The sequence below is a fragment of the Micromonospora sp. BQ32 genome, assembly GCF_059358895.1.
Genome location: NZ_JCADBI010000004.1, coordinates 460,758 through 518,428, shown reverse-complemented (window position 1 = coordinate 518,428; position 57,671 = coordinate 460,758). Strand labels below are relative to the sequence as shown.

Sequence of the window (57,671 nt, the reverse complement as noted above, 5' to 3'; positions counted from 1 at the left end):
GTGCGGGTCGACGACGTCGAACGAAACCTGCGACCCGAGAACCGGGTAGCTCGCGCACCGCAGGACGACCCGACGGACGTCATCGACGTTCCGCTCGGCCCATCCAGGTTCGTACGTCTCCACGACGTGGTGGGCCGGCGACGAGCCGTCAGACAGCCGGTAGTAGCGCTGCACGGCAGCGCGCCGATGCGACTTGGCCTGGTAGTCGCTGCTCTTGTAGTCGGGGCAGCTGTCCTGCTCCCACGGCCAGGAGGCCGGACCGGTTCGCGCGTCGTCCTCATGCCAGTCCGCTCCCAGATCCCCCGCCCCCAGTAGCGGGCTCGGATCGCGCCGTTCCGCGTTCGCGGTGTGTCGCTCGTCGGGGCCGACGCCGGGCTCCCCCCGATGACACCCTGCGGCCATCAGCACCAACGCCGACAGGAGCGCCGGCACGACGGTGACCGAGCCTCGGCCTCTGCCGCGAATCCGGCCTCGGCTGGTCCTGCTGCTCGATACGGACACCCAAAACCTCCCCAAACGCAGATATTCGCCACCGCAGGTCGCGCTTCAGGCGACGACGCGGGGTGGCAGCTTCGCCGCCGCCTCATCACCGGCGCAGCGGTTGCCCGGCGGTCCGGCACCGGGACCCACCGCACCCCGGCCGCGGACGGGACCGGTCAATGGCGTTCCTCGGCGAACAGTTCGGAACGGGTCTCGCCGAGCAACTCGCGCAGGCGGTTGAGGGAGCGCATGCTCTGGCTCTTGACGACCGCGGTGGAGACGCCCACAACCTCGGCGGTTGTCTCCACGCTCAGGTCGTCCCAGTAGCGCAGAACGATGATCGCCCGATCCCGCAACGGCAGGGTGGCGACCGCGTCCAGCAACGTCATGCGCAGCTCGGCCGGATGTTCCTCGCCCCGATCCGGCGGCGCCGACATCGCCAACTCGCGGCTGGAGCGACGCCGCTGCTGGTCGATCATGCAGCGCAGCAGTATCTTGCGGGCGTACGCGTGGGGGTCGTCGGCCCGGCGGACCCGCCTCCAGTTGGCGTACACCTTGGCCAACGTCGTCTGGGTGAGGTCCTGGGCGAGATGCCAGTCGCGGCACATCAGGAACGCGGCGTCGCGCAGGCGGCCGCCGGCCGCCTGCGCGAACTCGACGAAGTCCTCGTCAGCCATTCGACCGGGCCAGCGTCGGGAACCGCTTGGCACCGTTGACAACGAACTCGGCCGGCAGTTTCGTCCCCCAGATCGGGTTGGCGGCGATCCCGGTCGCCTCGTTCACGGAGAGGACGGGGGGTGCCGGCGAGGTCCCCTTGCCGTCCCAGACCAGACAGGTCGAGATCAACAAATCGACCTGGAGGCCCCTGCGGTGGTGCACGGTGACCGTCTTGGTCCGCACGCAGTTGTCGGGTGACTCGGTCAGCTCCACCGTCCCCGGGACCGGGCCGTCGCGGAGGTCGTCCTGGCGGATGGAGAGCCGCAGCATGCCCGGTCCATCGCCTCGGTCCAGGTAGAGCTGGACGTACGGCATGCCGGGGCCCGCCCCGCTGCTCTGCAGACTCGCATAACCGCTGGTCTTCCCCTCGGGTAGCAGCCGGGTGAGCAGTTCCAGGGCACCCTGCGGTGTGGTGGTCAGCAGCTCACCGTCCGGCCCCGCCCCCATCCTCACGGTGTCGATCACCGTGGTCGAGGGGGGCGGCGCCGACCGATGGGGATCTCCTCGCTGCTCGTCGTTGGTGCCCCCCTCGAACCTGCTCGGGGCGCCAACCGAGGACTCGGCCGGGGACGGCGTGGCGGTCTCGACCGACCCACCCGGCGAACCGACGGTCAGCCCGGCATCACCCGCACCGACGCCGAGCGGCCCGGCGGCCAGACCGACCACCAGCAGGATCGCCAACGCCGATCCGCCGGCGCCGAGCTGTATCAGGCGGCGCTGGCGGCGCAGCCGGCGGCCCTGCATCACCGACTGCTGGACCAGGTCACCCAGCGGCGGGGCGGGGTGTTGGGCCAGATCGTCCCTGAAACGCCCACGCACGTCGCCCATGTCCGGTACCCCTCCTCGGCCGACCGCCCGCAGTGGCGATCCATCACTGACACGACGGATTGGCCAGCCGATTTGGTTACCGCTCTTCGGCGCGAATTTTTTTCCAGCCGTCCCGTCAGCTGACGGAGTGCTTCAGTTGTCGACCACCGACCGCACTTGACGCAAGTCGGTGAAGGCACAACCCGCAGAGCGTCCTAGGAGGTTAGGTCGTCGCGCCTGGGCACTCTCCTTGGCCAGGCTCGATCGCTCGCTAAGCGGCGTCCGGGTCCTGCACCATCCGCCGCCAGAAGGCTTGCAGGCTCGGAAGCACGTTCGTCCGGGTAAGGCCCCTGCCTGCCAGCGACACACCGAGGATGATCGACGCGACGCCGACCAGTTCACCGCCGTGCATGGTGGAGAACGCCGCACCGATGACGATCGCGGCGACCCCCGTGACGGTGACCGCAATCGCACCTGCGTGGGGACCGCCCTTGAGCAGGCACAGCCCGACCGCGACCCCCACCAGACCGAGCGAACCGAAGACCGCCGGGGCTATCAGCCCGACCTCGAAGAAGCCAGCGACTCCGAAGATGATCATTGCGGTACCGCCGCCCAGCGGCCGAATGGCCAGATGCGGGTGGGGTGCGGCAAAGAACTCCGCCACGAACGCGAAGCCGTGATCCCGGCCGATGAGGTAGACGTTTGCCAGAATCACGAGACCGCCGACGATGACGACCTTTCCGGCATTCGACCGGTTCCATTCGGGCAGTAACGTGCTCAGATAGCCCACGGCCACGCCGATCATCGCCACCCGGAAGAGCGTCTCCAACAACCGCACGCCGGGTGTGGTGACCAGCACGACGATGACGGCGCCGGCCGCCGCGAGGAGGGCGTACCGCGCGGTGCGGCCCGATCCGAAGGCTCCGACCACCAACGCAGCAAACGTGAGTGCCAGGAAGACGCGGTGTATCAGCCGAACCAGGGGAGCTCGCGGTGGCAGCCCGCGCAGCCGGACCAGCAATGCCGTCGCACCGGCCGCGCCCGCAGATACGCCGGCGGCAGTCCAGCCGTAGTCGTCGTGCAGACCGTTGACGGAGATGCCCATGGCAACGCCCGCGAGGTTGGTCACGACGAGGGTCCAGAACCGGTAGCCCTTGCCGGAGTCGAGCGCCACGCCCTCAGTATCGAGGCGGCGTGCCAACGAGCGGAAGCCACGGTGACGCCGGGCGCCCGCTCGGGTCGTACCTCCTCGGGGTGACAGCCGGGCAGCGCGGGCCGCTCCGAGACGCCCGAGCATTTGATCTTGTCTGGCCGAAGCGGCTCACAGCTCCACCGCGCTGATCCGTAACAGGTCCGAAACTACCGGTTGAAAACTCTGGAATCTTCTGCCAGCCTGAGAGCCATCGACAAGTGTGAACGTTAACAAGATCCTCTCATCACTGGAGGCGCTTTACGGCGACCGTCAGGCCCATCCACCTGTCAGGTGACACGTCCACCGCCGAAAGAGCCAGCGCCCGCGACCATTCCCCGACGGGCGACCGGGCCTACCTGTCACCGCCCTTCACCCGCTGGCCAGGCAGCCCGAGCCGACTCGCATTCGGGCGGACGGCTGACGTGAGCCCCGACCCGCTCGGGCGGACTCACCCTCGTGCCCGCCGCCATCGAGCGGGGGCCTCCCCATGGAACAGCGACAGGAATTTCACCCACCACTGGAGGATCAGCATGGTCTCCCGGACCCGTCCCACCGGGCGCTCCCGACTGCGAGCGCTCACACTTTCCGGAACAGCCGCGATAATTCTGGCCCTGACCGTATCGCTCTTGCCCAATCTCGCCCAGGCCGCCGAGACGACCCTCGGTGCCGCCGCGGCCCAGTCCGGCCGGTACTTCGGTGCCGCCGTCGCCGCCAACAAGCTCAACGACAGCGCCTACACGACGATCCTGAACCGTGAGTTCAACAGCGTCACCCCCGAGAACGAGATGAAGATCGACGCGACCGAGCCGCAGCAGAACAACTTCACCTTCGGCAACGCGGACCGGATCGTGAACCACGCCATCTCCCGGGGCTGGAAGGTCCGGGGCCACACCCTGGCCTGGCACTCGCAGCAGCCGGGCTGGATGCAGGGCATGGAGGGCACCGCCCTGCGCAACGCGATGCTGAACCACGTCACCCGGGTGGCCACCTACTACCGGGGCAAGATCGACTCGTGGGATGTGGTGAACGAGGCGTTCGAGGACGGCAACAGCGGCGCCCGTCGCAACTCGAACCTGCAGCGCACCGGCAACGACTGGATCGAGGCGGCGTTCCGCGCCGCCGACGCGGCGGACCCGAACGCGAAGCTCTGCTACAACGACTACAACACCGACAACTGGACCTGGGCCAAGACGCAGGCCGTGTACAACATGGTGCGCGACTTCAAGTCTCGTGGGGTGCCGATCGACTGCGTCGGGTTCCAGTCGCACTTCAACGCGAACTCGGCGTACAACAGCAACTACCGCACCACGCTGTCCAGCTTCGCCGCCCTCGGGGTGGACGTGCAGATCACCGAGTTGGACATCGAGGGATCCGGCACGACGCAGGCCAACACCTACCGCAACGTGGTCAACGACTGCCTGGCTGTGGCTCGCTGCAACGGAATCACCGTGTGGGGGGTACGGGACTGCGACTCGTGGCGCTCCAGTGGCACTCCGCTGCTCTTCGAGTGCAACGGCAACAAGAAGGCCGCCTACACGGCCACCCTTGAGGCGCTGAACAGCGCCGGCCCCGGGCCCACTCCCACGCCCACCACGCCGGGGCCCACCCCCCCACCGGGCTCCGCATCCGAGATCGTCGGCACACAGTCCGGCCGGTGCGTCGACGTGCCGAACGCGTCGACCACCAACGGCACCCGGGTCCAGCTCTACGACTGCAACAAGCAAACCAACCAGGCATGGACCTACACCTCAACCAAACAACTCCAGGTGTACGGCACCATGTGCCTCGACGCGGCAGGCTCCGGCAACGGGGCGGCAGTCCAGATCTACAGCTGCCACAGCCAGACCAACCAACAGTGGAACGTCAACTCCAACGGCACCATCAGCAACGTCCAGTCCGGACGGTGCCTGGACGCCTGGAGCACCGCCAACGGAGCCCAGATCCAGCTCTACGACTGCCACGGACAGACCAACCAGCAATTCCGACTCGCCGCCGTCGGTGGGCCCACCCAAACGCCGACGCCGACACCGACGACGCCGCCGCCCGGCGGTTCGTGTGATCTTCCGTCGTCGTACCGCTGGTCGTCGACGGGCGCGCTGGCGCAGCCGAGGTCGGGGTGGGTGTCGCTGAAGGACTTCACCCACGCGCCGTACAACGGCCAGCAGTTGGTTTACGCCACCACGCACGACACGGGTACGACGTGGGGCTCGATGAACTTCGGCCTCTTCTCGAACTGGAACCAGATGGGGTCGGCGTCGCAGAATCAGATGCCGTTCGCGGCGGTGGCGCCGTCGTTGTTCTACTTCGCGCCGCGCAACGTCTGGGTGTTGGCCTATCAGTGGGGTGGGCCGGCCTTCTCCTACCGGACGTCGACCGACCCGACCAACGTGAACAGTTGGTCCGCGGCGCAGACGCTGTTCACCGGAAGCATCTCCAACTCCAGCACCGGCCCGATCGACCAGGCGCTCATCGGTGACGACCAGAACATGTACCTGTTCTTCGCCGGAGACAACGGCAGGATCTACCGGGCCAGCATGCCCATCGGGAACTTCCCGGGCAGCTTCGGGTCGAACTACACGACGATCATGACCGACACCACGAACAACCTGTTCGAAGGGGTTCAGGTCTACAAGCTCCAGGGTCAGAACCGGTACCTCATGCTCGTCGAGGCGATCGGCGCGAATGGGCGCTACTTCCGATCGTTCACGGCCACCAGCCTGGGTGGTACGTGGACGCCGCAGGCCACGTCCGAGAGCAACCCGTTCGCTGGCAAGGCCAACAGCGGCGCCACCTGGACCAACGACATCAGCCATGGCGAACTGATCCGCAGCAACGCCGATCAGACGATGACCGTTGACGCCTGCAACCTGCAACTGCTCTACCAGGGGCGTTCTCCCAGCTCCGGTGGCGACTACGGCCTCCTGCCGTACCGGCCGGGTCTGCTGACGCTGCAGCGCTGACGACCGGACATCGCCGGGGCGGGCAGGCTCGGCACCATACCGAGCCTGTCCGCCCCACACCCACCCACCACCAGGAGGTACCGACAGTGCGAGGACCCGTAGACCACCCGCCGCCCTCGGGAAACACCCATGCTGACCGGGTGTCCCCCCGTTTTCGGGGACGGATGCTCAAGCTCGCCGCAGCCGGGATCGCCGCCGCGGTCGGGTTGTTCACCATCACCGTGGCGACCGGGTCGGCGTCGGCCGCCGACAACCCGTACCAGCGGGGCCCGGACCCCACCCGGACCAGCGTCACCGCCGTGAACGGCCCCTTCGCCAACACGTCGGTCAGCGTCCCGACCGGGTACGGCTTCAACGGCGGGAGGATCTACTACCCGACCGACACCAGCCAGGGCACCTTCGGGGCCATCGCGATCTCGCCGGGTTACACCGCGTTGTTCTCCGCGGAGTTGGCCTGGATGGGACCGTGGCTGGCCTCCCACGGCTTCGTCGTGATCGGCATCGAGACCAACAGCCGCAACGATTTCGACACGGCCCGAGGCACCCAGTTGCTCGCCGCACTGGACTACCTCACCCAGCAGAGCCCGGTACGCGACCGGGTCGACCCCAACCGGTTGGCGGTCGCCGGCCACTCCATGGGCGGCGGCGGCGCGCTGAGCGCCGCCACCCGGCGTTCGTCGTTGAAGGCAGTGGTCGGCATCGCGCCGTACTCGCCGTCGTCGAACCTGGCGAACAACCGGGTGCCCACGATGATCTTCTCTGGGCAGGCGGACACGGTGGTCACCCCGTCCTACGCCACCGGCCTGTACAACAGCCTCCCGGCCACGACGGAGAGCGTCTACCTGGAGGTCGCCGGTGCGGACCACGGCTTCATGGTCGGACGGTCGAACCCGGTGATGGTCCGGACCATGTTGCCGTTCGTCAAGATGTTCATCGACAACGACACCCGGTACAGCCAGTTCCTCTGCCCACTGCTGGACTCCAGCGGCGTGGTCACCTACCGCAGCACCTGCCCGTTGCTGCCCTCGACCCCGACCGATCCGCCGACGCCCACCGATCCGCCGACCAACCCACCCGGCTCGGCCACCGAGATCGTCGGCACGCAGTCCGGCCGGTGCATCGACGTACCCGGCGCCTCCCGTAACAACGGCACCCGGGTCCAGCTCTACGACTGCAACAGACAGACCAACCAGGCATGGACCTACACCTCAACCAAGCAACTCCAGGTGTACGGCACCATGTGCCTCGACGCGGCAGGCTCCGGCAACGGCGCGGCAGTCCAGATCTACAGCTGCCACAGCCAAACCAACCAACAGTGGAACGTCAACTCCAACGGCACCATCAGCAACGTCCAGTCCGGACGATGCCTGGATGCCTGGAGCACCGCCAACGGAGCCCAGATCCAGCTCTACGACTGCCACGGACAAACGAACCAGCAGTTCAGGCGCGCCTCCCCCGCACGATGATCACGGCCGGCTCCGCGCCGCACCTGTTCGAGGGTGTGGAGGTCTACCAGCGGCAGGGCGAGATTCAGAACACCTGAGACGGGCGGACTCGGCGTCACGCCGGGTCCGCCCGCATCATCCGGCCCGAGGGCGGCGATGCCTGGCGTCTCGGATGAGCGTGAGGGCGATAACGAGGAGGCCGAGCAGGGCGACGACGGCATTGGCGGTCGTCAGGAACACCGCCTCGCCAGGGCTGGCGTGGTGAAGGTGGGTCAGGTGGAAGAAGAAGTGGGGTATGGCGAAGGTGGAGAACGCCGCTGCCGCGGGGATGGTGAATGCGGCGCGAGGCGCGACGAGCGCTATGCCGAGGACGACGGCCAGCCCGAGGGTGGCTCCACCGAAGTCTCGCGCGTAGTGCTCGCTGAACGGCGGGGTGAGGGTGACGGTCGGGAAGTGGTTGTAGAAGCTTTCGGGGAAGACCTGGTTCCAGAACCCGACAACGAGTTCGTCGAGGAACAGGACGGCGAGGGCGATCCGGATCAGCGCGGTCAGCGCGATGCCCCGTCCGTCTGGTGACGCAGCCTGCGGTGCGGCGGGGATGCGTGACCGGCCTTCGTTCACCCGGGCCGCCCGGTGGTGTTCTGCGCTGCCGGGCTGGCCAGCCACTGGTCGAAGGTCTGTGTGCCCCGCGGACCGGGGCCGGTGGGCAGCAGGCCGTGTCCGGCCATGGCGCGACCGGTCGCTCCCGGAAGGCGGACCGGCAGGACAACGCGGTGACTTCCGCGGGTACGTAGCAGGCGGCGGGCCATGTCAGACATGCGCAACTGTTGCGGGCCGGCGATGTCGGGCACCCGGCCGGCCGGGTCTGCCAGGGCGACGTCGACGAGACAGTCGGCGACCTCGTGTGCCGCGATCGGCCGCATGCGCATCTGGGGCACCACTGCGATCGGGCCGGGAATGGTGGCGAGCATCTGCGCGGCCAACTCGTAGAACTGCGTCGAGCGGAGCACCGTCGCGGGTACCGCACCGTCCAGGACGAGCCTCTCCTGGCGTCGTTTGCCCGCGTAGTAACCCCAATTCACCCGATCGGCGCCGACAACCGACAGCGCCACGTGGTGCCGAACCCCGACGCGCTGGCCTGCGGCGAGCAGGTTGGTTGTCGCCGTACCAAAGAAGTTCTCCGACTCCTCCCGCTTGATCGTCGACACGTTGCTGACATCAATCACGACCGGTACGCCGGTCAGCGCCTCGTCCAGCCCGGAACCGCGGATCAGGTCCACACCTGTAGAGCGGGCGAGTATGACCGGCTCGTGGCCGGCGGACCGTACGGCGTTGACGACGAGACGTCCCACCCAACCGGTCCCGCCAGCTACCGCGATACGCACTGAGCTACCTCCCGATCTGGGTTCGCCGTAACGCCGCGGTGGCGCGTAGCCCGGACCGGGGGCCGGGGTGAAAGGGGGATAAGCCGCTGTGATGTCACTGTTGGTTCTACCTCTCCGAGACTTCTCGTCCAGTAATGACTGCGCAAATAGCCCTAAAGGGTGGAACCCTCACTCACCTGTATCGGTGCGCTTGCTGGCGGCGTAGACACCGCGTGAGAGCGTCATGATCGCGAGTAGGAGAGCCAGTACTGCTACACCCGAGGCGGCGTACAACGCGACGACTCCGCCGTGCGTGAGACGGGCCCGAAACGGATTCGCCGCAGCGGCCGCCGCAGCTTCCGCTCCCACAGTGAACTCCGCCGTGCCGGCTACCGGGTGTCCGTCGGTGAAGGTCGCTCGCCAACTGATCTCGTACCAGCCGTCAGGCATATCCGCTCTCACCTGATGGCGCAGCGTCGCACCGTGGATGACCGGCCGACCGCCTGCCCAATCCGTCCCCGTGTGGTCCGTCACTGTGACACTGCTGTCGGACGTGATCTCGGCGGCGAACACCACCTCGACCCGTTGCGGGGCCGTCGCGAGCGCGGCACCGGCGGTCGGCGTGATCGAATGCGTCGCGCCGTGCGCGAGCGCGGGCGCGGGCGTGACCGCCAGCGGGAAACCGGCAGCAAGCGCGGCCGTGACGATCAATCTGACGCTACGATCAGTGCGAGGCGCCCGACCGGTGTCTGACCTGTCGGTCACGCGCGCCGCAACGCTTCTCTTCATGGCGTGCTCCTCTCCGCCGCGAACGACCGCGGCGTCTGCGAACTGGACCGAACGGCCCCCCGATTCGTGACAGCAGAGGTCGCGGCCGGGGCGCGTGTCACGAATCGGAGACCTGCTCGGTCCGTACCTGGTGACACTCGCCCACCACCGGCGGGCTCCTGATGTGTCCAGCTACGTCGGCTGGCGTGTCAAGGACGACACCGCGGACGCCGAGCCGGTACAGCGCAAGGAGCGACGATCATGACCGCCCTCATCCGTATCGCACTGGTGATCTTGTTTCTCGACAATTTCGTGGTCGGAGCCTGGAACGCGATCTGGCCGGCCAGCTTCTACGCGAACTTCCCGACCGTGGATCTCACGCCGCCGTTCAGCGAGCACTATGCGCGGGACTTCGGTACGGCTTCACTAGCGATCGCCCTGCTGCTGGGCATCGCGGCGGTCAAACCCAGGGCCCACTTCGTCATCCCTGCCGCGGCTGCCTATTCGGTCTTCGCGCTGCCGCATTTCTTCTATCACCTCACGAACATGCAGGGGGCGACCGTAGGTGAGGCGATCCTCCTCACCACCGCAAACGCGGCCGTGGCGCTCATCGGCCTGGTAATCATCCTGCTGACGGCGCTACGCGACCGTTCGGCGGCTCGGCGCGGCCTCGCCTCGGCTCGGGCCGCCCAGTGAACCTTCTGCGTCAACCACTGGGAGAGCAGATGGTTCTCGGACCCCTCCGGCCACTTCGGTCACACGCGCTACCCAGTGCGTTCTGCGCCGTCGTCGCCGAACGATGCCTCCTCAAGAACCTCGCGTACCACCTGCTCGGTTCAGTCGACGCCGCCGAACACGCGGTACAAGCGACGTACACCGTCTGGTACACGATGCCAGACGACAAACAGAATGGCATCGACAGTCCCTTCACCTGGCTCGTCGGCACGCTCGTGCAGATATGTGTCGGTCTGCTCGAATCGTCGCCGACCCAAGCCGCTGGCCATACCGCCGGTCACGTGCTGTAGTACGGCCCCGCAGGGGTATCTGTGTGGCTGGTGCTCAACAACAGCAGCGATATCGGCGGCAGTGCGAATTCACCTGCACATTCAGGGATAGAAGCGACGAGGCGGCGGCCATGGTGGGGCGAGGAACAGACGGGGCACTGGTCGACGCTTTGGCGGTGTTCGACCCGGTCCGTCCGCGGCTCTTCGGCATCGCCTACCGGATGCTCGGCAGTGTCGCCGAGGCGGAAGACGTCGTGCAGGAAGCCTGGCTCCGGTGGCAGCAGACCGACCGCAGCCAGGTACGGGACCCGATCGGGTTCCTGGTCACGACGACTTCCCGGCTCGCTCTGAACGCCGCGACGTCGGCTCGCGCCCGCCGCGAGCTGTATCCCGGACCGTGGCTGCCCGAGCCCGTCGACACCTCCGCCGACCCGACACTCCAGGCCGAACGCAACGAGTCACTCGAACTCGCCGTGCTACTCCTGTTGGAACGGCTCACCCCGGCCGAGCGGGCGGTGTACGTGCTGCGGGAGGCGTTCGATTACCCGTTCCGGCGGATCGGCGAGGTACTCGACGTCAGCGAGGCATACGCACGACAGCTCGGCCACCGCGCCCGCACGCATCTGGCCCGGCAGCGGCACGAACCGGTCGGCCACGCCGACCGCGACCGCCTGCTGCAGGCATTTCTCGCCGCAGCCCGCTCCGGTGAGCTGACCCAGCTCGAGGAACTGCTCGCCGAAACAGCCATCTCCTACGCCGACGGCGGCGGCACCGTCCGGGCCGCTCAGCTACCCGTCGTCGGACGTGACAACGTCGCGCGTTACATCCTGGGATTGATCCGGAAGTTCGGCCGCGACCTCTCACCGGAGATCGTCGAATCCAACGGCCAAGCCGCGATCCTCGTCGCACGGCCCGGGACAACTGTCGCTCTGGTCACCATCGACGCCTCACCCGCCGGGATCGAACGAGTGTTGATCATCCTCAACCCGCAGAAACTAGCCCAGTTCCAGCGGTGACCGTCGGCACCGGCGCCTGGCGACTCGTGGTTCGTCGACGGCACGTACGTCGAGGTCGATGGTCTGGCGCCTGAGTCGTCGCCGAACCTGCCGGTGCTGCTCGCACGAATGGGATCGTTGCTGAGTGACGAAGTCGCTTGACCTGCATCTGGAGTTCGATCGGAGTGCGGGTTTCCCGGGTCGCTCGCTGGAGAGCGCGTTACGGGAGAGCATTCGGACCGGCCGGCTGCGGGCCGGGTCGCGCCTACCTGGAAGCCGGAGCCTGGCCGCCGACCTCGGCGTGGCCCGGGGCACCGTGGTGCAGGCGTACGCGCAGCTGGTGGCGGAAGGGTGGCTGTTGGCGGCACCCGGCTCGGGCACCCGGGTCGCGGACGTGCTCCATGATCCGCCCGGCTCGCGCCGGCAACCGCGGCCGTCGCCCCCGGCCGGGCCATTGATCGAGTTACGGCCGGGAATTCCCGATCTCGCGTCGTTTCCCCGCACTGCCTGGGCGGACAGTGTCCGCCGGGCGCTGACAACGGCTTCGCGCGGCACGCTGGACTACTCCGAGCCGACCGGGCTGCCCGGGTTGCGGGCGGCGGTGGCCGGCTACCTCGCGCGCGCTCGTGGAGTGCTCTGCGACCCGGACGCGGTGGTGATCACGGCGGGCTTCACCCAGGGCCTCTCCCTGCTGGCGCGGACGTTGCACCGGCGCGGCGTACGCGCCATCGCCACCGAGAACCCCGGTCTGGCCCATCACCGGATGGTGCTGCGGGCCGCGGGCCTGACGGTCGCCCCGCTCACCGTCGGCCCGGGCGGGGCCGACCCGGACGACGCGGCGGGTCAGGCCGCGCTGCTCACCCCGGCGCACCAGCATCCGACCGGAGTGGTGCTCGCCCCACGGCACCGCTACCGGCTCATCGCGTGGGCCCGGGAGCACGACGCGTTCCTGATCGAGGACGACTACGACGGCGAGTTCCGCTACGACCAGCGGCCGGTGGGCGCGATGCAGGCGCTGGCGCCAGAGCGGATCGTGTACGCCGGCAGCACGAGCAAGTCGCTGGCGCCGGGCCTACGCCTGGGCTGGTTCGTCGTACCCGAGTTACTGCGTCACGAACTGCGGACGACGATCATGGAGGCCGGCGCCGCGGTCTCCGCGATCGACCAGCTCGCCATGGCCGAGATGCTCGCGCACGGCGACTACGACCGGCACATCCGCCGCATGCGCCTCACCTACCGGCGCCGCCGGATCGAGCTGGCCGGCCGCCTGGCCGAGGTGACTCCGACCCCACTGGAGGGCATCGCGGCCGGCGTGCACGCGCTGCTGCCGCTGGCGTCCGTGGCGGAGGAGCGCTGGCTGATCCAGGCCGGGCGCCGCCAGGGGCTTCAGCTGATCGGCCTGCACGGCAACGGCTACTGGCACGATCCGGCGGATGAGCGGCAGGCGGCGGCCCTGGTCCTCGGGTACGCGGCGCCACCTGCTCATGCCTGGCAGGAGGCACTGTCCGGGCTCTGCCAACTGGTCCACCGGGCCGGTCGTCAACTGGACCATCGTGTTGGTCCGGTCGGGGATACGTTCGATTCATGCAGACCATGAAGATCGGAAACAACGAGGTCGTGCTGCTGGGCACGGCCATGCCGCCGGAGTTGCCGGAGGGCTCCCATGTGATGACAGCGACGATCGAACTACCACCGGGCGACCCCGGCACGCCGCCACACCGGCACTCCGGCCCGGTCTTCGGCTACCTGCTCGAAGGCGAGATGATCTTCGAGCTGGAGGGCGAGCCCGAACGGGTGATCAAGGCCGGTGAGGCGTTCTGGGAGCCCGGTGGCGACGTCATCCACTACCGGTCCGCCAACAACCTTCCCGATCGGGTGACCACATTCGTGGTCGTGATGGTGTGCGCGCCCGGCCAGGAAATGCTGGTGCTGGTGAGCCCCGACGAGCTCGAACAGCGTACGGATCGCCGCTCATCCCGGCCGAACTGACGGAGAGGCACGTCATGCGTATCGTTCTCGCCGGTTCGACCGGCGTCATCGGCCGCCGGCTCGCGCCGCTCCTGACCGCCCAGGGGCATGAGGTCATCGGGTTGGCCCGCAACGGCCCGGTCGCCGTCGACATGCTCGACCGCGACGCGGTGGCAGCAGCCGTCCGCGACGCCCGCCCGGACGTGGTGATGCACCAACTGACCAGCCTGAGCACGGGCGACCTCGCCGCCAATTCGCGGCTGCGCCGGGTCGGGACCCGCAACCTGGTCGACGCGGCGCTCGCCGCCGGGGTACGCCGGATCGTGGCACAGAGCATCGCCTGGGCGTATGAGCCGGGCGCCGAGCCCGCGACCGAGGAGACCCCGCTCGACCTCGGCGCCCCAGAGCCACGCCAAACCAGTGTGGCCGGAGCCGCCGCGCTCGAATCCGCCGTCCAGGAGGCGCCCGAGTGGGTCGTGCTGAGGTACGGCACCCTCTACGGCCCGGGCACCTGGTACGCCCGCGACGGTCTGATGGCCCAGTTCGCCGCCGCCGGCAAGGTCCCCGCCGACGCGGACGTGAGTAGCCTGCTGCACATCGACGACGCCGTCGCCGCCGCGGTCGCGGCTCTGCGGTGGCCCGCCGGCGTCGTCAACGTCTGCGACGACGAGCCCGCCGCCGCCTCGCAGTGGGTGCCCGCGTTCTGCGCGGCGGCCAATGTCGCAGCGCCAGCGGAGACCGTGGGCGAGCGGCATGGCTGGGCGCGGGGAGCGAGCAACCACTACGCCCGCACGCACCTCGGCTGGACCCCGACATATCCGTCCTGGCGGCAGGGATTCGCCACCCTGTGAGCCGTCCGCAGCCACTGGCGGACACCCCGCCGGACGGCCTGCCAGGCGGCCCCGGGTTCTCGGAGCAGTCGGCGCGATGCCCCATGTCCGGGGAAGCGATGGACTGCGAGATCGAACTTGTGAAGCATCGGAGACGAAGAGTCATGTCGGATCACCTCAAACTGGCCGCGCTGAGCGATGACTATGCCCGCTTCGGGCTGGAGCGCGATGTCGTCCGCGAATGGGAGGACGGCGCCCGCACCGACAATCGCGCCGGGTCGTACGAGTGGTGGTACTTCGACGCCCACCTCGACGACGGCGCGAAGGTGGTCGTGGTGTTCATGAACAAGGACCTCGGCGCGGCGAGTAGCCCGCTGTCGCCGCAGCTGCGGGTCAACCTGGAACTGCCCGACGGCACGATGTCCAACAACACCATCGCGATCCCCGCGGCCGAGTGGTCGGCGGCGAGCGGGCGTACGGACGTCCGGATGGGGCCGGGCAACCACTTCCAGGGCGAGAACCTGCGCGAGTACCGGATCCAGGCGACCGCCGGAAGTGCGCGGGTCGACTTCACATTGACATCCGAGGTCCCGGCCTGGCGGCCGGCCACCGGGCACATGCTGTTCGGCGCGACGCGCGACCTCGAGTTCAACTGGCTGCCCTCGGTGCCCCAAGGAACCGTGCGGGGCTCGTACACGATCGACGGTGTGCGGCATGAGACGACCGGCGTCGGTTACCACGACCACAACTGGGGCAACGTCGGGCTGCAGAAAATCATCAACGACTGGTACTGGGGACGGGGGCAGGCCGGACCGTACACGGTCATCGCGTCGTTCATCACCGGCGCCGAGAAGTACGGCTTCGCCGAGATCCCCATCTTCATGCTGGCCCGCGACGGCCGGATCATCGGCGACGATCCGGCGAAGATGACCTTCGAGCGGCACGGGGTCTACACCGACGCGAAGACCGGCAAGCCGGTGGCGGGCCTCGTCCGGTACACGTACGTGGACGACGACGACACGTACGTGGTGACCTTCGACCGCAAGCGCGACCTGGTCCGCAACCCGCTCACCAAGGACCTGCCCTGGCTGAAGCGGACAGCGGCCCGGCTGATCCGGTTCGACGGCGCCTACCTCCGCTTCGCCGGCCTGCTCACGATCGAGCACCACAAGGGCGGACGCGTGGTCGAGGAATTCGCCGAGGACGCGATCTGGGAGCTCATGTACTTCGGGCACGCCCGCGTCGATTCCGCGGGCCCGTCATTGCCCGGTCGGCGGGTCGCCCGACAGGGGCCCTGAGTCCATCGGCTGACGAAGGCGCTCGATCAAATCGTGGGCCGCCTCGGCGTACCGCTGGTCCGTTCCGCAGGGCCGGTGTCCCTGGATCGGCGGCGGGACGCTGTCGCCGGGTAGCGGCACCACATCGGCGGGATCTCGTAGCCGGCGGTCCACCGTTGCCGCCGGGCGGCCGACGGTGACCGGCGCGACTGTCCGGTGGGCGGAGAATATCCAGCCGCCAATCGAGTCGGTGTCGCGCCACACATTCACCCACCGCCACCCGACTCGATCGCCGATCTCGTGCAGCACCTCGTCGTCGACGAAGGCGGGGAACAGTCGCGCGTAGAGCCGGCTCAACGGTGACCCATGGGTGAGGAGAGCGACCCGGCTGCTGACCTGGGGTGGTAACTGGAGCACTGTCGCGGCGGCCAGGACCGACCCGTGGCTGTGTGCGGTAAGCAGCACCGGGTTGCCGCGTCCGACCAGGTACGTGATTCGTCGGGTCAGCTCCGGCACGGCTCGCTCGGCGTAGCAGGGTGGCGCGAACGGGTGGGCGGCCCGGGGCCAGAACGTGCCGAGGTCCCACAGGACACCAACGTGGCGCCTGAACTCGACCGTCCGATAGGCGAAGATTCCGCCGACGGCCAGGCCGAGGATGATCGCGGCGATCCCCCAGCTGCCGAACGCGATGGAGAAGGTGATCAGGTCGGCCGGCAACCGTGCGTACCGCTGCACCGATTCGCTCGGGAGCAACCCCAGCAGACCGACGGTGGTGGTGGCCGTGCCGACCCCGGCCAGGCAGGCGTAGACCACCGCCAACGGGATCAGTTTTTCCGTGAAACGAGCCCTGGCTATCGCCTTGCGCACCTGCCGCAGTCGGGTCGCTGCTCCCGGCGGGCGGTCCGGGTAGTCGCACCCGACGATCGCCGCCGCGGCACGGAGTCGGCGGCGACGCGAGATGAGGACGACCGGAACCGCGACTATCAGCGTGAACAGTACGGTCCGGAGAAAGCCAAAGATCGCCCAGGTGAACGCCGGCGGCAGACCGGAGGCCAGGCCCTCCCCGGTCGGTGCGTCGCGGTCCAGGAAATCCGCCACCCGGTAGACCAACTCGGCGGACACTGCCACCGCCAGACTGACCGCGCTGGCCGCGATCACCAGTGCGCCCAGCCCGAGCAGGGGGATGGCGTCCCGCCGCCGGTCCCGGCGCCAGAGCAGCACAGCTGCGAGGGCGGTCAGCAACGTTGTCTGGGCAACGAACAGCGAGGTGAGGATTGAGCCGTAGCCGGGGAGGCCGGCCCCCTCGTGCCACGGCGCCGGGCTGGCCAGGACGTGGGCCGTCACCACGATGGTCAGGGCCACGGCGAGCGTCCGTACCGTGCGGGTGATCCGGTCCAGTCGCTGATCCGAGGCGGCACGGTCGATCAGCGGGGGCGCGCAGAGCAGGACCACGCAGGTGGCCAGCACCGCACCGGTGGCCACGGCCAGCGCGATGGTGTCGGCCGAGGCGCCGGTTGCGGCTCGGGCGGCGAGCAGAACGACGTCCAGTGTCGCGAACGCCGCCGCGACGTGGATCGAACGCAGCCGACCCACCAGCGGCCCGGCGTCCCACTGACCAATCCCGCTGAGCCGATGCCCGGAGACCTCGTCCGCGGGAGCGCGGAACGCGTCGAACATTCGCCCTGGCCGCGCGCTGGCCCGCCAGAGCAGACCGATGGCGGCGGCCGGAACCACCGCGAGTACCGCCAGGCGCAGGCCCACCGGTTGCCCACCCAACCAGGACAACCAGCTGCGCCCGGCCAGGCAGCGTGACGAGCCCATGCACTTCCACGCGATCAGGTCCAGCGTGACGCCGGCGAAGGCAAGCACGTACAGGGCGGTGAGAGTGAGCGCCAGTAACCGGCACAGGGATCTGACCATCGCATCGGAGCCGTGGTTCGCCGGGCGCATCCAGATGGCGAGGTTGGCCAGCATGAACGGCAGGAGGAACACCAGCGTCAGTGTTCGGACCACGCTTCCGGCGGGCAGGTCGCCCCAGCGGTACGCCTCCGTCACCCGTTCGCCGCTGCTGCACGAACACTGGCGGCGGGGCCGGTAGAAGCCCCCGCTGCGATCGCCCGCGACCTGCTCGACCTGCGACACGTCCAAAACCTGGGCGGCGCTTGCGCTGGCGGCCCCGTGTACCCGCAGCTCCACCACGTCATCGGACATCCCCGGCGCGCTTGGCGCTGACGCACCCGACATCGGCCCCTCCGATGCACCTTCGGTGGCCAAGCCGGGTGAACCAGCCCCCGCGCCACTCGCGGCGGTGTACCCCGCGCGGCCGCGACCAATCGTGGGGCTGCCGCTTACTCGAGTATCAGAACGACGGTGCGGGCCGCGCCCGGCGGGTTCCCGTGCGCCGCGAATGCCGGCTGACTCGGCGCTCGCAGTTCCTCGACGGCACAAAATTCCCGTGTCGATGTGGTAGGCGGTGGCTAGCGTACGTGGATGAGCGTTGTCCCGAGCGCCGGACTGCGGCTGCGGTTCTGCACCGATCCGGGCGAGTTCCTGACCGCTGCGGGTGACTACCTGGGCGCCGATCCGGTCGTCAACACGGTCGTGACCACCGTCGCGCATCGGCTGGTGTCGCAGCGGGCCGAGGGGATCTCGCAGCCCGACCGCACCTGGTGGCTGGTGGTCAGCGACGACTCCGGCGCCGTGGTCGGTGCCGGGATGCGCTCGGCGCCGTATGCCCCCTATCCGCCGTTCCTGCTGCCCATGCCCGACGAGGCGGCCGTCGCGCTGGCCCACGCGTTGCACGAGCGCGGGGAGGAGGTCGTCGCGGTCAACGGGGCCCTGCCCGCCGTTGACCTGTGCGCCGCCGAGCTGACAAGGCTCCGCGGGGGTCGAGTTCACGTCACCCAGCACACCCGGCTGCACGAGCTCGGCGAGCTGACGTGGCCGCCACCAGTGCCTGGCCGCTTGGTGGCCGCGACCGAGGACGACGTGGGACTGGTCACGCAGTGGTTCGCCGCGTTCATGGGCGACGCCGACGAACAGGCGGGCCGCCCGCGCGGTACCAGTGCGCACGAAGTGCCCGACCACGTGGAGATGCTGCGCCGGCTCCACGCCGGACGGCTGTGGTTCTGGGTCGACGAGTCAGGCAAGCCGGTGCACCTCACCGGTGCCAACCCACCGTCGTTCGGGGTGGCCCGTGTGGGCCCGGTGTACACACCGCCGGCCCAGCGCGGGCGCGGTTGGGCCAGCAACGCGGTCGCCGAGGTTTCCCGCCGAATTCAGGCCAAGGGCGCCCGGGTCTGCCTGTTCACCGACCAGGCCAACCCGACGTCGAACAAGATCTACGCCGCGCTCGGCTACCGGCCGGTCGTCGACATGGCCAACCTGGTCATCCTCCGCGAGGCGCTGAGCTCGTGGAACCACGTCGAGGTTGGTGGGGCGCGATGATAGGCAGCTGGTGGAAGGGCTCCACTGATCAGGTCGTGGTGTGCTCGCGCAGTGCCCTGGTCGAGCTGGCGGCGGTGTTACCGACAGCGGGCAGGTTCGTCGTCGCCCGGCTCGACGGAACGAGAATGGCGGATGCGGACCATACCTTCTACGAGTTCTCCGACGCGCTGCTCTTTCCCGGCTACTTCGGCTGGAACTGGGACGCGTTGTCCGACTGTCTCCGCGATCTGAACTGGTTGCCCGCCGACGGGTATCTCATCGTTGTCGAGAACGCGCCCCGCGTGCTGTCGAGCAGTGCGGAGGATCGGCACACGCTGTTCCGGATCCTGTCGCAGGCCGTTCATCACTGGGCGAGCCCGTTCGGCCAGCCAGAGTTCAAGGTGCTGCTGCTCTGCGATCGCGACGACGAGGCGGCGCTGTTGCGGCAGGAGATCGCCGGCGCGGTCCACAAGATGGGGTGAGCCCGCGCGACCCCGCCTGCCATCTGTCCATCAACATGCGCGGAGGCCGATGCGCCTCACCAAGGCGGGTCCGATGGTCCCTTCGGAGCGCTTCCCGCTGATCGGCCGCCGTAGGAAACGGTTGTTCCAACCAGCAACACTGCTCCTACGAAGAAGTAGGTGTTGATTCCGATGCCGGTCCAGAACTCGCCCGTGGAGATGTCCGCCACCCCCATGAAACCGCCGCGACGGACACCGGTGACCATCAGAAGATTCTCGACCATTCCTGGAACGCCCCGGATGACGAGCAGCATGCTGCCAGACAACAGTGGCATCAGAAGTAGCCATCGGGGAAGATCTCGAGCCCGCGGGCGGACTGTGGCTAGAACGACGGCTGCCCCGATGGCCGACATCGAGATGAGCACAACGTTGAAGATCACGTAGGTCCTCATGTCCCAGGGTCCACCACCGGTTGGATCGTCCCCGGGGAAGAACACCAGGATCACATGCGACACCAAAAAGAAGATCAACCAAGTGAAGGCGCCGTACGCCCAGCGACGACCTTTAAAAGTGGGCATACCAGCACCCTTACCAAGCCGGCACCGCGACGCCTCCCTCCCGAGAGGGCTTCCACTCCCCCAGACGAGCGACCTGCGGCAGTGCCATTCCTTCCACGTTACGTGCGTTGCCAGCCGACCTGGTTGTGGCGCAGCAGCTGCCGTAGCCGTTCCCGGCCGATGATCACCCGCCGGCTGGCGTCAGTGGCGAGGTAGTCGGCGAGTTTGCGCAGGCTCCAGCGGGTGAACGGACGCCCGAGCTTGCTCGGACGCGTGGTAGCCGTCGCGACGATGAACGCTTCATCGTCGTCATTGATCCGGCGGGGACGGCCTCCCGCCCATCGAGGGTCCGGCGCGCGTAGTCCGATCTCGTTGAACATGTGGATCACACTGCGGACGGTTCCTCGTGCGCGGCGACCAGCCGAGCAATCGACGCGACAGGAGTCCCGGACGCCGACGCCATGACGATCAACGGTGGAGGGTCTTGGCGGCGATTGCCGACAGGAAGAGCTACTGCCGGGGTGCCACTTTCGGCATGATTCTTCGTTCACCGGTGGCGGCCATCGAGTGCATCACCCCGCTGGCGAGCGGGATCAGCCGGGCCAGGCCCGGCTGACCGTTGCGTCGGGCCAGATCGGGCCCAAGGCGAGCCATCAGCAGAGTCAGCGCCGGCAAGGGCCGGACGTAGAGGGTGATGTCGCTGATCAGGCCGTCGGCGCCCAGGCGCAGACGCTGGGCCTCGTAGAGACGCACCGCGCCGACCTGCGCCTCGTAGAAGAGCGCCACGGTACGACCCTCGGCGACCTGGTCGGTGTAGGTGATGCCATCGATCGCGGCCAGGGCCACGTCGAGCAGAGTGCGTACTTGCTGGCGGCCCTGGAAGGTGAACTGCTCCGTGATCGGCGAGACCAGGGTGACGTCAGGGCTGAGGGCGGCGACCGCACCGGCGGCGTCACGGGCCTCGCCGGCGGCCCGCCAGGCGGCGACGGAGTCATACGACTGATCCACGGGTACTCCCCCATATTCGCTGTGGACATCGAAGGCTCTGCTACTGCATGCCGCTGTCACGTCATGACCGCTTCGGGAGACGGCTCTCCCCCGTCAGCACGTTCGCCCACCGCGGTCGTCCGGCATTCACGGCTGGGGCGCTCAAGTCCAACGTAGACCTTTATTGGCCTACGCGACGTCCCCGGCCGACGACCGCGATCACCGCCTGCTGACGCAGGCAGTGGGCCGACCTCAACGCCTGACCTCACACACTGGTTAGCCCGGGCGTTGCGTCCCGGTCCGGTGTCCCGCGGCTCTGGGGGCATTCATCGGGGAGCTTCCTCTCGAAGGTGTGATCCCATTGCAGCGCTCACCGCGCCTCGCCGGCAGTGACACCGCGTCACCACGTCACCATGACATTCCGATGTACGCCTCCCGGCTACCGCCGCAAGCTGGCAATCGCCACCTCGGCCGTCTACAGCCAGTCGTGTTCGCGAGCGTAGCGGGCCGCTTCGTGGCGGGTCCGGGTCTGGGTCTTGCGCATCGCGTTGGAGAGGTAGTTGCGAACGGTGCCCGGAGCGAGGTGGAGCCGCACGGCGATGTCGGCGACCGAATAGCCCTCGCCGGTGACCCGCAGGACGTCGGCTTCACGGTCGGTGAGGGGGCAGTCCTCGGTGACGGCGAGCGCGGACACGTCCGGGTCGATCCAGCGTTTCCCCGCGTGCAGAGTGGCGATGACCGAGGTGATGTGGGCTGGCTCGGCGGACTTGCTGACGAAGCCCTGGACGCCGAGCTTCAGCGCCTTACGCAGCACGCCGGGGCGGGCGTGCCGGGTCAGCATGAGGATCACCTGCTCCGGTCGCTCGCGGCGGATCTCGGCGACCGCGTCCAGGCCGTCCACGCCCGGCATCTCCAGGTCGATGACCAGCACGTCGGGCCGGTGTCGCAGGGTGGCGGTGATCGCCGTCCGGCCGTCCTGCGCCTCGGCGAGAACAGTGATGTCACCCTCCATCGGCAGCAGCGCGGCCAGGGCCGTACGCAGCAGCGCCTCGTCGTCGGCGAGCACGATGGTGGTCATCGGTTGTCCTTCCCCGTAACCGCCGGGGCCGCGTCGGCCCGAGTGGGCGGGAAGACCGCAGCGGTCAGGAACCGCTCGTCCTTCTGTTCCACGGTCAGCTCACCTCCGTCGCCCGCCACCCGTTGCCGCAGTGCCGCCAGTCCCCTGAGATCGGGGGGCGTGGTGGCGGTCACGCCGTCGTTGACGATGGTGATGCCCGACGCGGTGAGCGTGATCTGCACCTGGGTGGCCTGCGCGTGTCGCAGGATGTTGGTGGTCGTCTCCCGCAGCACCTGCCCGAGCAGTTCGCTGGTGCGGGCATCGACCTCGGCCTCCCGCGTCACCCGGACCCGGATGCCGGCGGCCTCGAACAGGTTCTTCGCGTTCTCGATCTCCGCGGTCAGGTTGAGCCGCCGTTGCGCGTAGGCGAGTTCCTTGGTCTGCGCGATGGTGTCGCTGACCAGCGTGTACGTCTCCCGTAGCTCCTTCTCCGCCCGAGCGCTGTCGCGGAGCAGCAGTCGCTGGGCCAGGGCGATCTTCAGCTTGACCACGTGCAGGGTGTGGCCCTGGATGTCGTGCAGGTCGCTGGCGAACCGCACGCGCTCCCGGACCACGGCTAGTTCCGCCTCGCGTTCCCGGGTCTGTTCGAGCTCGCGGATGAGGTCGTAGAACCGTTCGCCCACCACCGTGAAGATCGTCACGACGACGGTGAGGACGGTCGGGATCAGGACGTAGGTGAGCAGGACGTCACCGATGTCGTCCCGCTGCACCAGCAGCCGCGCCGTACCGACGGCGGCGACGTAGGTGAACAGCCCGGCCATCGTCAGTGTTCGATGCCGTCGCACCTCGCGCAGGCTGAGCGAACCCACCGCGCAGACACCCCAGTAGGCGTTGGGGCTACCGGTCACCAGGACCCCGAGTGGCCAGACCACCGCCGCCACGACCATGCAGGGCACCACGACCCTGGCGAGGTCGTTGGCCGTCCACCGTTCGAAGGCCACCACGGCCGCCACGGCCCCCGGCGCCAGGACGACGACGTGCCACCAGGTACGCGCGTCGGTGTAGATCAGGACCACCGCAGCGAACACCACCGGCGGCAGTGCCGTGGCGAGGTTGAGCCGGCGCAGCCTTCCCTGCGTCGACTCGGTGAAGCGCGGCGATCTCGTGGTCACCACGCCAGTATCCGGCAGCCAGGGGCCACGACCAGTGACACCACGTCACATCCGGTGATGACGTGGTGCCACTGACGGCTCGGCCGCGCCCGCGCTGTCATGGGTGCATGTCCACCACACCCGTCATCGAAGTCGAACGGCTGAACCTCACCTACGGCGACTTCCACGCCGTGAAGGACCTCTCCTTCGAGGTGCGGCCCGGAGAGCTCTACGCCCTGCTGGGCACCAACGGGGCCGGGAAGACCTCGACCCTGGAGGTTGTCGAGGGACACCGGCGGCCAACCTCGGGCACCGTACGCGTCTTCGGGCGCAGCCCCGACGACCGGCGAGCGGTACGTCCCCGAATGGGTGTCATGCTCCAGGAGAGCGGATTCTCGCCGGACCTCACCGTTCGTGAGTCCGTCGGCCTGGTCGGCCGACTCACCCGACGCGTCGACAACGTCGATCGGGTGCTCGACCTGGTCGACCTCACCGGCCGAGCCCGCCGCAAGGTCTCGCAGCTGTCCGGCGGGGAGAAACGGCGGCTGGACTTCGCCACCGCGGTCTACGGCACCCCGGAGCTGATCTTCCTGGACGAGCCGACCACCGGCCTCGACATCCAGTCCCGCGACGCCGTCTGGGCGACGGTGGACCGGCTCCGGGAGAACGGCACGACCATCGTGCTCACCACGCACTACCTGGAGGAGGCGCAACAACGCGCGGACCGGATCGGGCTGATGCACGAGGGCGCCCTCCACCGCGAGGGCACCGTCTCCGAGCTGACCCACACCCTGCCCGCGGTCATCCGCTTCTCCCTTGCCGCACCGGCGCCGACGCTGCCGGTGCGGGCCGCCGTCGACCTGGACGGGAAAGTCACGGTCGAGACCTTCGAGCTGCAGAAGGACCTGCACCTCCTGCTCGGCTGGGCGCAGGACCACGCCGTGGAGCTACGGGACCTGGCGGCGGGGCCGACCCGGCTCGACGACGTCTTCCGCGCCATCAACAGTTGATTCGTTCTTCCGACAGGAGCGTCACCGTGTTGTCCATCGCGTCCAGCGAACTGATCCAACTCTTCCGCAACCGGCTGGTGCTGATCACCAGCCTCATCATCCCGGTAGTGGTCAGCGCGTTCTTCGTCCGCCAGCACGAGACCTACGCCGCCCTCGGCAGCCTCGGCTACATCGCCGCGATCGTCATGTTCACGATCGCCGCGTTCGGGCTCTACACCACCGCCGTCACCACCTTGGCGTCCCGACGGCAGAACCTCTTCCTCAAGCGGCTGCGCTCCACCGCCGAAGGCGACGCCGGCATCCTCGCCGGCCTGCTACTGCCCGTGGTTATCCTCGCCCTGATCCAGGTGACCGCGATCCTGACCGCTTTGGCCGTGGTCGCCGGCGGACCGGCGAACGTCGCGCTGCTGGTCGTGGCGACCATCGCGGCCCTGGCCATGATGATCGGCCTGGCCCTGGCCACGGCCGGGCTGACGAACTCCCCCGAACACGCCCAGGTCACCACCCTGCCCGTTACCCTCGGGGTGATCGCCGTGGCCAGCTGGGTGGGCATTTCCGGCACCGAGAACCTCGCCTGGCTCAAGCGGCTGCTGCCCGGCGGTGCGGCCACCGAACTGACCATGAACGCCTGGAACGGCGGCGTCGCCGTGACCGACTCACTGCCTCTGCTCGCGCCCACGCTCGGCTGGGTCGTCGTCGCCGTCGCCCTCGCCACCCGCCTCTTCCGCTGGGAGCCCCGCCGATGACCACCGAACCCTGGTCGGACGCGCCGACGCTGGTCGAGGATCTCCTGCTGCTTCTGTTCCAACCCCGGTCCGGGACCATCGCGGGTGAGAACACCCTTTTCTACGTCCTCGGCGGCGCGGTCCTCGCGGACCTCGCCCTCGGCGAGCACCTGAGCACGGCGGACCGGGGGCGGCTCAGGAGCGTGGCGGGTCACCCACCGTCGGATGGTCTCCTTCGCCCGGCGTGGGACTACCTCGCCGACAAGCCGAGGGGGGTGCAGACGGCACTGGCCGCGATCGGTCCTCCCCTGCGCGAGCCGGTGTTGGAGCGGCTCATCGCGCGAGGCGACATCGACCAGGAGCCCCGCAAGGTGCTCGGCCTGTTCCGGACGACGGCCCTGCGGGAGGGCAGAACCGAACGACGGGCCCGCCTGCTCGCCGACGTTCGGCAGGTCCTCGTGGACGGTGTGGAGCCGCGAGCCCGTGTCGCCGCGCTCGCGGCGCTGCTCTCGGCGAGCGGGACGCTCCCGCAGTTCCACCGCGAGATCCCGTGGACGTCATCGGTGATCAGCCGCGCCAAGGAACTCGAGCGGGGCGACTGGGGTGCCGACGCCGCAGCGGAAGCCGTGACCCGCACCGTGACGGCAACCGTCGTCAACAGCGCCATCGCGGCCATCACCGTGCTTCCTCGAAGCTAGTGCGTGCGATCGCCTTCGACGGCGCTCACCGTCTGGGATTGGACGGGTGCGGCCGTTCGGGCGGCTTCCCCCTGGCCTGCATGGCGTCGGAGGCGGCGATGCCGGCGAGGACGACGACGGCGGTGACGGCGACGGTCAGCGGTGGCAGGAAGATCATGAATGGCGAGGCGCCGGCAAGCGCCAGAGCGCCGATGATCCGAGAGCGGGACACCCGGGCGAATACAGCATGTTCCACCAGGGCTCGTCCGATCAGGAAGAGCATCGGTCCGCCGAGGACGACGAGGATCCACGCCGTGTTGGTGTGCCCGAACGGATGTTCGATCACGATCTCGTATCCGACCGCAACGGCGACGACCCCGGCCACCATGAGTACGTGCGCGAGGAAAGCCTCCCGGATGAGGTGCGCGGGCTTGGCGGCGGCTCTGATCGCTTCGGGCAACAGCTGGCCTGCCCTGAAGACGTAGACGCGGAACAGCAGCACAGTGGTGATGAAGGAGACCGCGAAGGCTGCTGCGGCTCCGCCCTGCCGGAACGACGTGTCGCTGTAGGCGGAGCCGGTCGTCAGAATCAGTTCGCCGAGGGCGATGATGAAGAATTGTCGATAGCGCTCAGACAGGTATTCGGCCAGGACGGGCCACTGTTGTTGGGTGGGGCGGGACCACGGCGCGGGATAGAACAGCAGCAGTGCCGCGCCGTCGATGGCGATCGCCAGTGTCCACAACAGCCCGCGGGCCCAATCCGTCACGATCGCCCCAGCGATCCACGGCACGGCCGACAACGTGAACCAGAAGAACACCCCAGCCGCCCGGCGCTGAGCTTCGTGGCCGCGCAGTATTGGCACGATGATCAGCCCACGAATGATGTGAACGGCGACGTACGCGCCGGCGAAGGCCAAACTTCTGTCACCGAACGCCTGCGGGACCGCGACTGCCATCACCAGCGCGCCGAGCATGGCCGTGTAGACCAGCACCTGAAGCTGCGGCCTCTGTGGGTCGTAGAGGTCGGTGACCCACGCCGTGACGAACCACAGCACCATGAAGGCCAGCAGCAACAGCAGCGTCTCACCGGCCTCGATGAGGATGATCCGCTGCTCGGTGAGCTCCTCGACCAACCGCTGTGAGACCCGGTTGAGAGCAAAGATGAACACCAGGTCGAAGAAGAGTTCCAGAACACTCGGCCGCTGTGGTTGCCCCGGCTTTCGAAGCAGCATTGCTGCCCTCGTCGACATGGGCCGCCCATTTCTGCCAGCTTCGCCTATCTGGGTATTGGTATCACGCCGGGCTGGTCGTCGAGTCGATACCCGAAGAATGCCGGCGGAGCGGGCCCACCCACGGCACGGGGTTGTTTCTCCCTTCGTGGGGTACGCCCGCTGCGCCACGCGGGCGCCGTCGGATCAGCCGAGCGGGTCGGTGTGAGCCGCGTACACGCCGGGGGCCGGTAGCGGATGGATCAGCGAGACGCGGGCGGGCGCGCCGGGGCTGACGGCTTGGTGGAACTGCGGGTGCACGGGGTGTCCGCCACCAGCCCGGACGACCTCCTGGATCGACCGCACGTGCAGCAGGTGGCGGGTGACCACCGGGGCGGCTTCTACCGACCCCGGCCGGGAAACCACGAGGGCGGCGAGGCGGACGGAGTGACGCTGGAGGCCTACCGCTGGAACAATCTGCCCGCCGGCAACGCGGTGCGGACGCTGTCGATGGTGCTCCTGTTGCCCTTCATGCTGATCAACCTCGCCATCTGGATGCGTCCGGCCGGAGCCGGCGCCGACCCGGTGATCAAGGCCCTGTGCCGGTTGTTGGCGCTCACCCTGACCGGGATGTACGTGCTGAGCATGGTGGGGATCGCGCTGGACGTGATCGCGTGGAAGTGCATGTCCTCGCCGGAGTGCCTGGCCGGACGCAGTTGGCTCTCCTGGCTCGGGGGGCGTCCTGCCGGACTGCGCCTGGCGGTGCTCGCGCTGGTGCCAGCCGCGGCCATCAGCCTGGTGTGGGGGCTCAGCGCTCGCCCGGCACTCCCGCCTCACATCTTCCGTGCGGCCGACCAGCCCCCTGCGGCGCACCGGCTCACCGCCGTCGGTCGGTGGGACAACGAGCCGCTGGTCGGTCGACTGCGCTCGATTCACGTTACGGCGGCGTTCGCCACGCTGGACCTCAGCCTGCTCGGTGCCCGGGCCGCACAAGGGCTGTCGATCGGCACCATCACGCTGGCGGCAGCTTCCGGACTACTGCTGATCATGTGTGCGGTTCTGCTCTGCACCCCACCCCTGACCACGCCCACGGAATGGCGGCTCGACCGGCTCGTCAGCGTGCTGCGCGCGATCGCCCTCGGTCTGACCGTGCTGGTCTGGATCCATGTTCTGACGAGTTCGGGTTCCTGGCCGGAGCGCAACGGGCTGCCCGGCTACAACCTGACCGTCGTCGGGCTGTTCATCGGTCAGGCGGTGCTGCTGGCCGCCCTGGGGGCGGTGCTGTTCTGGCACCGGGGTCGAGATCCGGATGTCGCGCCCTCGCTCGGGTTCGGGGCGTTGGCGGCCTCCGTGGCCGCGATCAGTCTGGCGCTCACGTTCTCCGCTGAACTGGTCTACCGGGTGTCCGACGTCCTGAACAGGGGCGCGCCGACCGCGGAGGCGTTGATTACCAGCCCTCCGCGTGCCTGCATCTGGGCGATTCTCGGCTTCTCACTGGCGGTGCTGGTGACGCTGATCGTCGCCGGCGTGGTGTCGGTGGCGTCACGACCGGGACGGATCCGTGCCGCGTCGGCAATCGTCGCTCGTGACTTCCCAGACGCGCCGGCCGATGCCGGGCCGCGGCTGCGGCAGGTGCGCAGAAGCATCGCCCGTGCCCGGTTCACCGAGCGGCTGGTGCCGCTCGCGGTGCTCTACGCCTGCCTTGCCGGAATCGGCATAGCGGCGGTTGCGCTCGGCCTACTGCCGACGCCTCCCGGCGAACTGGTCCAGCGCTACATCGGGCTGCCGGGGAGCTTCGTCAACTTCAGCATCGGCGTCGGCAGCTATCTGATCGCCGCCATCATCCTCGGCCTGATCGTCGGCGGAATCTTCGCCCACCGCACCCCTGGATTTCGCCGGTACGTCGGCGTGCTGTGGGACCTGGGCACCTTCTGGCCCAGATCCGCGCACCCGTTCGCGCCACCGTGCTACGCCGAACGGGCCGTTCCCGAACTGACCTGCCGGATCACCCACCTCGTCGACTCCGGCAACGCGGTGGTGCTCACCGGACACAGCCACGGCTCCGTCCTGCTCGCCGCGACCGTGCTCCAACTGCCGCCACGGGTCACCGACCGGATCGCGCTGCTGACCCACGGCTCGCCCCTTCGACGGTTGTACGCCCGGCTCTTTCCGGCCTATGTCAGCGACGAGGTGATTCACGAGATCGCCGAGCGGGTGGACTGGCGGTGGGTGAATCTGTGGCGAGACACCGACCCCATCGGTGGCCGCGTCTTCCCGCCGCAACGACCCGACGGGGCGCCCGCCGCCTCCGATCGAGAGGCGACGGTGGACCGCCGGCTTCGCGACCCGTACGGCGTCACCGCTCCGGCCGGCGACATCTTTCCGCCACTGATCAAAGGACACCGGCCCTGCGAATCCGATGTGGCGTTCGACGAGGCGGTGCGTGACCTCGCCGACCAACTCCGCTGAGCAGGCCGCGAGGCACTGCCCAGAAGTTCGGCCACAAGTAGCGGACAGCCGACACCGAAGCACGAGGTAGCCGACTGTGACCATGGGATGACTCATTGCACACTCCTTTCCGACATGTTCCCGTCGACTGGAGGAACAGATGCGTCTCCGATCGTTCGTCACCGCGGCACTGGCCGCCGTCCTGGCCGCCGGCGCACTCGCGCCGCCGGCACCGGCCGCGGCGGCCACCGCCGACCGCTGGGGCTTCGCGTACGTCAAGGACCCCACCGTGCCGGCCTGGACGGTGCTGGACACCAGCCGGCAATGGGGTAGTTGGAAGACCGCCTTCCCGGCCGCCTGGGCCGACGGCATCAAGCTCGCACCCGGCCGGTTCCAGGTCCGTTTCCCGCAGGTGGGTGCCGGCTCGCGGGGCGTGCCGCACGTGACCCCGGTGAACCGGACCGGTCACTACTGCGAGGTGGTTCGCTGGTTCCAGTCCGGCGCCGACGAGATCGTCGACGTGCAGTGCCACAAGCCGGGCGGCGATCGCGATGACACCCCGTTCACCGTGCTCTGGACAACCAGCTCGGGCGTGCTGCCGGCCGGGACCTCCCACGCGTACGTGCAGTGGGGTGGCGGCGTGGTGGCGCAGTCGTACAACTCCACGGGCGTGCTGAACACGGCCGGGCCGGTGGGCGTCGGGCAGTATCTGGTGCGGCTACCGGGGGTCGGGCTGGCCGGACTACTCGCCGGCAACGTGCAGGTCACCGCCGTGCAGCCGAACGCCGGCCCCCGCCGCTGCAAGGTCAACTCCTGGAGCGCGGTCGGCACCGGCGTGCAGGTGTACGTCTTCTGCTACGACCAGGCCGGTGCGTTCATCAACACCGACTTCGTCCTGTCGTACCACCGTCGGCGGCCGGTGATCGGCTCCCTCGCCCCGCCGTCGCACTTCGGCTACCTCGGTACCGCCGTCGGCGGGCCGACCAACGACAACTCGGTGCTCGGTGTCGGCGCCAACACGGTGGCACCGCTGGCGCCCGTCGGCCGCTACCTGGCGACCTTCCCGCAGATCGGCATCAAGGAGACCCACGCCCAGGTGGTGGCACAGGGCGCCGGCAGCAACTACTGCCATCTCACCCAACCCTGGACGTACACCACCAACGCCGACGTCGACATCATCTGCTTCGACAACACCGGCGCGGTCACCCCGCACCGCTTCCTGGCCACCTTCACCTCCCGACTCTGACGCCGGGCCGCGCCGGCGGTGAACGTTCCCATCGCCGCCGGCGCGGTGAAGGCCCAGCACCCGTGGCAGTTCCGACCACGGTTCGCGTCCGACATCGCCTGGCTTCGGACACTGAGATGGGCCAAGGCTGCTCCTCGACATGTCGCCGCCCCTGACGGGACTGGATGGAATCGGGTCAGGTGCGGTACCGCAGGTCGGTGTAGCCGAGGAAGAGGCCCAACGGGACCGGCATCGACACGGCGGCGAGGCCGGCGGCCGGCACCATGATCTGGAACGGGTCGGCGCGCCACGCGGACTTCAGGCTGGCGATCGGGGCGAACGCCTCTTCGGCGGCGGCGGCCGCGACACCGAGCAGGGAGGTCACGGCGCTGAAGCCGGTGTACTCGAGGACCCCGACGGTCATGCCCGTGGCGGGCGGAACGTGCGCGATGGCATTGGTCAGCAACTGTTTCGTCGCGCCCTGCGCCGTCCCTCCGATGAGCCCGGCGCCGAGGTTCGGTAGCAGCCGCGGTCGGGCGTAGGCCCAGGCGCTCTCGGCGCGCGACGCCGGACGGGCCGGGACCGGGGCCTTCTCCTGCGGCGCTGCGGCGTTCGGATCGTGCGCCGCCGCCGGGTGGTCGTCCTTGGCCGGCGCCACCTCCTCGATGTCGTCGGCGCCTCCGTCCGGCGGCGACGGCGCTGCCGCCATGGGCGCGGCGGCGGCCTGCTCGGGAGCCTCGGCCGCCGCGACGACGCCCGGCAGACCGGCGGTGAAGTAGGTGGAGACGCCGCCGGTGAGGAAGCCACCGACGAAGCCGGCCATGGCGCCGGCCCCGAGTTCCTCGCCGAACGTCTTCGCGTTCCACAGCCCCGGCGGCGTCTCCGCGCTGTAGAAGAAGCCGGCACCTGCTGCACCCATCACCGAACCGCCGACGGCACCGATACCGGCTCCGGTGACGGTCGCGGCGAGGATCCCCTCGGCGGCCATGACCGTCGGCACCAACGCCGCGGACGCGCCGGCACTGACAACCACGGTGGCCAGGACGGTCAGGAAGAGGCCCAGCTCGACGGCGCTCTCCCCCAGGGACGTCAGCTGGCCGGTCGGGTCGGTCAGCAGCGTCGGCTGGTTGCCTGCGTACAGGTAGGGGCTGGCGTACTGGCCGGCCGGGTCGGGGTTGAGGAACCGGGCGATCGACGGGTCGTAGAGCCGGGCCGGGAAGGCGTACAGGCCGGTCTCGGCGTCGAACTCCTGGCCGGTGAAGAGGATCGGGAGGAAGCCGGGCGCCGGTTCGTGCGCGAGCACCTGACGGCCGAACACGTCGAACGAGTACGCCGCGACCAGCGCCCCGGTGGCGTCGAGGACGAGTCGGGGTGACCGCAGGTAGTCGGTGACCACCGAGTACCGCTGGCTGCCTCTCGCCATCGCGACCAGCCCGGTCGGGCCGTACACCCAGGCGGTCGGCACGCCGGACGGATCGACGGTGAGCACCGGACCGGGTACGCCGGCGTGCACGTAGAGCGTCGGCGCGCTTTCGCCGCTGCTCTGCTTCACCCGGCGGTAACCGTTCACGTCGTAGGCGAAGGTCACCGACTGCCCGCTCTGGTCGTTGCTGACGCAGGCGGGCAGGGCCGTCGTGTCCAGGTAGCTCACTGTGAGACCGGTGCCGTCGCCGTCGCGGGCCGCGAGCAGCCCGTTCGGCTGGTACGTGTACGTCGTGGGTGAACCGCTGCCCGGGGTCACCGAGGCGAGCTGGTTCGTGCCCGGGGTGTAGGTGAAGCAGGCCGGGGCCGCGCCCCCGGTGGCGAGGGACTGCACGTTGCCGTTCCAGTCGGTGCGGCCCTCCGCGTCGACGTAGCCCATGTCGACGGACCGCTGTGCGTTCACGTCGTCGGCGCAGAGCAGTTGTCGCAGCGGGTCGTAGCGGTAGGCCACGGTGGCGGCGTCGTCGACGCCGCCACCGGTCGTCGTCTCGGCCAGCAGGGTGGGGTTGCTGTCGGGGTCGTAGCCGAGCGCGAGGGAGAAGGCCGCGCCGTCGGTCTGTACGCCAAAGGAGCTGAGCCGGCCGACCGGGTCGTACGCGGCAGAGCCGGCGGGCAGGTCGCCGTAGGTGTGGGTGACCGGTCGCCCGAGCGGGTTGTAGGTGTACGTGACGAAGGGGACGCCCTCGGCGTCGGCGACGGTCAGCACGTTGTCCCGGCCGTCGTAGGTGTAGCTGACACCGGTCAGCCCGGTGTCGGCGCCGTCCGGATAGCCGATCCCGGTGATCCGCCCCTGGTTGTCGAACTCGTAGGTGGTGGTGAAGGTGCCGAGCGTCGCGCCGTCCCGGGTCACCGTCACCGTCCGGCTCGCGAGCACCCCGGTCGACGCCCAGCCGTACGCCTCGGTGACCTGGTACGAGGAGCCGTCCGTGCGGGTGACCGCCACTGTGCCGACGAGCTGGCCCAACGCCGTCGGATCGGTGCCGTCGCCGTCGTAGGTCCAGCTCCTGGTCTCCTGGTACGGGTGCTGCGTCTGATCCTGCGGCCAGGCCGGATCCTGGGCGTACTGCTGGAGTTCGGCGGTAGTCGCGGGCGTCCAGTCGAACGTGACGGTGCCGGTCGACAGGCGGCGGCCGAGCGTGTCCCAGGTGTGGTACCCGACCAGCCCGGCGGCCGCTGCGGCGGCGTCCTGGACGAGGCGCACCCGCCCGCCCCGGTCGAACAGGTAGCGGATCGTGCCCGTGTCTGGTCCGGACTCCTGGACCAGTTGCCCGACCGCGTTCTCCTGGCGCACGAGCGACTGGGCGGGATTGTCGAACGCGTACGCGTCGGGCAGCGCCCGGGTGCTGGCGACCATGCCGTTGCCGTAGCTCGGCACGGTCGTGTCGAGCGCGACGTCCCCGGTGCCGGGGGTGAACCGGCCGACGGGGTGACGGGCCGCGTCGAGCAGCTTGGTCATCGTCGTCTTCGCCTGGCTGGTCCGCGTGACGACCTGCACCGTCGCGTCCGGTGGGTCCAGGCCGTAGGGCAAGGGCCCGGAGTTGGAGCCGTAGCCGAACTGCACCGTCGGGCGGCTCGCCGGCGTGGTCGAGCCGAGGTCGACGATCGCCTGGTCGGCGCCCGGGAAACCGAGTTCGACCTGGCGGGCGAGCGGCGACGGCTCGAGCACCCAGCGCCGGTACGGGTAGCCGCCGTCGTCGGTGTCGTTCGTCCCGTCGTACCAGTCGGAGACGTCCCCGGTCATCGTCGCGGCGCCGTCGAGTCCGGCGAGGAAGTCGGTCGTATCGACGAGGCCGGGTCGGTAGACCAGCACGGGCAGCGACGCGCCGCTGCCGAAGAGCCCCGGCGCCGGTTGGGTGCGCACGATCCGCCGGGCCCGGCCGTCGCAGATCGACTGGGTGACCAGGTATTCCTCGTTGGTGAGCAGGTGCTCCAGGCGGGCCGTTCCGGTCGCGTCGCTGTGCTTGAGCCGCAGTGCCGGGCCGTCGAGGACCACGAGGTTGGCGAGGCCGAGCGCGTTGCGCCCGGTGACGATGGCCGGCGTGCCGGGCGCGCCGGTGAGCTCGGCGAAGAGCAGCTGACCGTCGGCGTGGAAGAGCAGTTGGCCGCCGACCAGGGTGAGCAGGCACCAGGTCGGCGGGCCCGGCACGGTGGCGAGGGCGGTGATCGGCGTGCCGTCGAGGGTGAGCCGCCACTGGCCGGTGGCGTGGTCGAAGGTGACCGCTACGGCGTCGCCGACGGTCATCGCGAAGTCGTCGGTGAGGTCGAGCGGGCCGCCGTCGAGCGGGGCCAGTTCGACGTGCACGGCGTACGTCGGGCCCAGCGGCGACGCGTAGCTGAGGGTGTCGCTCTGCGCGGTCGAGGCGTGCACGAGCACGCCGTCGGTGGCGACGAACGCCCCGGCGTCCGAGGGCGTCCAGTCGGCCTGCCAGCCGGTCCCGTTGCGGAAGGTCTGGTAGCTGCCGCCGAGCAGGCATCGCAGCGCCAGCGAGGCGTTCGGGTCGGCCGCGGCGAAGCCGGACGGGTTGCCCTGCCGGGACAGGTAGGTCAGTTGCATGGCCGACGGCATGCCGGACGAGGTGGTCCCGCCGATGTGGCGCAGGAAGGTGTCGCGGATCGTGTGCCAGGTGTGGCCGGCCCGGTCGAGCCGGGACGACGAGAGCCGACTCGTCGGGTCGTACGTCTGGGCGACGAGCTGCGCGGTCAGCGGCGTCAGGGTGAGGTCGTCCACCCGTACCCGCGCCGCTGTGGTGTTGGCGACCGAGACGGTGAGCGTGACCCCGCCGCTGCAGGCCGGCACGGTGACCGGCACGGACTGCAACGACCAGGCGCCGCCGGTGTCCGGGAACGGCAGGCTGACCGTCGTGGAGGTGCCGTCCGCCGCGACGGTCAGTGTCCAGCCGGAGTCGCCCGGCGCGAAGCCGGGGTCGGTCGTGCACCAGGCGGTGAAGACGTAGGTGTCGCCGGCGCGGGGGGTCAGCGGCGCGAGGGTCGCGCCGGCGCCCGTGCCGGGCAGCGACAGGCTGCCCGAGCCGGTGTGCGCGTCGGTCAGGTCCCAGGCCGCCCCGCCGGTGAGCGACCAGGCGGTCAGGTCCTCGTAGGGTTCGAAACCGCTGTAGGCCGCCTGGCCGGCCGCGAAACTCGCGTTCGCGACGTGCGCGACGTCGAGCAACCCGTCTGCCGACATCACGGTGGCGTGGCCGGTGCCGGCCGGGTCGGTCGACTCCAGGACGACCCCGCGTTCGCTCACCACCGTCGCGGTGCTGGTGCTCTGCCAGTACGCCGGATCGGGGGTGCCGTCGAACGGGAAGATCCCGGTGTCCTGGCCGGACGGGTCGCCGGTCCACGCCCACTGCTGGGCCGCGACAGGGAGTCGGACTCCGGTCCCGGGCTGCGGCCAGGCGGACCAGATGGTTGCCGTCGAGCTGGCCGTGACCGGGTCGGCCCCGCCCGCGGCGACCGTCTCCCACGCGGCCACGACCGGTCTCAGCAGGTTCGCCGCGAGCAGCGCCGGATAGACCTGGTGGCCGTACACGCGTTGCTCACGATGATCCTCGACGGTCCCGTCGACCGAGGTGAGCTGCCAGCAGCGCCCCAGCACGGTGCCGGCGAACGGGGCCGGCAGACCGGGAGGCACATAGTCGAAGACGGTGGCCATCGGCACCCCGTCGCGCCGTTGCACCACCGTCTCCGGCCGCACGTAACCGCCGTAGAGGGGCAGGCACGACGCGTCCTGCCCCGGCGACGAGCTGCGGGTGTCGAACAGGGTCCAGGCCGTGGTGCTGCTCTGCACCGCCGCGCCGGTGAAGACGCGTACCGCGTCCGACGGATCCGGCGCGCCGGTGTAGTCGATGTTGTAGATCGCGGCGCAGGTCGGGTCGTTCACCGACCAGAACCGGTACCCGCCGTCGACCTGCAGGTACTGCAGCGTCGCCGTGTCACTCAGGGTGATTCCGCCGGCGGAGAACGCCTGGAGCAGCCCCGCCGAGATCGGCTCCGGGGGGCCGGGGGACGCGTCCGGGTCGAGCCCGAGGGCCGGATCGAAGTCGGTGGCGAAGGCGAATCCGCCGGCGAAGACGACGGTCTGCTGGAGCAACCCGTCGAAGAGCAGTTCGGTCGACCCGGGGACCGTCCCGTTGAGGTACGAGAAGACGGTGCGGCCGTACGTCGACGTCGCCGGGTCGGCAGCGCCGTCGTACACCGCCGAGCGGTAGTACTTCACCACCTGCCCGCTCGGGTCGCAGGTGGCGGTCGCGGCGTCGAACTCGTAGGCGGTCGAGTAGCTGGCGCCGAAGCCGTCGGTGATGGTGAGTGCGCTGACCGGGTAGTCGGTGACCGGCCCGCTCATCGCCTGCCCGGCGTAGCGGAACACGCGGTAGCAGGCCGCCTCGCTGAAGCCACCCTCGTTGGCTGCGTAGGCCACCAGGGAGAGTGGCCCGGTCGGGAGCTGACCGTTCGGGCCGCCCGGGGACACCCCCGGTACGTAGTACGCCGAGCCGGCCAGCACGTCCGGCAGGGGTTGGAGCACGCCGCCGTTGCGCAGTACGAGGAGCTGGACCGCGTCGTTCGCGGGCTCGGCCGCGTCGGTGACCAGATAGGCGAGGTAGGCCGGCGCCTGGTTGACGATGCTCAGGGAGTCGACGTCGGCGGCGAGCTGCGAGGTCGAGGTCAGCTCGAAGACCGGCTGTTGCACCGAGTCGGTCCACGTGGTCGACGTACCCCGGTAGTAGACGGCGTTGCGGGCGACGATGAAGTCGCCGCCCGACGCGGACGGCCAGCCCTGGTCCGCGACCGTGCCGCCCGACGGCAGTGGGGTGCAGACCGGCGTCGGCTGGTCGGGGAAACCGCCGCCGTCCGGATCGTAGGCCAGCACGCCGGTCACCGCGTCGGTGTCGTCGTTGGCGACCTGGACCGCGACGTCGTCGCCGTAGGCGAACGCCAGCCATCCGTAACCCTGCTCGGACGTGGCGAAGTCGGCGGTGTACCAGGTGCCGGAGTCGAATCGGAACAGGTGCTGCCGCGCGGCGACGAACGCCCCGTCCACCACGACCGGTGGCGGCGGCCAGGACACCGCTTGCTGGTCGTCGATCGGCTCCCCCGCCAACCCACCGACGTACGCGGTGTCGACGAACTGGTAGTCGAGATCCCAGCGCACAAGCTGCACACCGTAGGTGGTGCCGAGCTGGCCTTCGGCGAACGACAGCGCGACCAGCGACGGGCCGGCGTCCCAGAGCACGAGATAGTCGTCGTTGAAGTCGACCTGGTATGGCAGGGCAACCTCGCCGCCGTCCTGCCAGGTCGATGTCGCGTCGAGCCAGCACAGCGACAGGTCGGTACCGGTCGTCGAGGTGCCGGCGACGAGCAGGCACTCGGCGTGGCCGAGCGCGAACAGTGGCGCCGACCCGGTGCGCACCGGCCCGTCCAGCCCGGTCCACCCGCAGCGCCAGTCCCATGCCCACCGGTAGAGCTGGTATGACAGCGAGGTCGTCAGCACGGCGGCGACGAACCCGTCGCCCGCGGTCAGGCTGACCTGGCCCGCCAACGCCGGCACGCAGGTGACACCCCACTGGTCCGGTTGCCGGGGCGTACGGCTGTAGAGCGTGACGGCGCTCGTACCGGCCTGGGTAGCCAGTGCCAGCGCGAACGTGTCGACGGCCGTGACGAGCTGCGCCTGGTCGGTGTCGAGGGGGCACGCCGGATCGTCGTAGACCGTGCCGCCACACCAGGCCGACCAGCGGCCGAGCCAGGTGTACACGTCCAACGTCGCCGTGGTCCGGGCGGCATTCAACCACAGCGCCACGACGTAGTCGGAACCGCTCCAGACCATCGGTGTCGCGCCCTCGCCGAGCACGCTCGGTGGCGCGATCTCCGGTGTCGCCCGGTCGCAGATGTCCAGACACGACGCGGCGTAGGACCAGGTGGCGACGGCCCCCTGGGGGTAGGTGATGGAGCACAGCGCGCCGACGTTCGGAGAGTCCGCCGCGTCGACGTAGTAGGTGAAGGTGTAGCCGGGCAGGCTCGCGCCGTAGGCGTTGCGCTCGATGACGCCGGCGAGGTAGCGCTTGGCGGCGGTGACCGTGAGGTCGGGCGGCGTCGTCGAGACCACCCGTGGCGCGGTGTAGGTCAGCTCGATCGCGAAGAGCAGGTCGCCGCTGGCCGTCAGGACATCGACGCCCTGCAGGTACAGCGTCTGGTAGCGGTCCTGGTAGGCGTTGGGGGTACCGAGGTTCACCGGCGGGGTTTCCGGCGCATCAGCCGGGACGAGCTGCTTGTGCGGATCGAGGTACTCCTGCGCCTCGGCGGTGAAGGTCTTGGCGCCGTACCGGAAGGCCACGACCTGACCGGCGACGCTGGTGACGCTGGTCGGGTAGACCGCCTTGGTGTAGGGCAGCCCGGCACCGACCTGCTGCTCGGCGTTGTTGCCCAGCAGGCCGTCCGCGTCGCGCGGGAATTCGTTGTACGCGTAGGCGACGGACGACCCCCAGCGGTCCCGCCGGGTGCTGAGGTTCCACGCGCGGGCGTACTGCGCCTGGCCCGCGGCGACGGTCGACGGCCCGGTCCAGGTGCCCGCCGGCCCACCCCACTTGACCGCCCACTCGACGCTGTTTCCGGTACTGGTCGCGTAGCCCTGCGCGGTCTGGCCGAGCCCGCCACCGAACGTGCGCACCTCGGCGGAGTCGGTGGTCAGCTCCCACTTCTCGTACTGGGGGTAGTAGGCGATCTGCCAGAACAGGTAGTCCTGCGCCTGGTGGCGCAGCCCGCCGTCGTAGACGTCCCCACCACTGGCGGTCGCCGCCACGGCGAAGACCCGCTCCCAGGTGGGATCGGTGATCGTCCAGCCCGTCGTGGAATCGCCGGTGACGGTCGCCGCCAGGTCGAGCGGCAGGCACTGGGCCGCGAACGCCGCGACCACCTCGGCCGACACCGGGCCGTCGGTGAGCGCGCCGACGGTCTGCTGGTCGAGCTGTGCCCGCAGCCAGGGCGTCGTGTCCGGCACCAGGGCGTTGGAGACGCCACCGGACCAGAGGACGTACCGGGGGGTGGCGCTGACCGACCCGGCGTCGCATGCCTCGATGCGGTCCCAGGCGAGGTACCAGCCGAGGCCGACGATCCCCGTGGGCGCGTCGAGGTTCCACTGGTCGACCTGGTCGCTGACATTGCTCCGGTACTGCAGGGCGACGCCGACCGCGAGTGTGTCGTCGCCGGGTACGCCGGGCAGTTGAACGAGGTTCTGTGGATAGTTGAGGTCACCCCGGAACATGTTCACATTGCGCGCCAGCTTCCCGATGGCGGCGACGTCGAACTGCCCGGGATCCAGGGCGGGAACCTCGTTGGCCATCGGACCTCCCCGCCTCGACGCGTACCAGCCAGCGCCTCCAGCGGGCCCTGGCTGGGTATTCCTGCACTCTGAGCAGGCCGGATCCGATCCAAGGACCACTTCGCACATGTCTACCGCAACCGGGGCGACGAACAGGTCCAGATCGGCGGAACTCAGTCATCCGCAGGCGGGGTTTTTGGGGGGTAACGGGGGCAGGCCGACAGGGCCACCACCACCGGACCAGTGCCACGCGGCAGCCGCGCCCTGGCGGTCCCCGGCGCCGCCGTCGGCGAACCCGTTGACCTCCGCGGGCCGTCCGGTCACGATCATTCGTACCACCACCGCGTACGACGACAGACCGCACCGAATTGCCTACCCGTCAGCCCGGCATGCGACGCTCAAGCTCCGTGACGAACGGGCCACGCCGCGTGGCCCCGGACACTACCGCCAAAGCCCGCACAATTCCGGGCATGACAGCAGGGCATCCCCCAACCCCCACCCCTTGTGCCCGGAGGAACGCAGACCATGGACCATGCATCTCAGCTCATTCAGGAGCGGAGTGCCCCGCCGGCCACGCTGGTGATCTTCGGTGCCTCCGGTGATCTGACCCGGCGTAAGCTGCTGCCGGCAATCGAGAGCCTGGCTCGGCACGAGCGGCTCCCGGACCAGTTCGCGTTGGTCGGCGTCGCGCGCACGTCGATGACCGACGAGCAGTTCGCCGAGAGCGCCCTCGGCGAACGCACCCTTGCCAGCAAGCGCCAGCTCCAGGGCGGCGTGCGGTACGTGGCCGGCGGTTACGACGACCCGGAGACCTACAAGCGGCTCGTGGAGACCCTCGACGAGCTGGACGCACAGCGGGGCACGTCCGGCAACCGGCTCTTCTACCTGTCCACTCCGGCCGGGGCCTTCGAGCCGGTGATCAACGGACTGGCCGGTGTCGGGCTCAACCAGCCACGCGAAGGCTCCTTCTCCCGCCTGGTCATCGAGAAGCCGTACGGGCGCGACCTGGTCACGGCCCGCGAGCTCGACGGCGTCGTGCACAGCGCGTTCGACGAGCACCAGGTCTTTCGTATCGATCACTATCTGGGCAAGGACACTGTCCAGAACGTGCTGGCGCTGCGCTTCGCGAACTCGATCTTCCAGCCCATCTGGGATCGTTCCTGGGTCGACCACGTGCAGATCACCGTCGCCGAGACCCTCGGCGTTGGCAGCCGCGGCGGCTTCTACGAGGACGCCGGCGCGATGCGGGACATCGTGCAGAATCACGTGCTTCAGGTTCTCGCGCTGGCACTGATGGAGCCACCGGCCTCATTCGAGGCTGAGGGCCTGCGCAACGAGAAGGTGAAGCTGCTGCAGGCGATCCGGCTGCCCACCGACCGGGACATCGCCGAGGCCGCGGTCCGGGGACAGTACACCCGGGGCGGCACCCGCGAGGAGCTGATGGCCGGCTACCGCGAGGAGACCGGCGTCGACCCCCTGTCGCGGACCGAGACGTACGCCGCGATGCGGCTCAACGTGGACAACTGGCGCTGGGCCGGGGTGCCGTTCTACGTACGCACCGGCAAGCGCCTGCCGGCCCGGCTCACCGAGGTGGCACTGCAGTTCCAGCGGCCGCCGCACCTGCCGATCCCGACCGACCAGCTCACCGGCCTCGATGCTGACGCGCTGATCCTGCGGATCCAGCCGAACGAGGGCATCTCGCTGCGCTTCGGTGCCAAAGTGCCGGGCCACTCCTTCCGGGTCCGCACCGCCACGATGGAGTTCTCCTACGACCAGACGTTCCTCGAGGAGTCCCCGGAGGCGTACGAGCGTCTGCTCCTGGACGCGCTGATCGGTGACGCGTCGCTGTTCATCCGCAGCGACGAGGTGCAGCAGTGCTGGCGGATCGTCGACCCGATCATCGACAACTGGGAGAAGGACAACTCGCCGATCCCCACCTACGAGGCCGCCTCCTGGGGCCCGACCGACGCCGACCGGCTCATCGGCCGGCACGGCCGCAAGTGGCGCAACTCCGCGTGACCCTGCCACAAGGAGTGTGACCGCGCTGCTGCGCCCGATCGCGTGGTTTCACCATCGACGCGCAGCGCGGTCCTCTCAGTGAGCCGGTCATCGAAGCCGATGGCCGGCCGTGCGGGGCGGGCAGTGACTCTGGAGCGAACCGGTCACCTGTCGACGTCTGTGCGCTCTGCGGCGAGGCCAGATCGGCTGCCCCGTGGTTCATCAGCGTCACCTTCGCCCGGTAAGCAATGAGTCGTACGCTGACTACGTGGTGTTGCGAGAGATCCGCTCGTGGATGATGTCTCTGCGGGGTCCCCGCGACCGTTCGCTGACATTGAGGGGCACCGCTGACCCGTCAGCAGCGATGCTGCAGGTCGCCATGTCTGCTTGGGACAGATCGGCGTTCGACGTTGGCTGTATCGCCTACGGGCTGGACCGATCGGTGCTCGACAGTGTCTGGTCCCGGCAACGTAAGGCTCTGCGAGGCGCGCTCCTACGAGCCGATGAATCGGACCGGCAGTTGATCCTGGTCCATGTCAGTGCCGTGCCACCGGACGTGGTGACGCTCGTGGTGACGGTAAACGCCCCAAGTGGATGCGCTCTCGCCAGGCGGATGCCCGTAACCGTGGAGCTCGTATCGGGTGCCAGCTCGGACGTGCTGTGCCGGTTCGAACTCCCAGCCAGTCCCGAGCGGACCGGTGTGTTGGCAGCCCGCCTAGACCGCACCGCCGCCGACTGGACCATGACGCGACTCGGGGTGTTCCAGGACGGTAAGACGGTCCGGGCCATGGTCGGTCCGGCCAGAACTTTGCTGACAGCTTCGGAGGGAGATCCGTGAGATACCAGGACCTGTCACCCGTCGTCCGGTCCGTGCTCGTGCCAGACGACGGCATCGTCGACGCATACCTTGCCCGTCTGGAGAGGCGCAGCGCCGCCCTCGACGATCATGAGGACGAGGAGTACGTCAGGTCCGTCTCAGCGGTGCCGTACTGCAAGAACATCGGCATCACGAACCTCCTGGCTGAGTTCGGCGTACACCCGGGCCCGGTAGTCCTAGACATCATGGGTGGCGCTGGCCAGATCGCTCTCGCCACCCGGCGGTACGGGCTGGCACCCGCCGCGATCGAAATCATCACCGCAGATCACGACACTCGGCATGTCGTACAGGCGAACCGACGCGACCTGCCGACAGTCGCGTTAGACGTCACCGATCTTTCCATCGTCGCACCGGAATCCGTCGATCATGTGTTGATGGCGCACCACGTGCACCACCTGTCGCCGAGCGAGCGCCTCCGGGCGGTAGGCGAAATTGTGCGCTGCCTACGCAGTGGCGGAACGCTGGTCATCTATGAGGGGCCGGCGACCAGCACGACAGCGCACCTTTCCGATGCCGTCGTTGACGAGTTGTCCGGCATTCCCCACCTGTTCCGTCACCCTGGCCACGAGGAACTCGTCAGCCTCGTCGACCACCCGGCGCTTACCGGGCAGGAGACGAAAAATATCGACAGCCCTCTGGTGTTTCTCGCGGACGACGCCCTGCAGGCGCGGGACCTGGCAACCGAGTACTTCATCGCCCATTACTCGTTGCGGCCGGGGACGACGTGGGAGCAACTGAGTTCGCAGATCCGCCTCGCGTACGCCCGAGCCAGGGTCGCGGACGGCCTTCAGGTCGGCGCCTTGCCCGATGGGATGCTGACGCAACTGTTGCCGAACCCTGCGGACCGGCATCCGTATGTGGATCAGGCATGTGTCGTGGTCAGGCGCGAAGGCCTAATCGTCAAGGCGCGAAAGCGGTGAGCGCGAGCAGGTAGACACCGCCGGCACCGACCGCGCAGATCAAGGGCTCACGCTGATGTGGCACCCAGACGCAGTCCCGCAACACTCCCGCAACTCGCAATGAGGCGATGTTCCCGCGCGTAGCCAGCTCCCAGACACGTACCGTCCGGTCCTGACCGACGGCGGCCAGCAGCCGTCCGTCGGTGCTGAGGGCACAGGCATTCACCGCTGCGGTGTGCCCGGTCAGTGCTGTCACCAGCGCGCCGGTACTTACGTTCCATAGCCGCACCACGCCGTCGTTGCCGGCGCTGGCCAGCAGTTGGCCGTCCGGGGAGAACTCACAGGCGTTCACCCAGCCGACATGCCCCCGCAGCACCGCCGCCAGCTCACCCGAGGCCACGTCCCAGACCCGCACCACGCCGTCGTTGCCGGCGCTGGCCAGCAGTTGGCCGCCCGGGGAGAACTCACAGGCGTTCACCCAGCCGACATGCCCCCGCAGCACCGCCGCCAGCTCACCCGAGGCCACCTCGCAGACCCGCACCACGCCGTCATTGCCCGCACTCGCCAGTAGCCGGCCGTCCGGGGTGAGTGCGCAATCCAGAAGCCAGACGCCGGGGACTTCGAAGGTCCGTACCACCTCACCAAAGGCATCGGATACCACCACCGTGCCGTCGTCGGAGCAGCTCGCGAGAGTGGTCCCGTCCTCGGCCCAGTGGCAGCCACGGACCCAGTCGCCATGAACCGTCACGTCCTGTGGGTGACCCGCGCCGTCGAGCGGCCACCGCCGCGCCGTGGCGTCGTCGCCACCGATGAGCAGCCATCGCCCATCTGGTGAGGCGGCGCACGCATTCCCGGCGATGTTGCCGGCCGCAGGCAGCCGGGCCTCCTCGCGCGGCTTCGCCAGTTCTTCCGTGTCCCAGATCTGGATCATGCCGTCATCACCAGCCGTCACCATCGAACCGGCTCCGGCGAAGGCAATGCCACGTACGCCCGCGGCGTGACCCTGCAATGTGGCCAACAGACGGCCGGTTCGGGCATCGTGCAACCACACCCGGCCATCTGCCGAGCCGCTCGCCACGTATCGTCCGTCGGGTGCCACGGCGCAGCTGTACACCCAGTCGGTGAAACCGTCGACGGTGAACCGGATGTCGCCCGTGGACATGTCCCAGATACGGAGCGTCATGTCGTCGCTCACGGCGGCGATCCAGGCGCCGTCCGGCGAAACAGCGCAAGCGTTGACCCAGTCTCGGTGCTCGGTCAGTCGGTGCACCAATCCTCCCCCGGCCGCTGCCCAGATGCGTACCGTCGCGTCGTCGCCGCTGCTGACGATCAATCGGCCGGTAGGATCAACGGCGCACGCGCGTACCGGCCCGTCGTGGCCGCGCAGCACCGCTCGGCACTCCGCCGTGTCGGCGTCCCAGATCCTCAGCGTGCCGTCGTCGCCGGCGCTGACCGCCCACGTGCCGTCCGGTGCGACCGCGCACCCGCGGACCCGCCCCTCGTGCCCGGACAGGCGGGCAAGCTCCTCACCGGTGCTGCCGTCCCAGATCCGCAGCGTCGTGTCATCGCTGGCGCTGAGGATCCGCCTGCCGCTCGGCATGAAGGTGCATCCGCGTACCGGTGCCGTGTGCCCGGCGAGAACTCGCAGGCTGCGGCCGGAGGCCAGGTCGAACAGGCGAACCGTGTCGTCGTCGCCGGCGGTGGCCAGGGTGCGGCCGTCCGGTGAGACCGCGCATGCCCGCAGCCAGGTCCGATGTCCGTCGATCGTCCGCCGTGTCGCCGCTGGCGGACGATCGGGCAGCGGCCATCGCGGAACAAGCCTGGGCCGATCATAGGTGGAGAGGAAGGCGGCAAGGGCTGGCCCCGGCGTCAGGTGAGCGGTCAGCGTGTCGGTGATGCTTGGTTTCAGCGGCGACAGCAGCGGCGCGGATCGGGCGAGGATTCGGGCAAGCTCGGCGACCCCGGTGGTGCCAGCGCGAGCGAGATCAGTTTGCGCGCCGGCCGGCCCGCCGCCGCGCTCGATGCGCGCCGTCACCCAGCGCAGGTCAGCGGCGAGCCCCCGCAATTCGGCTGCGCGCCCCGCTTCGGCCAGATGGTATGTGAGGTTGCTCCAGAGATATCCAGCGTTATCCGGAAGTCGCCACCACGGTGTCACCGCGACGGCATCCAGCAGCGATCGGTTCCGCGCCGCCAAGCCGTCGTCGCCGCACCGTCGGCGTGCGAATTCCCGGATGACATCGTGCAACCGGATGGCGGTGGCGCCGTTGTCGCGGCGTAGTAACGCCAGTAGCGACAGCCGCTGGAAGTCGTCGACCAGGCGCTCGGCCGTCGACGCCGACACCCGGTACGCCACGGACCACCACTGCCGAAGCAGTGTCATGGGGATATCGGTGTCCTCGGCGAAGATGGCCAGATCCCAGTAGCGTTCGAGATCCGCCTCGCGCAGCAGCGACAAACTTGCCGCCATGGTGGCACGGACGGCCTCACGTCGCTCCTCGGGACGACGCAGGTCGAAGCCCGTCGGCCCATGCTCGTGCAGACGCCGCATCACCGCTTCCGCGGCATCCGCGACCGGAAGCCCCTCCCCGACAGTGCGCTGTAGCGCACCATTGACCAGTGCCAGCAGCACCGGCCATCGACCGGTGTGGCGGACCAGGCTCTCAGCGACCGGCCCGGCGAGCTGCTGGCCGAGCCCGGTGCCGAGAACATTGAGTGCCTCGCCGGTGGTCATGGCGTCTACGAGGATGTGAGTTGCGGTCGCGGGGACGGTGCTGCGGTCGCGGGTGGTGATCAGCAAACGGGCGCCCCGAGCGGCGGCGGTGAGGAACGGACGCAGCTGCGAAGAGCGCCAGATGTCGTCTAACACGAGAAGCGTCGAGGGCCTACCGGCGAGCAGGTCGGCGAGCCGGAAGCCGGCCTGTTCAGGGTCGGACAGCGAGGGGCGTTCACCTGATACCGCCGCGCACAGGTCATTGAGCCGTTCGGCGAGCGCCGGCCCAGTGGTCTCTTCTCCGAGAGTTGTCCAGAGGACGCCGCCCGGGATCTGCCGCTCGATTACGGGAAGCCGACAGACCTGGACCGCGATCGTTGTCTTGCCGAATCCACCGCCGCCGACCAGGGCCACGACCACTCCGGCTGGCCCGGCGGAGGGCTGCGTGAGCGCGGCCGCCACAGCGGCCTGTGTTCTGGGCCGGTCGATGATCCGGAAGAGCGGCGCCGGCAGCGCGGCCAGCCGATCAGGGCGCGAATCGGGTCGGGATCTGCCACCACTGCCGAACCACCAGGCCAGGACCGAAATCGGCAGCATAACGACGGTCACCACCCAGCTGGCGGTTTCCACAGCGCCGCTGCCGCTGATCTTCGCGAGGGTGATGAGCGCCGTGACGGCGAGCAGGCAACCGACGACAGCAGCGACGAACGGCACGTGGTTGCTGATCCACCGTGCGAGCCGGCTCCTCACCGCGAGTAAGGCCATGATGCCATTGTGCTCAGACGGTCCATAAGGGCTCGACGGGCACCGTGCACTACCACGAGATCGGTCTGTTGCCCGAGCCCGAGCGAGGCGTGGACGGCCGCCGCTACGGCTATGACGACATGATCCGCATTCTGTGGATCCGCAAGATGGCAGGGGCCGGCATCAGCCTGGACGACATACGGGCTGGTCATGGACCGGCTCAGCCAACTGCCCCCGAGCGTCCTGCGAGCGTCGGATGTGGAAGCCCTGCTGGTCACAGAACGGGTCTTCGGGCCGCTGGGCGCCGCCATCCAAGCCAGTGTGTTCATCGTGCTGGCTACGTACCCCGATCTGAGGGCCGAGCAGGACCGTCTCGACGCAGCTGAGGCCGCCCTCGACAACGGCGTCGAGCCCGACGACCCGCGCGTCGAAGAGCTTGCCGTACTGCGACGCCGATCAGGCAGATCACCCGCGCCGGGTTGGAGGACGACCGTGACGCCCGTCCGCTTAGCCGGGGTCGGCGCAGAGTTGGGAGGTCAAGGCGGTGCGGGCCCACTCTTCCCAGGTGTCCGGTGACCAGTCGCGGTCGCGGACGAAGATCAGGTAGAGCTGCGGGCTGAGTAGGCCGAACAGCAGGTCCGCCGCCATCTCGATGGACAGGCCGGGACGGATGTCGGGCTTGCCGGCCAGGGCTTCGGCCGCTGCGTAGTGCACTGTGTAGCGCGGGTCGGGGCCGTCCGGCCACTGCGCGGCGATCTCAGGGTCGGTGGCTGCGGCAGCCGCGATCAGCGGCATGATCGGGGCGACCCGGCCCAGGATCTCGCGGGTGCCGTGGACGTGCGCGCGCAATTGCCCGGCTGCGGTGGGCTCGGCACACGCGGCGCGAAACCACTCACGATCCATGGTGGCGACCGGCTCGGTGTCCCCGGCGATCGACGTGTCGACGACGTCCTTGAACAGCGTGCGCTTGTTGCGGAAGACGAAGTAGACCGTCTGCACGGCCACGCCCGCCCGGTCCGCGACCTCCTGCAGGCTCGTCGCCCCGTAACCCTGCGCGACGAACAGCTCGCGAGCCGCCTCGACGACCTTTTCACGGGTGCGGCGTGAGCGCTCGGCTCGCTTGTCCGGCCGCTTGACCTCATCCATATTGCGAGTCTATCTTTAGAGTACGTCACTAGAGTTCAACTCTAAATTCTTGGAGGAGACAATGGACCAGCCCACCGCCATCCAGAAGCCACCACCGGACCTGATCTCGACGCAGCGAGACCCGGAGGAGGAGTCCGTCCACCGCGCGCTGGAGGGCTACTACCGCACCGGCAAGCCACCGTGGGACACCGGCGTGACGCCGCCCGAGCTGGTCGACCTGGTAGAGGGGCACGGCGCGCTGCCGCCCGGCCGCGCCCTCGAACTCGGCTGCGGCACGGGGACCAACGCCACCTACCTCGCACGGCACGGCTGGGAGGTGGCGGCCATCGACCTGATCGACCGCGCCGTCGACCAGGCCAGGGAGAAGGCTGCGGCGGCGGGAGTGGCGGTACGGCTGCTGCACGGAGACGCCACCCGCCTCGACGAGCTGGACGTGCCGGGCCCCTTCGACCTGTTCTTCGACCTGAGCTGCTACTGCGGGGTCCCGCTCCACCGCCGCGACGCCTACGCCGCCGGGCTCACCCACCGCGCCGCTCCCGGAGCACGGTTGCTGATGTTCGGGTACGGCCCCGAGCCGCTCGGCAATCCGATCCCCGAAGTCACGTCGTGGGCGGCGGGCGTCACCGCCGACGAGCTCCGCGCCAGGTTCCCCGGCTGGGAACTAATCGACGTCACACCGGGCACCAACTCGGTGCCGACCTTCTGGTTCACGCTGCGCCGCGACGCCTAACAAGATCTCCGGTCGCGGGTTTCTGTTGGTCTGTGGCAAGTTACACGCCGCCCGAGCAAGTCGAGCTTGGGCGGCGTACTGGTCGACGTGCCGGGTGGTGGCCCTGAGCGCCGCTCGTCATTCCGGTGACGTCTGAGGCCGCATCGGTCGCGGTGTGCCGCCGACTCGCCAGCCGGTCCGCGGCGCGGCAGTTGGGGCCGGGTTCCAACGGCTGAACCCCGATTCACCTGAGCGGCGAAACCGCGATGCCGATCAGGCATCCGGGTGGCGCAGCTGCACGCGGCGCAGCAGTTGGGCGTTGAGCGCCACCACGATGGTCGAGGCGGACATCAGCACCGCGGCGACCGCAGGGCTCAGGCTTACTCCGGCCCAGGCCAGAGCCCCGGCGGCCAGAGGCAGGGCGACGACGTTGTAGCCGGCGGCCCAGGCCAGATTTTGGATCATCTTGCGGTAGGAGGCGCGCGAGAGCCGGATGACTCCGGTGACCCCGCGCGGGTCGGAGGAGGCGAGCACGACACCCGCGGATTCGATCGCCACGTCGGTGCCGGCGCCGATGGCGATGCCGACGTCGGCGCGGGCCAGCGCGGGAGCGTCGTTCACGCCGTCACCCACCATTGCCACCCGCAGTCCCCGGCGTTGCAGCTCACCGACCGCCTCGTCCTTGTCGGCGGGCAACACCTCGGCGAACACCTCGTCCTCGCCGGGTCGGAAGCCCAGGTCGGCGGCGACCGCCTCGGCCACCGACCGCGCGTCCCCGGTCATCATGACGATCTTGCGGATGCCCTGCTGACGCAGCTCGCTGATTGCCTGCCGGGCCTCCGGACGGACCTGGTCCTCGAGGGCGAGGGCGCCGATGACGGCTGCCTGTTCGCCGTCGAGACGCAGCAGGTGCAGTACCGCCGCTCCCCGCCGGGACCACTCGGCCCGGTGCGCGTCGAGGTCGGCGGGCGCGGAGGCGTCGAGTTCGCGCAGCAGGGCGGGTCCGCCGACGGCGTAGCTGACGCCGTCGACGTCGGCGCGCACCCCGCGACCGGTCAGCGACCGGAAACCGGTCGCGGTGCGCCGGGCGCCCTGCTGGGCGGCGGCGGTGACGATGGCCCGTGCGAGGGGGTGTTCGCTGTCGGCCTCCACCGCCGCCGCGACGGCCAGCACGTCGGTCTCGCTGATGCCGCCGGTGGCGGCGACACCGGCGACGACGTGCGCGCCGCGGGTCAGGGTGCCGGTCTTGTCGAACAGCACCGTGTCGATGGTGCGCATCCGCTCCAGGGCGAGGCGGTCCTTGACCAGGATGCCGCCCTTCGCGGCCACTGCGGTCGACAGGGCGATCACCAGCGGGATGGCCAGGCCCAGCGCGTGCGGGCAGGCGATCACCAGCACCGTGACGGTGCGGACGACGGCCTCGTCGAGGTTGCCGATCAGCGTCCAGATCGCCAGCGTCGCCGTGGCGGTGGCGGTGGCGATGTAGAACAGCCAGGCCGCGAACCGGTCAGCGAGGACCTGCGCCCTGCCGCTGGACTGCTGGGCCTGGGCGACGAGGCGTTGGATGCCGGCCAGGGCGGTGTCCTCGCCGACGGCCTCGACGCGCACCCGGATGGCCGCGTCGGTGGCCACCGTGCCCGCCACCACCCGGTCGCCGCGTTCGCGGCCGACCGGTCGGGACTCGCCGGTGATCATCGACTCGTCGAGCTCCGCGCGGCCGTCGGTGATGCGCCCGTCGGCCGGCACCCGCCCACCGGGGCGCACCAGGACCACGTCGCCGACGCGTAGGTCGCCGACCCGCACCCGTTCGGGCTGCCCGTCACCGCCGAGGCGTTCGGCGTCGTCGGGCAGCAACGCGGCCAGAGCCGACAGGGCGCCCTGGGCCTGACCGATGGCCTTCATCTCCTGCCAGTGCCCGAGCAGCATGATCGTGACCAGAGCCGCCAGTTCCCACCAGAAGTCCAGGTCGAACGCGCCCAGCGCGGTCGCCGCCGAGGCCACGTACGCGACGGTGATGGCCATCGCGATCAGCAGCATCATTCCCGGCGCCCGGTCACGGACCTCCCGCACCGCGCCCTGCAGGAACGGCCACCCGCCGTAGACGAACACCACCGTGCCCAGCGCCGGGCCCACCCAGTCGACGCCCGGGAAGTCCAGCCGATAGCCGAACCAGTCCATCACCATGTGACTGGTCACCACGATCGGCACCGTCAAGACCAGGCTCAGCCAGAACTTGCGCCGGAACATCTCCGGGTCGTGCCCGGCGTGCTTGTCATGCCCAGCGTGCCCGGCATGGCCGGCGTGGGCGCCGGGCTGTGCAGGTTGTCCGCCCCGCTCCCCGGGGCGGCTTGCATGATCACCGTGGTCGCCGTGCCGGGGCACCGTCTCATCCAGGGGCTGCATCCGGTGGCGCTCGTTCTCGTGCGACATCCTCATCGCCTCCTCACCCCCAATATACCCCCTGGGGGTATAGCCGTCCAGGTGTGTCGATGCTCCGCACGTCACCCACGTGCACCCAGCATCGTCAGCGGCGCAGGACAGCGGACCGCAGTTCGGCACTTCGCCACCAAAGAAGCACCGCTCAGCATCACGACGCGCCGGATCGCCAAGGACTGTGCTGAGACACGCCAGCCGCCAACTGGCGATCAACCTCCTGAGCAGGCCGAACCCCTTCCGCCATACCGGGGCGCTGGCGGCAGCAGACGGACCGGTCGCCGCAAAGGCGCATAGCCAGCCAGCAGGGGTCACGTCCACTGCCGTCAACCATCAGCCCGTCACGTACAGGCCGACCCCCGGCCAGCCGCACAGTCAGTGCAGCCGGCTTCCATGGCGTCTCGTGGCGCTGGGGTGGGAGCGCAGCAGGTGTCCCCTCGCCAGGCTCCACGGCCCTCCTTGACGGCGACGGCGGCGATGACCAGCGCGGCGGCCGGGTCGGCCCACCACCAGCCGAACAGCGAGTTGACGGCCAAGCCGACGAGCAGGACGGCGGACAGGTAGGTGCACAGCAGGGTCTGTTTCGAGTCGGCGACCGCGGAGGCTGAGCCGAGTTCGCGGCCGGCGCGGCGTTGCGCGGCGGACAGGATCGGCATGACCGCCAGCGACACGGCCGCGAGCAGCAGGCCGATCGTGGAGTGCTCGGGGCGGTCGGTGCCGAGCAGCGCGCGTACCGACTCGACGCCGACGTAGCCGGCGAGGGCGAAGAACGAGATCGCGATGACGCGCAGGGCGGTGCGTTCGCGGCGTTCGTGGTCGGGGCCGGAGAACTGCCACGCCACCGCGGCGGCCGAGGCGACCTCGATGATCGAGTCGAGGCCGAAGCCGATCAGCGCGGTCGACGAGGCGATCGTCCCGGCGCTGATCGCCACGGCCGCTTCGATGAGGTTGTAGGTGATGGTCGCGGCCACGAACAGCCGCACCCGGCGGACCAGCACCGCCCGTCGAGGCGGCGACGGTGCCGCGGTCAGGGGGATGCGCGGCAGGCTCATCAGCAGCAGCCCTCGGCCTCGGCGCTCGGGCAGGCGGCCGGGTCGACCGCGAGGATGAGACCGAGAAGATCCCCCAGAGCATGCGCGAGGCGCGCGTCGGCGAGTTCGTAGCGCGACCGGCGGCCCTCGGGTACGGCGACGACCAGGCCGCAGCCGCGCAGACACGCCAGATGGTTGGACAGGTTCTGCCTGCTCGTGCCCAGCAGGTCGGCGAGGTCTGCCGGATAACCGGGGCCGTCGCGCAGCGCGAGCAGGAGCCGGGCCCGGACCGGGTCGGACAGGGCGTGACCGAAGCGGGCCAGGACCTGCCCGTGCGTGAGCGTCTCCACGACCTGACAGTACATTACCAACTGAATTAACGCAGGGCTGAACTATCCGTAGACCTGCCGGACCGGCAGGCGCAGTCGACACCCGCACCCGTCACGGAGCAGCAGATCCGCGTAGAAGACGTTCTCCTTCACGGCACCGCCCCGGTGACGGGAAGGGCCGGCGAGGAGGTTCCCACCGGGACACGCATCCCATGGCGAACCGGGCGGACGGCCGCGGGCCCCTTGCTGCCGGTCGCCAAGTTCCCGCGTACCCGTACCGCTGTCGGGCGCCCTGCGCAGCGCACACCGGTGCGGCTGGACGTCGAACCTCCCGCGCGATGGTCAGGCCGAGTGCTGGGCGTGGTGCAGCACTTCCGCGATGAGTCGCCTGGTGGCCTCCCCCTGCAGCGTGTAGGTGACCTCCCGCCCGCGACGCTTGCGCCGGATCAACCGGGCCTCCTTGAGGTACCGCAGGTGGCGGGCGATGATCGTCGAGTCCGTGGACATGGCCTCCGCCAGCGAGGCCGGCGTCTGTTCGCCGTCCTGCAGCAGCACGAGAATGCGTATCCGGTGCTCGTACGCCATGGCGCGCAGCACGATAACCGCGCGGTCCAGGGCGGGCCGCGTCTCGTCGAGGTGTGCGGTGCTCATGCCGCGACCGCCCGCAGGCGGGCGGTCGCCGTGGGCCTGGATCTGACCAGCCGGGACAGCACGGTCGACAGCGCCAGGAGCGCGGTGGCGGTCAGGGTGATGCTCGCGCCGGCGGCGACGTCCCAGCGGCTCGACGCGTACAGGCCACCGAGCCCGCTGAGAGCGCCGAACGTGACGGCCAGGGCGGTGATGATGCTCAGCCGCTGCGACCACTGACGCGCCGCCGCTGCCGGCGCCACGATGAGGGCGAGGGCGAGGATCGTGCCGATGGCCGGGACGATCGTCACGACCGCCACCTGGATGGCGAGCAGCAGCACGACGTCCCAGACTCCGGTGGCGAAGCCGGCCGCCTGCGCGCCGGCCCGGTCGAAGCCGGTGTAGCGCAGTGGACGGGCGCAGGCCAGCAGGACGGCCCCGACGACGACGAGCGCCACCGCGGTGGTCACGAGGTCCTGCGGGCTGACGGTGAGGATCGATCCGACGAGGAACGAGGTCAGGTCCCGGCTGAAGCCGTTCTGGGTGGCGACGAGCCCGGCGCCGAGCGCGAAGCCACCGGAGAGCATGACGCCGGTCGCCGCGGCCGTGTTCTGGCTTCGGCGGCGGCTGAGCGCGGCGACGCCCAACGCCACGACCGCGCCCGCGACCACGCCGCCGACGACGATGTTGACACCGATGATGGAGGCTGCCACCACCCCGGGGAACGTGGCGTGGGTCAGTGCCATGGTGAAGAAGGACAGTCGGCGCAGCACGACGTGAACGCCGACGAGTCCGGCGAGCGCACCGGCGAGCAGCACCTCGGCCGTGGCCCGGTGCAGCGCGTCATCCCACCAGTTCATGCGGCGATCTCCTTGCGTCGGGGGCGATCCGCCCGTGGTTGCGCCTCGACCGCAGCGCTCCCAGCGGAAGCAGCAGCAGGTAGGCGAGCACGAGCAGCAGGACGACGGCGCAGGCCGAGGTCAGGGAGATGCCGTAGTCCACCGATGCGGTCCAGCTGGCCAGCAGCCCGCCGTATGCGGCGATGAGGATGAGACCGGTGCCGACCACCGCCATCAGTGACAGGCGTGTGGTGAGCAGGCGGGCGGCCGCGGCCGGCACGATGAGCAGCGCCACCACGAGGATGGTGCCGACGGCGCGCACCGCGGCGACGACGACGAGCGCGACGATGATGTTGAGTAACAGATCGAGCCAGGCGATCCGGAAGCCGGCGGCGGCCGCTCCGGCCGGGTCGAAGGTCCGGAAGATCAGAGCGCGGGCGCTGATCAGCAGCAGCCCGAGGATGACGACCGCCAGCACCGCGGTCTCCGCGATCTGACGCGGCGTCACCGTCAGGATCCGCCCGAAGAGGAACGACGTCAGATCCGAGGTGTACGAGGAGCGCCGCGACACGAGCACCACGCCGATGGAGAACATGGCGGTGAGCACCACGGCGGTGGAGGCATCGTCGGACAGCGCCCCGCCCCGGCTGAGCAGGGTCAGCACCACCGCGGTCACGACGCCGGCGACCAGCGCCCCGACGACGATGCCCTCGATACCACCGGCCAGGAACCCGATGACGACGCCGGGGAACACGGTGTGCGTCAACGCGTCGGAGACGAACGACAGGCGGCGGGCGAAGACGAAGACACTGACCGGCCCGCAGATGAGGGCGAGCAGCGCGAGCTCGGCCAGGGCGCGCCCCATGAACGGTACGGTGAACGGCTCGATCACGGCTCCACCAGCACTGTCCGGCCGTCTCTCAACTCGATGGCGTGTCCGCCGTACGCGCGGCGCAGCGTATCGGCCGTCAACGTCGCATCGGGCGGGCCGACCGCCCACTGCCGGCCGTTGAGCACGCAGACCGTGTCGGCGAGTTCATGCGCGACCGTCAGGTCGTGGGTGCTCAGCACCAGGGTGGTCCCGACCGCGCTGAGGTCGCGCAGGACGGACAGGATGGCTTCCTGGCTCACCGCGTCGACGCCGTTGAACGGCTCGTCGAGCAGCAGCAGCCGGGGCTCGGCGGCGATGGCGCGGGCGAGCAGCACCCGCTGGCGTTGACCACCGGAGAGCACGCCGAAGTGGGTCCTCGCGTGATCGACGAGGCCGAGGCGGTCGAGCGCCTCGTGGACGGCCCGACGGTCGGCGCTGCGGGTGGGGCGCCACCAACCGATGCGTCGGTAGCGGCCCATCATGACGACCTGGCCCGCGGTCACGGGGAAGTCGGCATCGAGGGAGTCGGTCTGGGGAACGTATCCGGTGAGGATTCGGGCCTGGGCCGGCGTACGCCCGAGCACGGTGGACGTGCCGGCGAGGACCGGCACCAGGCCGAGGATCGACTTGATCAACGTGGACTTGCCGGCGCCGTTGGGCCCGATCAGGGCCAGGCGCTGCCCGGGGGTCAGGTCGAGGTTGACGTCGGTGAGCACGGGCGTGCCGTGGTAGCCGACGCTCACCTCGGTGTAGCGAAGGGCGGCGTCGGCCACCGCGACATCGTCCATGTCAGCCGCCCAGAGCCGTGACGATGACCTGGGTGTTGTGCCGCTCCGCACCGAGGTAGGTGCCCTGCGGGGTGCCTTCGGCGCCGATGCTGTCGCCGTAGAGGGCGTCCTCACCGCCGATGACCTTGACGCCGGCCTGGTTGGCGATCGCCTCGGCGCTCTTGGGTGGCAGTGACGTCTCCGCGAAGATGGCCTTCGTACCCGTCGCCTTGATCTTCGCCACGAGGTCGTTGAGCTGCTTCGCGCTCAGCTCGGCGGAGGTGTCGAGGCTGGGGATGACCGAGCCGACGAACTGCAGCTTGTACCGGTCGACGTAGTAGCCGAAGGCGTCGTGGTTGGTCACGAGCTTGCGCTGATCGGCAGGGATCCGGGCGAAGGCGGCCTCGTTGTCGGCGTCGAGCCTGTCGAGTTCGGCCGTGTAGTTCTTCAGATTGCCGGCGAAGGCGGCGGCGTGCGCGGGGTCGGCCGCGGCGAGGCCCTTCTCGATGTTGGCGACCATCGTCTTGGCGTTCAGCGGGTTGTGCCAGATGTGCGGGTCGTGCTCCTCGGCCTCGTGCCCGCTCTCGCCCTCCTCGTGGCCGTCCTCGCCCTCCTCGTGGCCGCCCTCGCGCAGGGTGACGCCCTGACTGGAGTCGACGACGGTGCCCGTGAAGCCGGCCGACTCGATGGTCTGGTCGAGCCACTCCTCAAGGCCGACACCGTTCTTGACGACGATGGCGGCTGTGCCGATCGCCTGGATGTCGGCCGGGGTGGGCTCGTAGTCGTGCGGGTCCACGTTCGGCTTGATGATCTGCGTGACGGTGACGTCGCTGCCGCCGATGGTGCGGACGAAGTCGGCCACCTCGGGGGTGGTGGCGACCACGGCGAGCGTGGTGCCGGACGAGGCGTTGCTACCGCCCTCGGCGGTGTCGCCACCCGAGCCGCAGCCGCCCAGAAGAACCAGCGCGGCGGCGGTCGCCGCGGCGATGATCGTGCGTTGTCCATGCTTCACGAAAACACTCCATTCCTGAGATCCGGAACGGTAATCGTTTTCGCTAAGTATCGTCTAATAGCGAGATGACCACACGTGCATGTGTCGTCCCCGCAGCGTTCGCAGACCGGGCGGTCGACCCTCAGGCCATGGCCGCCAACGCCGCGTGCCTGCCACATCGCCAGAGGATCCCGGCCTCGCCGAATCCGGCCTCACGGGCGGCGGTCGCATGCCAGGAGCCCGGAGCGGTGAAGTCGGCCGGCAGGCGGTTCTCGAAGATCGCCGCCCGCTGCGCGAGCAGGGGGCGCAGCAGGTCCATCTCCCCGATGTCGTTCCACCACTGCGCCCAGGCCAGCTCCGCGGCAGCTTCGTCCGGGGCCGGGTTCAAGGCGCCCATCAGCGACGGGAGTCCCTCCTCGGGCATGAGGTCCGCGACAATGAGCAGCCCGCCGGGTGCCAGGCAACGACGGGCGTCGTCGTAGAACGCCCGCACCTGAGCCGGTGGCAGGTAGTGCAGGGTCATGACCACCGTGACCAGGTCGTAGCCGCCACCGGCGCGGTCCACCCAGCCCGGCGTCGACAGGTCACCCTCCAGCGCCCGCACCTCACCGGCCAGGGCGCCACGCGCCAGCGCGAGCAGCACGGGATCGACGTCCATCAGGGTGACCGCAGCGTTGGACCACCGCCGAGCCATCCGCTCGGCGAGCAGCCCCGGTCCGCCACCCAGATCAAGCACCCGGCCGGGCTCCCGACCACGAACAGCCTCGGCGACACGGCACAGCGTCTCCTCCAGGCTGGCGAGGTGCGGCACAAATCCCCCCATCACCTGAGCCCAACTGTCACGCCACCGGGCGGCCTGCGGGCGGTCGAGCACGGCGCCGGGCGCGCGGGCGGTCGTTGCCATGGGTGAACTCCGGGACGACGCACGGACGGGAAAGCCACACGATAACGGAAGCCATTTCCGACAGGATAGGCGATCCGAGACGGAGGAACCGGTATATCGCGGTGCGTGTCGGTCAGTCGCGGTCGAGCTCCGCCAGGACCGACAGGAGCCGGTCCACCTCCTCGGCGGTGTTGTAGACGTGCGTGCTCACCCGTACGGATGCCGTCTTCTCGCCCTGGTCACCCTGGCAGTGACCGTCCGCGCGGACCAGAAGTCCGTGCG

At 69.5% G+C, this 57,671-nt stretch carries 48 protein-coding genes and 1 pseudogene (2 of these 49 cut by a window edge); 22 read left to right on the top strand and 27 right to left on the bottom strand.

The genetic code is table 11. From position 1 onward, the window contains the following. The 4 genes from AC5L30_RS11880 to AC5L30_RS11865 form a co-directional block, all read right to left on the bottom strand. Positions 1–411 carry the 5' portion of a hypothetical protein gene (locus AC5L30_RS11880; protein ID WP_494867137.1) on the bottom strand. The gene continues 183 nt to the left of window position 1, outside the view, so 411 of the gene's 594 nt are visible here — the first part of the coding sequence; it begins with the start codon at positions 409–411; its stop codon lies beyond the left edge, outside the window. A gap of 245 nt (positions 412–656) precedes the next feature. Then, on the bottom strand, positions 657–1,157 hold the full coding sequence (locus tag AC5L30_RS11875; protein ID WP_494867136.1) for a SigE family RNA polymerase sigma factor: 501 nt from the start codon (positions 1,155–1,157) through the stop codon (positions 657–659). Next, positions 1,150–2,025 (bottom strand): hypothetical protein, encoded by an 876-nt coding sequence (locus AC5L30_RS11870; RefSeq protein WP_494867135.1) that lies wholly within the window; start codon positions 2,023–2,025, stop codon positions 1,150–1,152. The genes AC5L30_RS11875 and AC5L30_RS11870 overlap by 8 nt, the downstream gene beginning before the upstream one ends. Before the next feature lie 250 nt (positions 2,026–2,275). Next, on the bottom strand, positions 2,276–3,178 hold the full coding sequence (locus tag AC5L30_RS11865) for a hypothetical protein (RefSeq protein WP_494867133.1): 903 nt from the start codon (positions 3,176–3,178) through the stop codon (positions 2,276–2,278). Positions 3,179–3,726: 548 nt separating this feature from the next. On the opposite strand from AC5L30_RS11865, the gene AC5L30_RS11860 reads away from it, so the two are divergent. Further along, complete coding sequence (locus tag AC5L30_RS11860) at positions 3,727–6,156, top strand: non-reducing end alpha-L-arabinofuranosidase family hydrolase (protein ID WP_494867131.1); 2,430 nt, start codon at positions 3,727–3,729, stop codon at positions 6,154–6,156. Between the two features lie 86 nt (positions 6,157–6,242). Then, the gene (locus tag AC5L30_RS11855; protein WP_494867129.1) at positions 6,243–7,622 is read left to right on the top strand and encodes a poly(ethylene terephthalate) hydrolase family protein; all 1,380 of its coding nucleotides are present in this window, start codon (positions 6,243–6,245) and stop codon (positions 7,620–7,622) included. Positions 7,623–7,736: 114 nt separating this feature from the next. On the opposite strand, the gene AC5L30_RS11850 is transcribed toward AC5L30_RS11855, so the two are convergent. From AC5L30_RS11850 to AC5L30_RS11840, 3 genes are all read right to left on the bottom strand, one after another. Beyond that, the gene (locus tag AC5L30_RS11850) at positions 7,737–8,222 is read right to left on the bottom strand and encodes a hypothetical protein (RefSeq protein WP_494867128.1); all 486 of its coding nucleotides are present in this window, start codon (positions 8,220–8,222) and stop codon (positions 7,737–7,739) included. Further along, entirely contained in the window at positions 8,219–8,953 is a 735-nt protein-coding gene (locus AC5L30_RS11845) for an SDR family oxidoreductase (RefSeq protein ID WP_494867127.1), read from the bottom strand. The genes AC5L30_RS11850 and AC5L30_RS11845 overlap by 4 nt, the downstream gene beginning before the upstream one ends. 201 nt (positions 8,954–9,154) lie before the next feature. Further along, positions 9,155–9,754, bottom strand: a complete 600-nt coding sequence (locus AC5L30_RS11840; RefSeq protein ID WP_494867126.1) for a copper resistance CopC family protein — start codon at positions 9,752–9,754, stop codon at positions 9,155–9,157. Positions 9,755–9,848: 94 nt separating this feature from the next. On the opposite strand from AC5L30_RS11840, the gene AC5L30_RS11835 reads away from it, so the two are divergent. The 8 genes from AC5L30_RS11835 to AC5L30_RS11800 all read left to right on the top strand — a co-directional run bounded on the left by AC5L30_RS11835 (position 9,849) and on the right by AC5L30_RS11800 (position 15,828). Further along, positions 9,849–9,998: a hypothetical protein gene (locus AC5L30_RS11835; protein ID WP_494867125.1), complete on the top strand. Its 150-nt coding sequence runs from the start codon at positions 9,849–9,851 to the stop codon at positions 9,996–9,998. Then, positions 9,995–10,429, top strand: a complete 435-nt coding sequence (locus AC5L30_RS11830; protein WP_494867124.1) for a hypothetical protein — start codon at positions 9,995–9,997, stop codon at positions 10,427–10,429. Before AC5L30_RS11835 ends, AC5L30_RS11830 begins: the two co-directional genes overlap by 4 nt. Positions 10,430–10,458: 29 nt before the next feature. After that, complete coding sequence (locus AC5L30_RS11825; RefSeq protein WP_494867123.1) at positions 10,459–10,758, top strand: hypothetical protein; 300 nt, start codon at positions 10,459–10,461, stop codon at positions 10,756–10,758. A gap of 23 nt (positions 10,759–10,781) precedes the next feature. Then, positions 10,782–11,753 (top strand): RNA polymerase sigma factor SigJ, encoded by a 972-nt coding sequence (sigJ, locus tag AC5L30_RS11820; RefSeq protein WP_494867122.1) that lies wholly within the window; start codon positions 10,782–10,784, stop codon positions 11,751–11,753. A 124-nt stretch (positions 11,754–11,877) separates the two neighbouring features. Further along, on the top strand, positions 11,878–13,329 hold the full coding sequence (gene pdxR, locus AC5L30_RS11815; protein WP_494867120.1) for a MocR-like pyridoxine biosynthesis transcription factor PdxR: 1,452 nt from the start codon (positions 11,878–11,880) through the stop codon (positions 13,327–13,329). Further along, on the top strand, positions 13,317–13,721 hold the full coding sequence (locus AC5L30_RS11810; RefSeq protein ID WP_494867119.1) for a cupin domain-containing protein: 405 nt from the start codon (positions 13,317–13,319) through the stop codon (positions 13,719–13,721). The genes pdxR and AC5L30_RS11810 overlap by 13 nt, the downstream gene beginning before the upstream one ends. 14 nt (positions 13,722–13,735) lie before the next feature. Beyond that, positions 13,736–14,551 carry an NAD-dependent epimerase/dehydratase family protein gene (locus AC5L30_RS11805; RefSeq protein ID WP_494867118.1) on the top strand — a complete coding sequence of 272 codons (816 nt, stop codon included), beginning with the start codon at positions 13,736–13,738 and terminating at the stop codon, positions 14,549–14,551. Positions 14,552–14,694: 143 nt separating this feature from the next. Beyond that, positions 14,695–15,828 carry a hypothetical protein gene (locus AC5L30_RS11800; RefSeq protein WP_494867116.1) on the top strand — a complete coding sequence of 378 codons (1,134 nt, stop codon included), beginning with the start codon at positions 14,695–14,697 and terminating at the stop codon, positions 15,826–15,828. Here AC5L30_RS11800 and AC5L30_RS11795 read toward each other — a convergent pair. Then, positions 15,790–18,018, bottom strand: coding sequence for a hypothetical protein (locus tag AC5L30_RS11795; RefSeq protein WP_494867115.1), 2,229 nt, complete (start codon positions 18,016–18,018; stop codon positions 15,790–15,792). The genes AC5L30_RS11800 and AC5L30_RS11795 overlap by 39 nt on opposite strands. A gap of 279 nt (positions 18,019–18,297) precedes the next feature. On the opposite strand from AC5L30_RS11795, the gene AC5L30_RS11790 reads away from it, so the two are divergent. Both AC5L30_RS11790 and AC5L30_RS11785 read left to right on the top strand, forming a co-directional pair. Then, positions 18,298–19,254, top strand: a complete 957-nt coding sequence (locus AC5L30_RS11790) for a GNAT family N-acetyltransferase (protein ID WP_494867114.1) — start codon at positions 18,298–18,300, stop codon at positions 19,252–19,254. After that, positions 19,251–19,715: a barstar family protein gene (locus AC5L30_RS11785; protein ID WP_494867112.1), complete on the top strand. Its 465-nt coding sequence runs from the start codon at positions 19,251–19,253 to the stop codon at positions 19,713–19,715. The genes AC5L30_RS11790 and AC5L30_RS11785 overlap by 4 nt, the downstream gene beginning before the upstream one ends. 56 nt (positions 19,716–19,771) lie before the next feature. Here the strand turns inward: AC5L30_RS11785 and AC5L30_RS11780 are convergent, their stop codons facing one another. From AC5L30_RS11780 to AC5L30_RS11760, 5 genes and pseudogenes are all read right to left on the bottom strand, one after another. Then, the gene (locus AC5L30_RS11780; protein WP_494867214.1) at positions 19,772–20,272 is read right to left on the bottom strand and encodes a hypothetical protein; all 501 of its coding nucleotides are present in this window, start codon (positions 20,270–20,272) and stop codon (positions 19,772–19,774) included. An 87-nt stretch (positions 20,273–20,359) separates the two neighbouring features. Then, a pseudogene (locus tag AC5L30_RS11775) lies at positions 20,360–20,723 on the bottom strand (helix-turn-helix domain-containing protein); the annotation flags it as partial. 38 nt (positions 20,724–20,761) lie between these two features. Continuing rightward, the gene (locus AC5L30_RS11770) at positions 20,762–21,259 is read right to left on the bottom strand and encodes a nuclear transport factor 2 family protein (RefSeq protein ID WP_494867110.1); all 498 of its coding nucleotides are present in this window, start codon (positions 21,257–21,259) and stop codon (positions 20,762–20,764) included. A 454-nt stretch (positions 21,260–21,713) separates the two neighbouring features. After that, positions 21,714–22,316, bottom strand: coding sequence for a response regulator transcription factor (locus AC5L30_RS11765; RefSeq protein WP_494867108.1), 603 nt, complete (start codon positions 22,314–22,316; stop codon positions 21,714–21,716). Continuing rightward, on the bottom strand, positions 22,313–23,467 hold the full coding sequence (locus tag AC5L30_RS11760) for a sensor histidine kinase (protein ID WP_494867107.1): 1,155 nt from the start codon (positions 23,465–23,467) through the stop codon (positions 22,313–22,315). Before AC5L30_RS11760 ends, AC5L30_RS11765 begins: the two co-directional genes overlap by 4 nt. A gap of 107 nt (positions 23,468–23,574) precedes the next feature. Between AC5L30_RS11760 and AC5L30_RS11755 the strand changes: the two genes are divergently transcribed. From AC5L30_RS11755 to AC5L30_RS11745, 3 genes are read left to right on the top strand one after another with little or no spacing between them, the layout of a single operon-like run. Continuing rightward, positions 23,575–24,456, top strand: coding sequence for an ABC transporter ATP-binding protein (locus AC5L30_RS11755; RefSeq protein WP_494867106.1), 882 nt, complete (start codon positions 23,575–23,577; stop codon positions 24,454–24,456). Positions 24,457–24,482: 26 nt separating this feature from the next. Continuing rightward, the gene (locus AC5L30_RS11750; protein WP_494867104.1) at positions 24,483–25,202 is read left to right on the top strand and encodes a hypothetical protein; all 720 of its coding nucleotides are present in this window, start codon (positions 24,483–24,485) and stop codon (positions 25,200–25,202) included. Beyond that, the gene (locus AC5L30_RS11745; protein WP_494867102.1) at positions 25,199–25,879 is read left to right on the top strand and encodes a GOLPH3/VPS74 family protein; all 681 of its coding nucleotides are present in this window, start codon (positions 25,199–25,201) and stop codon (positions 25,877–25,879) included. The genes AC5L30_RS11750 and AC5L30_RS11745 overlap by 4 nt, the downstream gene beginning before the upstream one ends. 25 nt (positions 25,880–25,904) lie before the next feature. On the opposite strand, the gene AC5L30_RS11740 is transcribed toward AC5L30_RS11745, so the two are convergent. Continuing rightward, a complete protein-coding gene (locus AC5L30_RS11740) occupies positions 25,905–27,089 on the bottom strand; it encodes a low temperature requirement protein A (RefSeq protein ID WP_494867101.1) in 1,185 nt (394 codons plus the stop codon). A 234-nt stretch (positions 27,090–27,323) separates the two neighbouring features. Here AC5L30_RS11740 and AC5L30_RS11735 point away from each other — a divergent pair, with 234 nt between their 5' ends. Together AC5L30_RS11735 and AC5L30_RS11730 are read left to right on the top strand one after the other, a co-directional pair. Continuing rightward, on the top strand, positions 27,324–29,534 hold the full coding sequence (locus AC5L30_RS11735; protein WP_494867100.1) for a hypothetical protein: 2,211 nt from the start codon (positions 27,324–27,326) through the stop codon (positions 29,532–29,534). Positions 29,535–29,673: 139 nt separating this feature from the next. Then, positions 29,674–30,759: a hypothetical protein gene (locus tag AC5L30_RS11730; RefSeq protein WP_494867098.1), complete on the top strand. Its 1,086-nt coding sequence runs from the start codon at positions 29,674–29,676 to the stop codon at positions 30,757–30,759. A 175-nt stretch (positions 30,760–30,934) separates the two neighbouring features. Here AC5L30_RS11730 and AC5L30_RS11725 read toward each other — a convergent pair whose 3' ends face one another. Further along, the gene (locus AC5L30_RS11725) at positions 30,935–39,556 is read right to left on the bottom strand and encodes an RHS repeat domain-containing protein (protein WP_494867097.1); all 8,622 of its coding nucleotides are present in this window, start codon (positions 39,554–39,556) and stop codon (positions 30,935–30,937) included. Between the two features lie 504 nt (positions 39,557–40,060). Here AC5L30_RS11725 and zwf point away from each other — a divergent pair. The 3 genes from zwf to AC5L30_RS11710 all read left to right on the top strand — a co-directional run bounded on the left by zwf (position 40,061) and on the right by AC5L30_RS11710 (position 43,330). Beyond that, positions 40,061–41,554, top strand: a complete 1,494-nt coding sequence (gene zwf / locus AC5L30_RS11720; protein WP_494867096.1) for a glucose-6-phosphate dehydrogenase — start codon at positions 40,061–40,063, stop codon at positions 41,552–41,554. A gap of 247 nt (positions 41,555–41,801) precedes the next feature. Continuing rightward, complete coding sequence (locus tag AC5L30_RS11715; protein WP_494867094.1) at positions 41,802–42,371, top strand: TerD family protein; 570 nt, start codon at positions 41,802–41,804, stop codon at positions 42,369–42,371. Beyond that, positions 42,368–43,330, top strand: coding sequence for a class I SAM-dependent methyltransferase (locus AC5L30_RS11710; RefSeq protein ID WP_494867092.1), 963 nt, complete (start codon positions 42,368–42,370; stop codon positions 43,328–43,330). Before AC5L30_RS11715 ends, AC5L30_RS11710 begins: the two co-directional genes overlap by 4 nt. Here AC5L30_RS11710 and AC5L30_RS11705 read toward each other — a convergent pair. Beyond that, positions 43,311–46,784 (bottom strand): WD40 repeat domain-containing protein, encoded by a 3,474-nt coding sequence (locus tag AC5L30_RS11705; protein ID WP_494867091.1) that lies wholly within the window; start codon positions 46,782–46,784, stop codon positions 43,311–43,313. The genes AC5L30_RS11710 and AC5L30_RS11705 overlap by 20 nt on opposite strands. A gap of 44 nt (positions 46,785–46,828) precedes the next feature. Here AC5L30_RS11705 and AC5L30_RS11700 point away from each other — a divergent pair, with 44 nt between their 5' ends. Further along, positions 46,829–47,149 (top strand): MerR family transcriptional regulator, encoded by a 321-nt coding sequence (locus AC5L30_RS11700; RefSeq protein ID WP_494867090.1) that lies wholly within the window; start codon positions 46,829–46,831, stop codon positions 47,147–47,149. A gap of 121 nt (positions 47,150–47,270) precedes the next feature. Here the strand turns inward: AC5L30_RS11700 and AC5L30_RS11695 are convergent, their stop codons facing one another. Then, complete coding sequence (locus AC5L30_RS11695; protein WP_494867089.1) at positions 47,271–47,909, bottom strand: TetR/AcrR family transcriptional regulator; 639 nt, start codon at positions 47,907–47,909, stop codon at positions 47,271–47,273. Positions 47,910–47,970: 61 nt separating this feature from the next. Here AC5L30_RS11695 and AC5L30_RS11690 point away from each other — a divergent pair, with 61 nt between their 5' ends. Continuing rightward, positions 47,971–48,639, top strand: a complete 669-nt coding sequence (locus AC5L30_RS11690; RefSeq protein ID WP_494867088.1) for a class I SAM-dependent methyltransferase — start codon at positions 47,971–47,973, stop codon at positions 48,637–48,639. 252 nt (positions 48,640–48,891) lie between these two features. Here AC5L30_RS11690 and AC5L30_RS11685 read toward each other — a convergent pair whose 3' ends face one another. The 10 genes from AC5L30_RS11685 to AC5L30_RS11640 form a co-directional block, all read right to left on the bottom strand. After that, positions 48,892–51,048 (bottom strand): heavy metal translocating P-type ATPase, encoded by a 2,157-nt coding sequence (locus AC5L30_RS11685; RefSeq protein ID WP_494867086.1) that lies wholly within the window; start codon positions 51,046–51,048, stop codon positions 48,892–48,894. A 344-nt stretch (positions 51,049–51,392) separates the two neighbouring features. After that, entirely contained in the window at positions 51,393–52,103 is a 711-nt protein-coding gene (locus AC5L30_RS11680; RefSeq protein ID WP_494867085.1) for a cation efflux transmembrane domain-containing protein, read from the bottom strand. After that, positions 52,103–52,447, bottom strand: a complete 345-nt coding sequence (locus tag AC5L30_RS11675; protein ID WP_494867083.1) for an ArsR/SmtB family transcription factor — start codon at positions 52,445–52,447, stop codon at positions 52,103–52,105. The genes AC5L30_RS11680 and AC5L30_RS11675 overlap by 1 nt, the downstream gene beginning before the upstream one ends. Positions 52,448–52,753: 306 nt before the next feature. Then, entirely contained in the window at positions 52,754–53,062 is a 309-nt protein-coding gene (locus AC5L30_RS11670) for an ArsR/SmtB family transcription factor (protein ID WP_494867081.1), read from the bottom strand. Beyond that, positions 53,059–53,898, bottom strand: coding sequence for a metal ABC transporter permease (locus AC5L30_RS11665; protein WP_494867080.1), 840 nt, complete (start codon positions 53,896–53,898; stop codon positions 53,059–53,061). The genes AC5L30_RS11670 and AC5L30_RS11665 overlap by 4 nt, the downstream gene beginning before the upstream one ends. After that, a complete protein-coding gene (locus AC5L30_RS11660) occupies positions 53,882–54,769 on the bottom strand; it encodes a metal ABC transporter permease (protein ID WP_494867079.1) in 888 nt (295 codons plus the stop codon). The genes AC5L30_RS11665 and AC5L30_RS11660 overlap by 17 nt, the downstream gene beginning before the upstream one ends. Continuing rightward, positions 54,766–55,536: a metal ABC transporter ATP-binding protein gene (locus tag AC5L30_RS11655; RefSeq protein WP_494867077.1), complete on the bottom strand. Its 771-nt coding sequence runs from the start codon at positions 55,534–55,536 to the stop codon at positions 54,766–54,768. The genes AC5L30_RS11660 and AC5L30_RS11655 overlap by 4 nt, the downstream gene beginning before the upstream one ends. Position 55,537: 1 nt before the next feature. Then, a complete protein-coding gene (locus AC5L30_RS11650; RefSeq protein WP_494867076.1) occupies positions 55,538–56,527 on the bottom strand; it encodes a metal ABC transporter substrate-binding protein in 990 nt (329 codons plus the stop codon). A gap of 121 nt (positions 56,528–56,648) precedes the next feature. Beyond that, positions 56,649–57,410, bottom strand: coding sequence for a methyltransferase domain-containing protein (locus AC5L30_RS11645; RefSeq protein ID WP_494867075.1), 762 nt, complete (start codon positions 57,408–57,410; stop codon positions 56,649–56,651). Positions 57,411–57,522: 112 nt separating this feature from the next. Further along, positions 57,523–57,671, bottom strand: the 3' portion of a protein-coding gene (locus AC5L30_RS11640; RefSeq protein WP_494867074.1) for an aminotransferase class V-fold PLP-dependent enzyme. Its footprint extends 1,042 nt past the window's final position; only the last 149 of its 1,191 coding nucleotides appear in the window; its start codon lies off the right edge, out of view; its stop codon occupies positions 57,523–57,525.

Excerpts from the sequence above, each read along its gene's own strand:
- AC5L30_RS11800 (WP_494867116.1), top strand. The coding sequence starts at position 14,695 with ATGTCGGATCACCTCAAACTGGCCGCGCTGAGCGATGACTATGCCCGC.
- AC5L30_RS11645 (WP_494867075.1), bottom strand. The coding sequence starts at position 57,410 with ATGGCAACGACCGCCCGCGCGCCCGGCGCCGTGCTCGACCGCCCGCAG.
- AC5L30_RS11735 (WP_494867100.1), top strand. The coding sequence starts at position 27,324 with ATGGATCAGCGAGACGCGGGCGGGCGCGCCGGGGCTGACGGCTTGGTG.
- AC5L30_RS11665 (WP_494867080.1), bottom strand. The coding sequence starts at position 53,898 with ATGAACTGGTGGGATGACGCGCTGCACCGGGCCACGGCCGAGGTGCTG.
- AC5L30_RS11765 (WP_494867108.1), bottom strand. The coding sequence starts at position 22,316 with ATGACCACCATCGTGCTCGCCGACGACGAGGCGCTGCTGCGTACGGCC.
- AC5L30_RS11830 (WP_494867124.1), top strand. The coding sequence starts at position 9,995 with ATGACCGCCCTCATCCGTATCGCACTGGTGATCTTGTTTCTCGACAAT.
- AC5L30_RS11680 (WP_494867085.1), bottom strand. The coding sequence starts at position 52,103 with ATGAGCCTGCCGCGCATCCCCCTGACCGCGGCACCGTCGCCGCCTCGA.
- AC5L30_RS11740 (WP_494867101.1), bottom strand. The coding sequence starts at position 27,089 with ATGCTGCTTCGAAAGCCGGGGCAACCACAGCGGCCGAGTGTTCTGGAA.
- zwf (WP_494867096.1), top strand. The coding sequence starts at position 40,061 with ATGGACCATGCATCTCAGCTCATTCAGGAGCGGAGTGCCCCGCCGGCC.
- AC5L30_RS11685 (WP_494867086.1), bottom strand. The coding sequence starts at position 51,048 with ATGTCGCACGAGAACGAGCGCCACCGGATGCAGCCCCTGGATGAGACG.
- AC5L30_RS11860 (WP_494867131.1), top strand. The coding sequence starts at position 3,727 with ATGGTCTCCCGGACCCGTCCCACCGGGCGCTCCCGACTGCGAGCGCTC.
- AC5L30_RS11695 (WP_494867089.1), bottom strand. The coding sequence starts at position 47,909 with ATGGATGAGGTCAAGCGGCCGGACAAGCGAGCCGAGCGCTCACGCCGC.
- AC5L30_RS11690 (WP_494867088.1), top strand. The coding sequence starts at position 47,971 with ATGGACCAGCCCACCGCCATCCAGAAGCCACCACCGGACCTGATCTCG.
- AC5L30_RS11825 (WP_494867123.1), top strand. The coding sequence starts at position 10,459 with ATGGTTCTCGGACCCCTCCGGCCACTTCGGTCACACGCGCTACCCAGT.
- AC5L30_RS11705 (WP_494867091.1), bottom strand. The coding sequence starts at position 46,784 with ATGGCCTTACTCGCGGTGAGGAGCCGGCTCGCACGGTGGATCAGCAAC.
- AC5L30_RS11725 (WP_494867097.1), bottom strand. The coding sequence starts at position 39,556 with ATGGCCAACGAGGTTCCCGCCCTGGATCCCGGGCAGTTCGACGTCGCC.
- AC5L30_RS11810 (WP_494867119.1), top strand. The coding sequence starts at position 13,317 with ATGCAGACCATGAAGATCGGAAACAACGAGGTCGTGCTGCTGGGCACG.
- AC5L30_RS11655 (WP_494867077.1), bottom strand. The coding sequence starts at position 55,536 with ATGGACGATGTCGCGGTGGCCGACGCCGCCCTTCGCTACACCGAGGTG.
- AC5L30_RS11795 (WP_494867115.1), bottom strand. The coding sequence starts at position 18,018 with ATGTCCGATGACGTGGTGGAGCTGCGGGTACACGGGGCCGCCAGCGCA.
- AC5L30_RS11785 (WP_494867112.1), top strand. The coding sequence starts at position 19,251 with ATGATAGGCAGCTGGTGGAAGGGCTCCACTGATCAGGTCGTGGTGTGC.
- AC5L30_RS11805 (WP_494867118.1), top strand. The coding sequence starts at position 13,736 with ATGCGTATCGTTCTCGCCGGTTCGACCGGCGTCATCGGCCGCCGGCTC.
- AC5L30_RS11870 (WP_494867135.1), bottom strand. The coding sequence starts at position 2,025 with ATGGGCGACGTGCGTGGGCGTTTCAGGGACGATCTGGCCCAACACCCC.
- AC5L30_RS11745 (WP_494867102.1), top strand. The coding sequence starts at position 25,199 with ATGACCACCGAACCCTGGTCGGACGCGCCGACGCTGGTCGAGGATCTC.
- AC5L30_RS11670 (WP_494867081.1), bottom strand. The coding sequence starts at position 53,062 with ATGAGCACCGCACACCTCGACGAGACGCGGCCCGCCCTGGACCGCGCG.
- AC5L30_RS11675 (WP_494867083.1), bottom strand. The coding sequence starts at position 52,447 with ATGTACTGTCAGGTCGTGGAGACGCTCACGCACGGGCAGGTCCTGGCC.
- AC5L30_RS11875 (WP_494867136.1), bottom strand. The coding sequence starts at position 1,157 with ATGGCTGACGAGGACTTCGTCGAGTTCGCGCAGGCGGCCGGCGGCCGC.
- AC5L30_RS11790 (WP_494867114.1), top strand. The coding sequence starts at position 18,298 with ATGAGCGTTGTCCCGAGCGCCGGACTGCGGCTGCGGTTCTGCACCGAT.
- AC5L30_RS11840 (WP_494867126.1), bottom strand. The coding sequence starts at position 9,754 with ATGAAGAGAAGCGTTGCGGCGCGCGTGACCGACAGGTCAGACACCGGT.
- AC5L30_RS11780 (WP_494867214.1), bottom strand. The coding sequence starts at position 20,272 with ATGCCCACTTTTAAAGGTCGTCGCTGGGCGTACGGCGCCTTCACTTGG.
- AC5L30_RS11730 (WP_494867098.1), top strand. The coding sequence starts at position 29,674 with ATGCGTCTCCGATCGTTCGTCACCGCGGCACTGGCCGCCGTCCTGGCC.
- AC5L30_RS11755 (WP_494867106.1), top strand. The coding sequence starts at position 23,575 with ATGTCCACCACACCCGTCATCGAAGTCGAACGGCTGAACCTCACCTAC.